Annotated in this window: 62 protein-coding genes, 1 pseudogene and 1 riboswitch (1 of these 64 running past the window's edge); of the genes and pseudogenes, 40 read left to right on the top strand and 23 right to left on the bottom strand. The window is 72.3% G+C overall.

The window, feature by feature from the left end; translation table 11 throughout:
* Positions 1-1,781, top strand: a 1,781-nt coding sequence (locus E1212_RS17445) for a glycosyltransferase (protein ID WP_203416951.1), incomplete at its 5' end; no start/stop codon positions are given.
* Here the strand turns inward: E1212_RS17445 and E1212_RS17450 are convergent.
* Positions 1,735-2,565, bottom strand: a complete 831-nt coding sequence (locus E1212_RS17450; RefSeq protein WP_162605526.1) for an SDR family NAD(P)-dependent oxidoreductase — start codon at positions 2,563-2,565, stop codon at positions 1,735-1,737. The two genes, E1212_RS17445 and E1212_RS17450, sit on opposite strands and share 47 nt — an antisense overlap.
* 61 nt (positions 2,566-2,626) lie before the next feature.
* On the opposite strand from E1212_RS17450, the gene E1212_RS17455 reads away from it, so the two are divergent.
* The gene (locus tag E1212_RS17455; protein ID WP_131984721.1) at positions 2,627-3,286 is read left to right on the top strand and encodes a nucleoside/nucleotide kinase family protein; all 660 of its coding nucleotides are present in this window, start codon (positions 2,627-2,629) and stop codon (positions 3,284-3,286) included.
* Here E1212_RS17455 and E1212_RS17460 read toward each other — a convergent pair.
* Both E1212_RS17460 and E1212_RS17465 read right to left on the bottom strand, forming a co-directional pair.
* Positions 3,279-5,102, bottom strand: a complete 1,824-nt coding sequence (locus E1212_RS17460; RefSeq protein ID WP_131984723.1) for an ABC transporter ATP-binding protein — start codon at positions 5,100-5,102, stop codon at positions 3,279-3,281. The two genes, E1212_RS17455 and E1212_RS17460, sit on opposite strands and share 8 nt — an antisense overlap.
* A complete protein-coding gene (locus tag E1212_RS17465) occupies positions 5,102-6,880 on the bottom strand; it encodes an ABC transporter ATP-binding protein (RefSeq protein ID WP_131984725.1) in 1,779 nt (592 codons plus the stop codon). Before E1212_RS17465 ends, E1212_RS17460 begins: the two co-directional genes overlap by 1 nt.
* A gap of 100 nt (positions 6,881-6,980) precedes the next feature.
* On the opposite strand from E1212_RS17465, the gene E1212_RS17470 reads away from it, so the two are divergent.
* The 3 genes from E1212_RS17470 to E1212_RS17480 are packed head-to-tail and all read left to right on the top strand — an operon-like array spanning position 6,981 to position 8,556.
* Entirely contained in the window at positions 6,981-7,355 is a 375-nt protein-coding gene (locus E1212_RS17470) for a BlaI/MecI/CopY family transcriptional regulator (RefSeq protein ID WP_131984727.1), read from the top strand.
* Positions 7,352-8,239 carry a M56 family metallopeptidase gene (locus tag E1212_RS17475; protein WP_131984729.1) on the top strand — a complete coding sequence of 296 codons (888 nt, stop codon included), beginning with the start codon at positions 7,352-7,354 and terminating at the stop codon, positions 8,237-8,239. The genes E1212_RS17470 and E1212_RS17475 overlap by 4 nt, the downstream gene beginning before the upstream one ends.
* Positions 8,236-8,556, top strand: a complete 321-nt coding sequence (locus E1212_RS17480; RefSeq protein WP_131984731.1) for a hypothetical protein — start codon at positions 8,236-8,238, stop codon at positions 8,554-8,556. The genes E1212_RS17475 and E1212_RS17480 overlap by 4 nt, the downstream gene beginning before the upstream one ends.
* A gap of 67 nt (positions 8,557-8,623) precedes the next feature.
* On the opposite strand, the gene E1212_RS17485 is transcribed toward E1212_RS17480, so the two are convergent.
* Positions 8,624-10,102, bottom strand: coding sequence for a glutamate-cysteine ligase family protein (locus tag E1212_RS17485; protein WP_131984733.1), 1,479 nt, complete (start codon positions 10,100-10,102; stop codon positions 8,624-8,626).
* A gap of 39 nt (positions 10,103-10,141) precedes the next feature.
* On the bottom strand, positions 10,142-11,563 hold the full coding sequence (locus E1212_RS17490) for an Nramp family divalent metal transporter (RefSeq protein ID WP_131984735.1): 1,422 nt from the start codon (positions 11,561-11,563) through the stop codon (positions 10,142-10,144).
* Positions 11,564-11,705: 142 nt separating this feature from the next.
* Here E1212_RS17490 and E1212_RS30030 point away from each other — a divergent pair, with 142 nt between their 5' ends.
* Together E1212_RS30030 and E1212_RS30035 are read left to right on the top strand one after the other, a co-directional pair.
* On the top strand, positions 11,706-12,161 hold the full coding sequence (locus tag E1212_RS30030; protein ID WP_203416952.1) for a hypothetical protein: 456 nt from the start codon (positions 11,706-11,708) through the stop codon (positions 12,159-12,161).
* Between the two features lie 6 nt (positions 12,162-12,167).
* Positions 12,168-12,809, top strand: coding sequence for a DUF4037 domain-containing protein (locus tag E1212_RS30035; RefSeq protein WP_203416959.1), 642 nt, complete (start codon positions 12,168-12,170; stop codon positions 12,807-12,809).
* Here the strand turns inward: E1212_RS30035 and E1212_RS17500 are convergent.
* Positions 12,781-13,200 (bottom strand): VOC family protein, encoded by a 420-nt coding sequence (locus E1212_RS17500; RefSeq protein WP_131984737.1) that lies wholly within the window; start codon positions 13,198-13,200, stop codon positions 12,781-12,783. The genes E1212_RS30035 and E1212_RS17500 overlap by 29 nt on opposite strands.
* A 130-nt stretch (positions 13,201-13,330) precedes the next feature.
* Between E1212_RS17500 and E1212_RS17505 the strand changes: the two genes are divergently transcribed.
* Positions 13,331-13,924 (top strand): dihydrofolate reductase family protein, encoded by a 594-nt coding sequence (locus E1212_RS17505; protein WP_131984739.1) that lies wholly within the window; start codon positions 13,331-13,333, stop codon positions 13,922-13,924.
* A gap of 85 nt (positions 13,925-14,009) precedes the next feature.
* Here E1212_RS17505 and E1212_RS17510 read toward each other — a convergent pair whose 3' ends face one another.
* Both E1212_RS17510 and E1212_RS17515 read right to left on the bottom strand, forming a co-directional pair.
* Positions 14,010-15,569: a DHA2 family efflux MFS transporter permease subunit gene (locus E1212_RS17510; RefSeq protein ID WP_131984741.1), complete on the bottom strand. Its 1,560-nt coding sequence runs from the start codon at positions 15,567-15,569 to the stop codon at positions 14,010-14,012.
* Positions 15,566-16,030, bottom strand: coding sequence for a MarR family winged helix-turn-helix transcriptional regulator (locus E1212_RS17515; protein WP_131984743.1), 465 nt, complete (start codon positions 16,028-16,030; stop codon positions 15,566-15,568). The genes E1212_RS17510 and E1212_RS17515 overlap by 4 nt, the downstream gene beginning before the upstream one ends.
* Positions 16,031-16,256: 226 nt before the next feature.
* Here E1212_RS17515 and clsA point away from each other — a divergent pair, with 226 nt between their 5' ends.
* The 15 genes and pseudogenes from clsA to E1212_RS17590 all read left to right on the top strand — a co-directional run bounded on the left by clsA (position 16,257) and on the right by E1212_RS17590 (position 29,944).
* Positions 16,257-16,859, top strand: a complete 603-nt coding sequence (clsA, locus tag E1212_RS17520; RefSeq protein ID WP_203416953.1) for a cardiolipin synthase ClsA — start codon at positions 16,257-16,259, stop codon at positions 16,857-16,859.
* Between the two features lie 57 nt (positions 16,860-16,916).
* Entirely contained in the window at positions 16,917-17,777 is an 861-nt protein-coding gene (locus E1212_RS17525; RefSeq protein ID WP_162605527.1) for a DUF881 domain-containing protein, read from the top strand.
* Positions 17,774-18,106, top strand: a complete 333-nt coding sequence (locus tag E1212_RS17530; protein ID WP_131984747.1) for a small basic family protein — start codon at positions 17,774-17,776, stop codon at positions 18,104-18,106. Before E1212_RS17525 ends, E1212_RS17530 begins: the two co-directional genes overlap by 4 nt.
* Entirely contained in the window at positions 18,099-19,232 is a 1,134-nt protein-coding gene (locus E1212_RS17535) for a DUF881 domain-containing protein (RefSeq protein WP_131984749.1), read from the top strand. Before E1212_RS17530 ends, E1212_RS17535 begins: the two co-directional genes overlap by 8 nt.
* Positions 19,233-19,302: 70 nt before the next feature.
* On the top strand, positions 19,303-19,689 hold the full coding sequence (gene gcvH, locus E1212_RS17540) for a glycine cleavage system protein GcvH (protein WP_131984751.1): 387 nt from the start codon (positions 19,303-19,305) through the stop codon (positions 19,687-19,689).
* A 176-nt stretch (positions 19,690-19,865) separates the two neighbouring features.
* Complete coding sequence (locus E1212_RS30465) at positions 19,866-20,402, top strand: FHA domain-containing protein (RefSeq protein ID WP_131984753.1); 537 nt, start codon at positions 19,866-19,868, stop codon at positions 20,400-20,402.
* Positions 20,403-20,473: 71 nt separating this feature from the next.
* Positions 20,474-21,142, top strand: coding sequence for a transcriptional regulator FtsR (ftsR, locus tag E1212_RS17550; RefSeq protein WP_131984830.1), 669 nt, complete (start codon positions 20,474-20,476; stop codon positions 21,140-21,142).
* Between the two features lie 94 nt (positions 21,143-21,236).
* Positions 21,237-21,713 (top strand): bifunctional nuclease family protein, encoded by a 477-nt coding sequence (locus tag E1212_RS17555; protein WP_131984755.1) that lies wholly within the window; start codon positions 21,237-21,239, stop codon positions 21,711-21,713.
* Between the two features lie 157 nt (positions 21,714-21,870).
* A complete protein-coding gene (locus tag E1212_RS17560; RefSeq protein ID WP_420814391.1) occupies positions 21,871-22,482 on the top strand; it encodes a MerR family transcriptional regulator in 612 nt (203 codons plus the stop codon).
* A gap of 115 nt (positions 22,483-22,597) precedes the next feature.
* A complete protein-coding gene (locus E1212_RS17565) occupies positions 22,598-23,584 on the top strand; it encodes a glutathione S-transferase family protein (RefSeq protein WP_131984759.1) in 987 nt (328 codons plus the stop codon).
* A 535-nt stretch (positions 23,585-24,119) separates the two neighbouring features.
* Positions 24,120-24,347 (top strand): annotated as a pseudogene (locus E1212_RS31145) (helix-turn-helix domain-containing protein); the annotation flags it as partial.
* Positions 24,348-24,677: 330 nt separating this feature from the next.
* Positions 24,678-24,777, top strand: a riboswitch (glycine riboswitch).
* Between the two features lie 77 nt (positions 24,778-24,854).
* Positions 24,855-27,755, top strand: a complete 2,901-nt coding sequence (gene gcvP / locus E1212_RS17575) for an aminomethyl-transferring glycine dehydrogenase (RefSeq protein WP_131984832.1) — start codon at positions 24,855-24,857, stop codon at positions 27,753-27,755.
* Between the two features lie 121 nt (positions 27,756-27,876).
* The gene (locus E1212_RS17580) at positions 27,877-28,566 is read left to right on the top strand and encodes a DedA family protein (protein WP_131984761.1); all 690 of its coding nucleotides are present in this window, start codon (positions 27,877-27,879) and stop codon (positions 28,564-28,566) included.
* A 318-nt stretch (positions 28,567-28,884) separates the two neighbouring features.
* Complete coding sequence (locus E1212_RS17585; protein ID WP_131984763.1) at positions 28,885-29,295, top strand: sensor histidine kinase; 411 nt, start codon at positions 28,885-28,887, stop codon at positions 29,293-29,295.
* Positions 29,296-29,299: 4 nt separating this feature from the next.
* Positions 29,300-29,944, top strand: a complete 645-nt coding sequence (locus tag E1212_RS17590) for a response regulator transcription factor (protein WP_162605528.1) — start codon at positions 29,300-29,302, stop codon at positions 29,942-29,944.
* On the opposite strand, the gene E1212_RS17595 is transcribed toward E1212_RS17590, so the two are convergent.
* The gene (locus tag E1212_RS17595; RefSeq protein ID WP_131984836.1) at positions 29,929-30,546 is read right to left on the bottom strand and encodes a DedA family protein; all 618 of its coding nucleotides are present in this window, start codon (positions 30,544-30,546) and stop codon (positions 29,929-29,931) included. The two genes, E1212_RS17590 and E1212_RS17595, sit on opposite strands and share 16 nt — an antisense overlap.
* 259 nt (positions 30,547-30,805) lie before the next feature.
* On the opposite strand from E1212_RS17595, the gene E1212_RS17600 reads away from it, so the two are divergent.
* The 4 genes from E1212_RS17600 (at position 30,806) to E1212_RS17615 (ending at position 34,787) form a co-directional block, all read left to right on the top strand.
* Entirely contained in the window at positions 30,806-31,606 is an 801-nt protein-coding gene (locus E1212_RS17600) for a polysaccharide deacetylase family protein (RefSeq protein WP_162605529.1), read from the top strand.
* 24 nt (positions 31,607-31,630) lie between these two features.
* Positions 31,631-32,347, top strand: a complete 717-nt coding sequence (locus tag E1212_RS17605) for a ComEA family DNA-binding protein (protein WP_131984767.1) — start codon at positions 31,631-31,633, stop codon at positions 32,345-32,347.
* Complete coding sequence (locus E1212_RS17610) at positions 32,344-32,982, top strand: hypothetical protein (protein ID WP_131984769.1); 639 nt, start codon at positions 32,344-32,346, stop codon at positions 32,980-32,982. The genes E1212_RS17605 and E1212_RS17610 overlap by 4 nt, the downstream gene beginning before the upstream one ends.
* A gap of 101 nt (positions 32,983-33,083) precedes the next feature.
* On the top strand, positions 33,084-34,787 hold the full coding sequence (locus tag E1212_RS17615; protein WP_131984770.1) for a calcineurin-like phosphoesterase C-terminal domain-containing protein: 1,704 nt from the start codon (positions 33,084-33,086) through the stop codon (positions 34,785-34,787).
* Positions 34,788-34,865: 78 nt separating this feature from the next.
* Here E1212_RS17615 and E1212_RS17620 read toward each other — a convergent pair whose 3' ends face one another.
* The 5 genes from E1212_RS17620 to E1212_RS17640 all read right to left on the bottom strand — a co-directional run bounded on the left by E1212_RS17620 (position 34,866) and on the right by E1212_RS17640 (position 39,434).
* Positions 34,866-35,468 (bottom strand): hypothetical protein, encoded by a 603-nt coding sequence (locus E1212_RS17620; protein WP_131984772.1) that lies wholly within the window; start codon positions 35,466-35,468, stop codon positions 34,866-34,868.
* 277 nt (positions 35,469-35,745) lie between these two features.
* On the bottom strand, positions 35,746-37,152 hold the full coding sequence (locus E1212_RS17625) for a TldD/PmbA family protein (protein WP_131984774.1): 1,407 nt from the start codon (positions 37,150-37,152) through the stop codon (positions 35,746-35,748).
* Entirely contained in the window at positions 37,149-38,675 is a 1,527-nt protein-coding gene (locus E1212_RS17630; protein WP_238992389.1) for a TldD/PmbA family protein, read from the bottom strand. The genes E1212_RS17625 and E1212_RS17630 overlap by 4 nt, the downstream gene beginning before the upstream one ends.
* Positions 38,676-38,736: 61 nt before the next feature.
* Complete coding sequence (locus E1212_RS17635) at positions 38,737-39,150, bottom strand: type II toxin-antitoxin system VapC family toxin (RefSeq protein WP_131984776.1); 414 nt, start codon at positions 39,148-39,150, stop codon at positions 38,737-38,739.
* Positions 39,147-39,434: a type II toxin-antitoxin system Phd/YefM family antitoxin gene (locus E1212_RS17640; RefSeq protein ID WP_131984778.1), complete on the bottom strand. Its 288-nt coding sequence runs from the start codon at positions 39,432-39,434 to the stop codon at positions 39,147-39,149. Before E1212_RS17640 ends, E1212_RS17635 begins: the two co-directional genes overlap by 4 nt.
* A gap of 103 nt (positions 39,435-39,537) precedes the next feature.
* On the opposite strand from E1212_RS17640, the gene aroC reads away from it, so the two are divergent.
* From aroC to aroB, 3 genes are read left to right on the top strand one after another with little or no spacing between them, the layout of a single operon-like run.
* Positions 39,538-40,734 (top strand): chorismate synthase, encoded by a 1,197-nt coding sequence (gene aroC, locus E1212_RS17645; RefSeq protein WP_131984780.1) that lies wholly within the window; start codon positions 39,538-39,540, stop codon positions 40,732-40,734.
* Positions 40,731-41,234, top strand: a complete 504-nt coding sequence (locus tag E1212_RS17650; protein WP_420814392.1) for a shikimate kinase — start codon at positions 40,731-40,733, stop codon at positions 41,232-41,234. Before aroC ends, E1212_RS17650 begins: the two co-directional genes overlap by 4 nt.
* Positions 41,224-42,318 (top strand): 3-dehydroquinate synthase, encoded by a 1,095-nt coding sequence (aroB, locus tag E1212_RS17655; protein WP_131984784.1) that lies wholly within the window; start codon positions 41,224-41,226, stop codon positions 42,316-42,318. The genes E1212_RS17650 and aroB overlap by 11 nt, the downstream gene beginning before the upstream one ends.
* Positions 42,319-42,326: 8 nt before the next feature.
* Here the strand turns inward: aroB and E1212_RS17660 are convergent, their stop codons facing one another.
* Positions 42,327-42,833, bottom strand: a complete 507-nt coding sequence (locus E1212_RS17660) for a pyridoxamine 5'-phosphate oxidase family protein (RefSeq protein ID WP_162605530.1) — start codon at positions 42,831-42,833, stop codon at positions 42,327-42,329.
* 67 nt (positions 42,834-42,900) lie between these two features.
* Here E1212_RS17660 and E1212_RS17665 point away from each other — a divergent pair, with 67 nt between their 5' ends.
* Together E1212_RS17665 and aroQ are read left to right on the top strand one after the other, a co-directional pair.
* The gene (locus tag E1212_RS17665) at positions 42,901-43,818 is read left to right on the top strand and encodes an aldo/keto reductase (protein ID WP_131984788.1); all 918 of its coding nucleotides are present in this window, start codon (positions 42,901-42,903) and stop codon (positions 43,816-43,818) included.
* A gap of 23 nt (positions 43,819-43,841) precedes the next feature.
* A complete protein-coding gene (aroQ, locus tag E1212_RS17670) occupies positions 43,842-44,276 on the top strand; it encodes a type II 3-dehydroquinate dehydratase (RefSeq protein WP_131984790.1) in 435 nt (144 codons plus the stop codon).
* A 3-nt stretch (positions 44,277-44,279) separates the two neighbouring features.
* Here aroQ and E1212_RS17675 read toward each other — a convergent pair whose 3' ends face one another.
* From E1212_RS17675 to E1212_RS17690, 4 genes are read right to left on the bottom strand one after another with little or no spacing between them, the layout of a single operon-like run.
* A complete protein-coding gene (locus tag E1212_RS17675) occupies positions 44,280-44,765 on the bottom strand; it encodes a hypothetical protein (protein WP_131984792.1) in 486 nt (161 codons plus the stop codon).
* A 17-nt stretch (positions 44,766-44,782) separates the two neighbouring features.
* Positions 44,783-45,223, bottom strand: a complete 441-nt coding sequence (locus E1212_RS17680) for a type II toxin-antitoxin system VapC family toxin (RefSeq protein WP_131984794.1) — start codon at positions 45,221-45,223, stop codon at positions 44,783-44,785.
* 2 nt (positions 45,224-45,225) lie between these two features.
* Positions 45,226-45,531 carry a toxin-antitoxin system HicB family antitoxin gene (locus E1212_RS17685; RefSeq protein WP_131984796.1) on the bottom strand — a complete coding sequence of 102 codons (306 nt, stop codon included), beginning with the start codon at positions 45,529-45,531 and terminating at the stop codon, positions 45,226-45,228.
* 46 nt (positions 45,532-45,577) lie between these two features.
* Positions 45,578-46,060, bottom strand: coding sequence for a hypothetical protein (locus tag E1212_RS17690; RefSeq protein WP_131984798.1), 483 nt, complete (start codon positions 46,058-46,060; stop codon positions 45,578-45,580).
* Positions 46,061-46,158: 98 nt separating this feature from the next.
* Here E1212_RS17690 and E1212_RS17695 point away from each other — a divergent pair, with 98 nt between their 5' ends.
* From E1212_RS17695 to nusB, 3 genes are all read left to right on the top strand, one after another.
* Entirely contained in the window at positions 46,159-47,268 is a 1,110-nt protein-coding gene (locus tag E1212_RS17695) for a M24 family metallopeptidase (protein WP_131984800.1), read from the top strand.
* Between the two features lie 61 nt (positions 47,269-47,329).
* Positions 47,330-47,890 (top strand): elongation factor P, encoded by a 561-nt coding sequence (gene efp / locus E1212_RS17700; RefSeq protein ID WP_131984802.1) that lies wholly within the window; start codon positions 47,330-47,332, stop codon positions 47,888-47,890.
* A 12-nt stretch (positions 47,891-47,902) separates the two neighbouring features.
* A complete protein-coding gene (gene nusB / locus E1212_RS17705; RefSeq protein ID WP_131984804.1) occupies positions 47,903-48,313 on the top strand; it encodes a transcription antitermination factor NusB in 411 nt (136 codons plus the stop codon).
* A gap of 17 nt (positions 48,314-48,330) precedes the next feature.
* Here nusB and arfB read toward each other — a convergent pair whose 3' ends face one another.
* Positions 48,331-48,792, bottom strand: a complete 462-nt coding sequence (gene arfB / locus E1212_RS17710; RefSeq protein WP_131984806.1) for an alternative ribosome rescue aminoacyl-tRNA hydrolase ArfB — start codon at positions 48,790-48,792, stop codon at positions 48,331-48,333.
* 50 nt (positions 48,793-48,842) lie between these two features.
* On the opposite strand from arfB, the gene E1212_RS17715 reads away from it, so the two are divergent.
* From E1212_RS17715 to E1212_RS17725, 3 genes are read left to right on the top strand one after another with little or no spacing between them, the layout of a single operon-like run.
* A complete protein-coding gene (locus E1212_RS17715; protein WP_203416954.1) occupies positions 48,843-50,624 on the top strand; it encodes an NAD(P)/FAD-dependent oxidoreductase in 1,782 nt (593 codons plus the stop codon).
* On the top strand, positions 50,621-52,012 hold the full coding sequence (locus E1212_RS17720) for an adenylate/guanylate cyclase domain-containing protein (protein WP_131984808.1): 1,392 nt from the start codon (positions 50,621-50,623) through the stop codon (positions 52,010-52,012). The genes E1212_RS17715 and E1212_RS17720 overlap by 4 nt, the downstream gene beginning before the upstream one ends.
* 22 nt (positions 52,013-52,034) lie before the next feature.
* The gene (locus E1212_RS17725; protein ID WP_203416955.1) at positions 52,035-52,346 is read left to right on the top strand and encodes a DUF3817 domain-containing protein; all 312 of its coding nucleotides are present in this window, start codon (positions 52,035-52,037) and stop codon (positions 52,344-52,346) included.
* On the opposite strand, the gene E1212_RS17730 is transcribed toward E1212_RS17725, so the two are convergent.
* Positions 52,312-53,118 carry an SURF1 family protein gene (locus E1212_RS17730; protein WP_162605531.1) on the bottom strand — a complete coding sequence of 269 codons (807 nt, stop codon included), beginning with the start codon at positions 53,116-53,118 and terminating at the stop codon, positions 52,312-52,314. The two genes, E1212_RS17725 and E1212_RS17730, sit on opposite strands and share 35 nt — an antisense overlap.
* Positions 53,119-53,326: 208 nt before the next feature.
* Here E1212_RS17730 and E1212_RS17735 point away from each other — a divergent pair, with 208 nt between their 5' ends.
* Complete coding sequence (locus E1212_RS17735; RefSeq protein WP_131984812.1) at positions 53,327-54,088, top strand: hypothetical protein; 762 nt, start codon at positions 53,327-53,329, stop codon at positions 54,086-54,088.
* Between the two features lie 29 nt (positions 54,089-54,117).
* On the opposite strand, the gene E1212_RS17740 is transcribed toward E1212_RS17735, so the two are convergent.
* The gene (locus E1212_RS17740; protein WP_203416956.1) at positions 54,118-54,606 is read right to left on the bottom strand and encodes a DUF488 domain-containing protein; all 489 of its coding nucleotides are present in this window, start codon (positions 54,604-54,606) and stop codon (positions 54,118-54,120) included.
* 11 nt (positions 54,607-54,617) lie between these two features.
* Positions 54,618-54,956: a YybH family protein gene (locus E1212_RS17745; RefSeq protein ID WP_131984844.1), complete on the bottom strand. Its 339-nt coding sequence runs from the start codon at positions 54,954-54,956 to the stop codon at positions 54,618-54,620.
* A gap of 72 nt (positions 54,957-55,028) precedes the next feature.
* Here E1212_RS17745 and E1212_RS17750 point away from each other — a divergent pair, with 72 nt between their 5' ends.
* Positions 55,029-55,274, top strand: partial view of a helix-turn-helix transcriptional regulator gene (locus E1212_RS17750; RefSeq protein ID WP_131984816.1) — the 5' end (the start) only. The gene runs 729 nt beyond the window's last position; 246 of the gene's 975 nt are visible here — the first part of the coding sequence; the start codon lies at positions 55,029-55,031; the stop codon falls past the right edge of the window.

Consider the following 55,274-nt stretch of genomic DNA (forward strand, 5'->3'; position numbering starts at 1 on the left):
CTCCACCTCCACCTCCGCCCCCGCCGCGGCACGAGCGGGTGCCACGGCGCGTCCGGCACGGAGTCCGCTTCCCGTGGTGGCTGCCGAACGTCGGCGTCGCCGCCGCCGCGGTCGCGCTGTTCGTCGTCGTCGCGGGCAACGGCGTGCAGGGGCCGGCAGCGGGCACGGCGGCGTGGTGGGTGCTGACGGTGACGCTGCACCTGCCGATGCTGGTCATCGTCGCGTTCCTGAGCGGCGGGGTGATCGAGCGGCTCGGCTACTTCTGGCGCGGCCGACGGCCGGAGCGGCCCGGCCGGCTGCCGTTCCGCTACCCGTCGGTGTGCGTGCAGTTGCCGATGTTCAACGAGCACGCCGTCGCCGCACGGGTCATCGAGGCGGCGTGCGCGCTGCGCTGGCCTCGCGACCGGCTCACGGTGCAGGTGCTCGACGACTCCACCGACGGCGACACGCGCGCGCTGGTCGACGCCGTCGTGGCGCGGATCCGGGCCGGCACCGGCGTGAACGTGCAGGTGCTGCGTCGCGAGCACCGGCACGGGTACAAGGCCGGCGCGCTCGAGGAGGGCCGCAAGCGCACCGACGCCGAGTTCATCGCGATCTTCGACGCCGACTTCGTGCCGCCGCGCGACTACCTGCTCCGGGCCATCCCGCACTTCTATGGCCCCGGCGGCGTCCCGGACCACGGGCTGGCGCTGGTCCAGGCGCAGTGGGGGCACCTCAACCACGACGAGTCGGCGCTGACCAGAGCGCAGTCGCTGTGGGTCGACGACCACCACACGCTGCAGATGTCGTGGCGCTCGGCGCGCTGGCGGTTCGTCAACTTCACCGGCACCGCGGGCGTGTGGCGCGCCGCGGCGGTCGAGGCGGCGGGCGGGTGGCGGGCGGCCAGCCTGGTCGAGGACTGCGAGCTGAGCTTCCGGCACCTGTTCGCCGGCTACCGCACGACCTTCGTCAAGGAGATCGTCGCGCCGGCCGAGCTGCCCGCCACCTACACCGCCTACAAGGCGCAGCAGAAGCGCTGGACGCAGGGCTGGGTGCAGGTGCAGCGGATGCACCTGGCGACGCTGCTGTTCCGGCACCGCTGCTCGCCGGGCCGCCGGCTCCATCTCGTCTACCACATGTGCACCAGCTGGCAGTGGCCGCTGTGGGGCCTGTGGATCACCGTGCTGCCGGCGCTGATCCACAGCGGGCTCTGGTTCGGCGCGCTGGGCACCGCTGCCGGCGTGGCACTGTACGTGCTCCCGAGCCTGCTGTGGATGTCACTCGTCACCGCACTGGCCTCGGCCGAGACCCGCCACACGTACACCGAAGGCCTGACGCCGTCGTCGTTCCGGCGCCGGTTCGCGCGGATCCTGCCGTACCTCGTCGTCAACACCGGCATGCTCCCGCACCAGTTCAGCGCGTTCACCGAGGGGTTGTTCGGGCCGATGCACAGCGAGTTCGAGCGCACCCCCAAGGCGGGCGACGCCGCGTCCGCGGCCGGCGCCGGCGCCGGCGCGACTCGGCCGCGGCGCTACGGCGTCAAGGTGCACTGGCCGTACGTGGCGGCCGAGCTGTTCTGCGTCGCCTACCAGCTGGCCTGGGCGAGCGTGTTCCTGGCCGAGGGCCTGGTGTGGTGCGCGCTCGGCGCCGGCTACGTCGCCGCCTGTGTGGCGTACCTGTTGTTCCGGTACGGCGACCACGCGGGCAAGGTGCTGTTCGTGCTCGACCCGCACCGGCTGCTCGGCGCGCGCCGGGTCAGGCGGTCGCGGCGGGCAGAACGGGTGCCAGCGCCTGCTGGGTGAGCTCCTCGAGCAGCTCCTCGGTAACGGGGTCGAGCGCGACGGGGTTCGGGGTGGCCGGGCGCCGCTCGTCGTAGTAAGTGCCGTTGTCGTGGTCGCGCCGCACGACGTCGAGCAGGTTCGCGGCGGCGTGCTCGGGGGAGTCGCCGCCGGCGGAGAACATGGCGTGCAGCAGGCCGGTCGCGATGACGCCCGGGTGGATGCTGACGATGTCGACGGTGTCGCGCGGACGATGGGTGGCGAGCCGGCAGGTCCACGTGACGAGCGCCAGCTTCGACCGTGCGTACGCGGCCGCGGGGGAGTAGCCGTTGCCGGCCCAGGTGAGGTCGTCGAGCCGCAGGCTCGCCGAGTAGTGCGTGGCCGACGCGACGTTGACGATGCGCCCCGGCCGGCCCGCGCCGACGGTGTCGAGCAGCAGCGTCGTCAGTACGACCGGCGCCAGGTAGTTGACCTGCAGTGTCGCCTCGTGGCCGTCGCCGGTGAGGGTGCGTGCCGGCGGCCCGGGCCGGGCGGCGTTGTTGATCAGCACGTCGATGCCGCCGGGGCAGGCCGCGCGGGCGTCGTCGGCCAGCCGCGCGACGTCGGCCAGGTCGTCGTAGTCGGCCCGCAGGTAGACGACGTCGGTCCGCTCCGACAGCTCGCCGACCAGTCCGGCGACCTCGGACTCGTCCTGCGGCCCGTGCACGACCAGCCGCTGCGGTCCCGCGGCCGCGATCGACAGCGCCGTCGCCCGGCCGATGCCGGACGTCGCACCCGTGAGGAGGATCGTGGACCCGCCGACCTGCATGAGAGCCTCCCGCTGCCCGACGTCTGAGGTCACAGTAGGGCACGAAGATGACAGTGACAGCATGGTCGGTGTGCGGGTGGAGCCGGTGACCGAGGACGTGCTGGTGGCCCGCATCGTCGACCTCGTCCTCGCGCATCGGGGGAGCGACGACGGCGACGGCGACGGCGGCGGCGCCGTCCGGCTCCTCGTCGACGGGCATCCCGCGACCCGCCCGGACCGGCTGGCCGACGCGCTGGTCGAACCGCTGCGGACGGCGGGACGCCCGGTCGCCCGGATCCGCGTGGCCGACTTCCTGCGGCCGCGGTCGCTCCGGCTGGAGCGGGGCGCGGAGGACCCGGACTCGCTGCTGGACGCGTGGATCGACGCCGGTGCGCTCAACCGCGAGGTGCTCACCGCCGTCGGGCCCGGCGGCACCGGCCGCTACCTGCCGAGCCTGCGCGACCCGGTGACCGACCGCTCGACCCGCGCGCCGTACGTCGACGCGCCGCCCGGACTGGTGGTGGTGCTGGACGGGGCGCTCACGCTGGGGGCGTGGCTGGACCTCGACCTGACGGTGCACCTGGCGCTGCGCCCGGCGACGCTGCGCCGGCTCACGCCTCCGGAAGAGGCCTGGATGCTGCCGGCCTACGAGCGCTACACCGCCGAGGTGGACCCCGAGACCGCTGCCGACCTGGTGGTCCGCGCCGACGACCCGCGGCACCCGGCCGTGGTGGTCAGCTGACCTCGACGCCGACGAAGCCGGTGCCGGGGCGGTAGTCGGGGGACTGGTGCCGGAAGTAGGTGTTGTAGACGTCGCAGTAGGCGCCGCCGGCCAGCAGCAGCGACTCGTGCGTGCCCTCTTCGACGATGCCGCCGTCGCGCATGACGATGATGCGGTCGGCGTGCTCGATGGTCGACAGCCGGTGCGCGATGACGATGGACGTGCGCCCGGCCAGCGCGACGTCGAGCCCCTCGGAGATCTGCGCCTCGGTGAGCGGGTCGACGCTGGCGGTGGCCTCGTCGAGGATGACGATGGACGGGTCCTGCAGCAGCAGCCGGGCCAGCGCCACCAGCTGCCGCTGGCCCATGGACAGCGCCGAGCCGTGCTCGCCCACCTCGGTGGCCAGGCCGTCGGGCAGGGCGTCGAGCCAGTCGCCCCCGGCCACCGACCGGGCGGCCGCGCCCACCTCGTCGTCCGTGGCGCCGGGGCGCGGGTAGCGGATGTTGTCGGCCACCGTCCCGGAGAACAGGAACGGCGACTGCGGCACGACGCCGAGCTGGTGGCGGTAGCCGGTGAGCTCGACGGCGCGGATGTCGGTGCCGTCGACCAGGATGTGGCCGCCTTGGAACTCGTAGAAGCGCACCAGCAGCCGGCCGATGGTCGACTTGCCCGCGCCGGTGTGCCCGACCAGCGCGACGGTCTCGCCGGCCTCGATGGTGAGGTCGAACCCGTCGAGCACCGGGTGCTGCGGCGAGTACCCGAACGTGACCGAGCGGAACTCGATGCGCCCGCTGAGCCGGCCGACCGGCCGCGGGTCGCGCTGCACCACCGCCGGCTCGGCGTCGATGAGCGCGAACACCCGCTCGGATGCCGACAGCCCCTGCTGGAACTGCGACCAGAACGACGCGATGGAGGTCAGCGGCAGCCAGAACAGCGCGACGCTCTGCAGGAACAGGTACCAGTCGCCGGCGGTGATGTCGCCGTCGAGCACCCGCCCGCCGCCGACGTGCACCAGCATGACGGTGGCCAGCCCGGCCACCGCGAACAGCGCCGGGAAGATCGCCCCGAACACGAAGCCCTGCTTGAGCGTGACCCGGTAGTTCTGCCCGTTGATGGGCCGGAACTCGTCATAGACGGTCTGCTCCTGGCGGAAGTTCTTCGCCACGGAGATGCCGCCCATGGTCTCTTGCAGCGTCGCGTTGACCAACGCCTGCGACCGCTGCTGGTGCCGGGTGGTCTCGCGGGCGATGCGCCGGAACCCCAGCGCCATGGCCACGATGATCGGCACGACGGCCATGACCAGCAGCGCCAGCCCGAGGTTGCGGGTGAAGAGCAGGACGGTGATGAGCCCGACCAGCAGCACCTGGCTGATGAGGTTGAGCGTCAGGGTGACGACGGTGGCGAAGTCCTCGGTGTCGGACGTGACCCGGCTGACCACCTTGCCGGAGGAGTGCTCGTCGTAGAAGGACATGTCGCGGTCGAGGACGGCGTCGAAGGCGTCCCCGCGCAGCTCCAGCACGACGTCGCCGACCACCGTCGCGGTGTACCAGCGCTGGATGAAGTTGAACACCCAGCCGAGCACGCCGGTGACCAGCACCGCCGACACGAGCGCGACGACCAGGCCGGTGGTGCGGTCGTCGACGATGCGGTCGAGGCCCTCGCTGACCACGATGGGGAACGCCGCCTGCATGAGCGACTGTGCCACGATGGCCGCCGCGACGAACCCCATGACGCGCGCCTTGGGCCGGAAGTAGCGCAGGATGCGCGCCAGCAGCTCGCGGTCGTCGTAGGTGCGGTCGTACGCCTCGGCGTCGAGGCCGTCCATGATGAAGGCCATCAGCCGCTCACCTCGTCGTAGTGGGCGAAGATGCGCCGGTAGAGCGCGCAGCGGCCGAGCAGCTCGTCGTGCGAGCCCTCGTCGACCAGCCGGCCGCGCTGCAGCAGCAGCACCTTGTCGGCCCAGCGGATCTGCGACAGCCGGTGGGTGATGAGCAGCGTGGTGCGGCCCTCGAGGACGCGCTGGATGGCCCGCTGGATCTCGTCCTCGGTGGCGCTGTCGATGGCGCTGGTGGAGTCGTCGAGCACGAGGATGGCGGGGTCGGTGAGCAGCGCGCGGGCGATGGCGAGGCGCTGGCGCTGCCCGCCGGACAGCGTGACGCCGCGCTCGCCGATGACGGTGTCGTAGCCGTCGTCGAGGGCCGTGACGAACTCGTGCGCCTGGGCATCGGTGGCCGCCCGGACGACGTCGTCGCGAGAGGCCTGCTGGCCGAGGCTGAACGCGATGTTCTCGTGCACCGGCCGGCTGAACAGCACGATGTCCTGCTCGATGGTGGAGATCTGCGAGCGCAGGGAGTCGAGGTTCCACTGGCGCACGTCGACGCCGTCGACCAGGATGCGCCCGGAGCCGACGTCGTAGATGCGGTTGACCAGCTTCGTGAGCGTGGTCTTGCCCGCGCCGGTCTCGCCGACGACGGCGACCGTCTGGCCGGGCTCGATGCGGAACGAGAGGTTCTCGAGGACCGGCTGGCCGCCGTAGCTGAACGTGACGTCCTGGAACTCGACGGCGCCGCGCATGGGCGCGACGTGGCCGGCCTCGTTGTGGTCGAGCTCGGTCTCTTCGCGCATGAGCGTGAGCAGCCGCTCGGCGCTGGCGAGGCCGTTCTGGACCAGCGAGAACGAGAAGATCGAGATGAACGCCGGGAACCCGAGCAGGCCGAGCAGCCCGATGTAGGTGATGAGCCCGCCGACGCTCAGCTCGCCGGCGTCGAGCAGCCAGAGCCCGTGCAGCAGGCCGCCCGCCGTCGCCACCGCCAGCAGCAGCGTCGGCAGGTAGCGGGCCTGGATGAGGCCCTGCTCGACGTAGGCGTCGCGGTAGCGGCGAGCGTTGCGGCCGAACTTGCCGAGCTCTTGCTCCTCCTGGCCGGTGGCCTTGACCACCTCGATGCCGCGGATGGTCTCGTTGAGCCCGGCGTTGAGCGTGCCGTAGTTCTCACGCAGCCGCGTGGACACCGGCGAGAGCTGGCGCATGAAGCGGCGGATGGACCAGACGAACGCGACGGCGAAGATCAGCGGCGCGACCAGCAGCCGCGGGTCGAGGAACGCGATGAAGACGATGGGCACGATGCCCTGGGTGAGGGAGTCGACCAGCAGGTCGATGCCCGGGCTGAACATGGTGCCGAGCTGGCGGACGTCGCCCGCGCCGCGGGCCATGAGGTCGCCGACGCGCTGCCGATTGTGGAACGTCTGGCTCTTGCCGAGCAGGCTGACGTACAGCTCGTCGCGGGCGTCGCGCTCGATGCGCTTGGCCAGCACCTCGGTGCACAGCCGGGCGACGAAGTCGAGCACCGACCGCGCGAGCACCACGACCAGCAGGATCACCACGATGGTGGTCAGCTCGGCCCGGCGGTCGGCGGTGGAGTCGAGGACGGTGTCGAAGGCGTCGCCGACCTGCCCCGGGACCATCGAGTTGAGCACGACCATGACGACCGAGCCGATCAGGAAGCCGGCGAGGTGCCATGGGTGGCGCAACTGGTGGGACAGGATCCATCGCACCGGCCCGCGCCGGTCGTACTCCGGCTGGCCGGCGACGGAGAACTCGGTGCGCGCCAGTGTCATCGTCGGAAGTTCTAACACGCGGCACTGACAGACCTCACCTGGTTAAACCGCGGGGCCTATGCTCACTGGTCGGAGACGGGACGAGCGGGGAGGAGCGCCGATGGCCAGAAGCCGCCTGGGATCGCTCGAAGCGGCCGTCATGGACGTCATGTGGGCGTCGCCCGCGCCGCTGACGGTCCGGCAGGTCGCCGAGGCCCTGGCGTCGTCGCGCGCCGTCGCCTACACCACCGTGCTCACCGTCATGGACAACCTCTTCCGCAAGGACGTGCTGGCCCGCGAGCTCGAAGGCCGGGCGCACCGGTACCGTCCGCGCACGTCGCGCGACGAGTTCGCCGCCGACCTCGTCGAGTCCGCGCTGTCGGACAGCCCCGACCCGGCCGCGGTGCTCATCCGCTTCGCCGACCGCCTCGAAGAGGCCGACGTCCGCCGGCTGGTCGAGGCGCTGGAGCAGCACCAGGGACGCGGCCGGCGGTGACGGCGCTCGCGGTGGCCGCCGCCGGAGTGTCGGGGGCGTGGCTGCTGCCCGGTCCGCTGGCCGCAGCGCGGTGGCCGTACCGGTTCCCGCGGGCGGGCATCGCGGCCTGGCTGCTGCTCTTCCCGGCGACGGCGGGCGCGCTGCTGGCGGCCGGGCTCTCGATGTCACTGCACCTGCTGTCCGATGGCCCCGGCCCGGAGCACGTGGGCGGAGCCGCGCTGGACACAGCGATCGCCGTCGCCGAGATCGTGCTGGTGCTGGCGGGAGCGGCCGCCGTCGCGACGACGGTGCGCCGCGCGACGGTCGCCCGGCGCACGCACCTGCGCGACCTCTCGCTGGTGGCCCGGCCGACGGCGCACACCGGCGTCCTCGTGGTCGACGCCGCCCAGCCCGCCGCGTACGCCGTCCCCGGCCGGCACGGCGCCGTCGTCCTGACGACCGCCGCCCGCGACGCGCTGAGCCGGCCCGAGCTCGCCGCCGTCCTCGAGCACGAACGGGCCCACCTGCGCGCCCGCCACGACCGCCTGCTGACGGTGACCGGCACGTTCGCCGCCGCCGCGCCCTGGGTGCCGGCCGCCCGGGTCGCTCACCGTGCCCTGCGGATGCTGGCCGAGATGCACGCCGACGACGCCGCCGCCCGGCGCACCTCTCCCTTCACGACGGCGACGGCACTGGTCAAACTCGCGACGACGGCGGCGCCGCCGTCGGCACTGGCCGTCGCCGGGACCGACGTCGCCGCCCGGGTCGAGCGGCTGCTCGCCCGCGCCGCCGAGCCGCGGGTGCACGGGCGCTGGCCGATGGTGCTCGCGCTGGCCGGCCTGGGCGCGCTGGCCGCCGTCCCCGCCGAGGTCCTCGCCGTCGCCCTCTGGCGTTCTACGGCGTGAACCCGTACCGCGCCAGTGACCACGATCCGGTCCTGGTCGGCCTGCGGACCACGCCGGTGAGCGCCTGCCCGTCGCCGGACCCGAGCCCGACCGTGGTCCTCGGCACCGTCGACAGCGGCGTGCCGAACCGCGACACCGGCGACGGTTGCACCGTCGACGACCTCATCGACGACGAGGGGGAGTGGTCGTCGCGTGGCCTCTTCGTCCGCCACGTCGACGAGGTGACGCGCGAGCTGGTGACGGCCGGCGTGCTCGACGCCCGGGAGCGGACGGCGATCCTGCTGGCCGCGGGCCGCTCCGACGTGGGCCGCAGCTGAGCCCGCACCGGGCCGCGGGCTGACCCCGTCAGTCCGCGGCCCGGTCCGCCCGCCGTGATCGCACGGCTCAGTCCACCGCCCAGGTGTGGACGGGCTCGTTGGTGTGCATGTGCTCGACGTAGGAGCCGAGCATGCCGCGCAGCGCCTCGCCGCGTTCCATGGCCGTGCCGTCGAACCGCTTCCGGAACGCCGCCACCTGCCAGTCCGACCCCGTCTGCCGCCGGGTGCAGCGCTGCTCGATGATGCCGAGCAGGCGCTCCTGCTCCGCGGTGTCGACGTTCCAGCGGCGCAGGCCCTCGTAGGCCAGCGGCAGCAGCCGGCGCAGGACCAGCTCGGCCACCGGCACGTGCCCCAGCCCCGGCCAGTACACCTGGGCGTCCATGCCGTCGCGGGCGCAGGCGTGGAAGTTCTCCTCGGCCGCGCTGAACGACATCTGCGTCCAGACCGGCCGGTCCTCCTCGGCCAGCGTGCGCACCAGCCCGTAGTAGAACGCGCCGTTGGCCAGGGTGTCGGCGACGGTGGGACCGGCCGGCAGGACGCGGTTCTCGACCCGCAGGTGGGCCCGGCCGCGGACGACGTCGTAGACCGGGCGGTTCCAGCGGTAGATGGTGCCGTTGTGCAGGCGCAGCTCGGCCAGTTCCGGGGTGTCGCCCTGGTCGAGCACCTCGACGGGGTCCTCGTCGGACACGATCGGCAGCAGTGCGGGGAAGTACCGCACGTTCTCCTCGAACAGGTCGAAGATCGAGGTGATCCACCGCTCGCCGAACCAGACCCGCGGCCGCACGCCCTGCGCCTTCAGCTCCTCGCTGCGGGTGTCGGTGGCCTGCTCGAACAGCGCGATGCGGGTCTCGGCCCACAGCTGCTTGCCGAGCAGGAACGGCGAGTTCGCGCCGACGGCGATCTGCACGCCGGCGATGGCCTGGGCGGCGTTCCACATGGCGGGGAACTGCTCGGGGCTGACCTGCAGGTGGAACTGGGTGCTCGTGCAGGCGGCCTCGGGGACGATGGTGTCGCACGAGACCCGCAGCCGCTCGGTGCCGGTGATGGCCAGGTGCAGGTCCTCGCCGCGGGCGGCCAGGATCTGGTCGTTGAGCAGCTCGTAGCGCGGGTTCACCGACAGCGCGTGCCCGCTCATGTGCTCCAGCCGGAGCGTCGGCAGGATGCCGATCATCGCGAGATGGGCGCCGACGGCGCTCGCCTTCCGTTCCGCGGCGTTCAGGCTGGCGCGCACGTCCTCCTCGAACGCCGACACGCCGGCGCCGTCGAGCTCACGCGGGGCGAGGTTGATCTCGAGGTTCCACTGCCCCAGCTCGGTCTGGAAGGCCGGGTCGGCGATGGCGGCCAGCGCCTCGGCGTTGCGCAGGGCGGGGTCGTTGTCGCCGTCGACGAGGTTGAGCTCGATCTCGAGGCCCGTCATCGGGCGGTCGAACTCGAACTGCGCCTCGCGCAGCATGCGCTCGAACGCGTCGAGGCACCGGCGCACCTTGGTCCGGTACTTCGTCCGATCCGCCCGGGTGAACTCCTGCCGGCCCACGTCCTCGCCCATGTGACCTCCAGCGGCTCGTCAGCACAGTATGACCCCAGCTCACCCGAACAGCTCGCCACCTTGCTGCCAGATCGTGAGCGCCGACAGCACGCCGAACAGCAGGCACGCCCACACCAGTGCGGCGACGCGGCCCTTCGACGGCTGGATGGCCGGCGCCAGGGACCGCTTGTTCAGCAGGATCAGCAGGCCGCTGTAGAGGAACATCATGAAACCGCCGACGCACGCGGCGATCACCACCAGCACCAGCGGCTGGTCGAACCCGACGCCCAGGACGACGATCCCGATCACGACCAGGCCCCACACCAGCCCGAAGTACAGGTGGCTCTCCTTGGCCCGCGGCAGGTACGACGTCCTCAGCACGTCGGCGGCCAGCCGGCTCGTGTAGTCGACGATCCCCAGCGCCGCCGCGAACAGCGACAGCGCGCCGATGAACCAGAAGAACGCGCCGAACCAGTCGCCGACGGCGTCCTTGAGCTCCTCGCCCTGCACCTGCAGGAAGCCGATGTCGTCGGGCAGATCGGGCAGGCCGAACACCGTCGAGTACGACAGCAGCGACATGAACGTGATCGACACGAACGTGATGAGCACGAACGTCGTCAGCTGCTCGATGTTGGCGAAGCGCCACCAGCGCCGCCAGCGGTCGAGGTTGTCCGCCGTCGGCTCGAAGACGTACCCGGCGCCGGGGGCGGCCTCGGGCTCGCCGGTCACCGGGCTCTCGATGCGCGGCACGTAGGAGCCCATGCCGAAGCCCTTGTCGCGGATCCAGTTGCTCTGGCACAGGTTCTGCCCGCCGCCCGCGCCGGCGAACGCGAGCGCGCCCAGCAGGACCGCGAACCCGAGCTCCTCGTACGGCAGCTGGGGCGATGCGACGATGTCGGCGGTGTCGCGCCAGGCGTCGGCCGTGACCGCGAACACCCCGCCGACCACGATGAGCAGCAGGACGGCCGCGACCTTGACCATCTGGATCCGCTCGAGCGCGACGTAGACGACCGGCGCCAGCGACAGGATCAGGCCGATCGACACCAGCATGCCGACGGCGATCCAGGTCGCGTTCCCGCCCCAGAGGTACGTGACCAGCGTCGCCGAGCTGGTCGCCCAGCCGGGCCACAGGTTCGCGAAGTACGTGAGGATCGCGAACACCAGGCCCCAGTGCCGCCAGAACCGGCTGAACCCCGTCAGCGCCGTCTCGCCGGTCGCGAGCGTGTACCGCTCGATCTCCATGTTGAGGAAGTACTGCGTGACCAGCCCGACCAGCGCGGCCCACACGAAGACCAGGCCGACCTGGCTGGCGATGTACGGGTAGAGGATGAACTCGCCCGACGCGAGACCGACACCGGCCGCGACGATGCCCGGCCCGACGATGCGGGCGGTCGACGACGGCGGCTCGGGCAGCGGCTCGACCCCCGGCGGCGGCAGGTGCGTGGAACGGAGCCGGTCGATGACGGACGTGCGCTCATCCATGACGCCTCCTCGGGGGACAGGCGAGCCGGTGAAGCGCTTACCCGCCGTCCGGTGCCGGTATGCGCCGGTGTGCCACGATGAGTTCCGGGCACGCGTGCGGTCGGTAGGGCGGGACGCCCGACCACGAGGCTCTGGAGGACCGTTGACGTTCGTGCCCGGGCTGGACCTCGCCGAGGCGTTCTACCGCGAAGTGCTGGAACCGCTGGTCGGCGTGCCGCACGCCGCCGCGCTGCTCGGCGAGGGGTCCGAGGTGCTCGGCTTCGACACCGCGCGCTCCACCGACCACGAGTGGGGACCGCGGGCGCAGCTCTTCGTCGACGCGGACCAGATCGAGCCGGTCCGCGAGCGGGTCGCGGCCGGCTTGCCCGCGCGGTTCCGGGGCGTGCCGACGGTGTGGTTCTCGCTGGCCGCGGGGGAGCCGGCGCACCACGTCGAGGTCACGACGGCGGGCGCGTGGCTGTCCGCGGCGCTCGGAGTGGAGGTCGCCGACGGCGTCGGCCCCGGCACCGCCGACCGGCTCGACGGGGCCGACTGGCTGGCGCTGCCGCAGCAGCGGCTGCTGCACGTCACGGCCGGCCGGGTGTTCCGCGATGACTAGGGCGAGCTGACGGCGGCCCGGAAAGCTCTCGCGTGGTACCCGGACGACGTCTGGCGGTGGATGGTCGCCACTCAGTGGCATCTGATCGGCAACGCCGAGCCGTTGCGGGCGCGCTGCCGCGAGGTGGGCGACCGGCGCGGTGCGGCGCTGCTGACCGCACGGCTGGTCCGGCTGGTCATGGAGCTGGCGTTCCTGCTGGAGCGGCGCTACCGGCCCTACGACAAGTGGTTCGGCAGTGCGTTCGCGCGGCTCGAGGTCGCCACCGTCGTCGGTCCGCTCCTCGATCGCGCCCTCTCGGGGGAGAGCGGCGCCGACGGTGACTCCGTCGTCGCCGCCCTGGCCGAGCTGGGGCGACGGCACGACGCGGCCGCCGTCAGCGACACCGTCACGCCGTCGGTCGGACCGTTCGATGTCGGAGTCGGCGGCGCCGTCCGCCCGTATCTCGTCAGCAACGCCGGCGCCTACGCCGCGGCGACCAGGGCCGCCATCGCCGACCCGAGGTTGCGCGAGCTGCTCCCCGTCGGCGCCGTCGACCAGCTGACCCACGGCGACGACACGTTGGTGACGTTCTCGGCGTGGCCGCGCCGGCTGGCCGGCGTCTACCGCGCCGAGCTCGGGATCACTGCTGCGGGGCGCCCAGGATGTTGACCATCCAGGTGATGCCGAAGCCGTCGACGCACATGCCGAAGGTGTCGCCCCAGGGTGCCTTCTCGAGCGGCATGGTGGCCTGGCCGCTGCCGGCGAGCTTGTCCCAGTACCCGCGCAGCTCGGCCTCGTCGGAGCCGCTCAGCGAGATGGAGATGCTGCCGCCGGGGGTGAGCTCCATGCTGTTCGGGGTGTCGGCGGCCATGAGGACCAGGTCGTTCTCGGCTGTGAGTTGGCCGTGCATGATCTTGCCGGCCTCGGCCGGGTCCTCACTGGCGCCGAAGTCGGCGAACGTGCTCAGCTGCAGGTCGCCGCCGAAGACGGTCTGGTAGAACTCCAGCGCCTGCCGAGCGGTGTCGCGGAACCCGATGTAGGGGTTGAGTCGCGTGCTCATGGGGGGTCGACCTCCTCGTCGAACCGCCGGATCCGCGGACGCGATCCGTGCGACGACGACACTAGACCCGCTCCGCTGCGCGGTGACGGGAAGGCCGCGTGAACATTGAGCACCGGAAGGACGTGACCCGATGGGAACGGTGCTGTCGAGCTTCTCGACCTCACTGGACGGCTTCGTCGCGGCGCCCGACGGCAGCGTCGGGCCGCTGTTTGACTGGTACGGCAACGGTGACGTCGAGGTGCGGCCGCCGGGGTACCCGATCACCTTCCACATGACGCAGGCCAGCGCCGACTACTGGAACCGCACGGCGACGTCCGAGGGCGCGTTCGTCACCGGCCGGGCGCTGTTCGACTACGCCCGCGGCTGGGGTGGCCGCCCGCCGAACGACGCGCCCACCTTCGTCGTCACCCACCGCCCGCCGCCGGATGACTGGCCGCCGTTCCCCGACGCCCCCTTCACCTTCGTCGGCGACCTGCCGACGGCGATGGCCATGGCCCGCGAGGTGGCCGGCGACGACGGCGACATCGGCGTGGCCGGGCCCGGCCTCGCCCAGCAGTGCCTCAACGCCGGCTGGCTGGACGAGGTCCGCATCGACCTGGTGCCGGTGCTGCTGGGGCGGGGGATCCGCTACTTCGACAACCTCGACTCGCAGGTGATGCTCGACGACCCCGAGGTCGTGGAGGGCTCCCGCGTCACCCACCTCCGCTACCGCGTCCGCCACTGATCAGGGTGGCGGACGCGGAGAGTGGGGAGCCCCGGTCGGCGACTCGCCGACCGGGGCCCTCCCCGTCGAACCCGGGAGAACCGGGTCAGTGCAGCACGACCGGAGGCGCCTGGCTCGCGTCGCCCTCGTCCTCGCCCTCTTCGCGGGGATCGGTGCGCAGCTCCTGCCTGCTCCGCGGCAGGAAGAACGCCGGGATGAGGCAGAGCACCACGAGCACGATCGCCACCAGGTAGGTGTTGCCGAACGCGCCCGCCAGAGCCGACTGGCCGGCCGCCGCGACCTCTGGGGGCAGCTGCTCGACGGCGTCGGCCTGGACGGCGCCGTAGAACGCGGTCGCCGACTCGTTGTTGATGATGTTGTTGGTCAGGATGACCGACATGACGGCGGTGCCGATGGAGCCGCCCGTCTGCTGGATGATGTTCATCAGCGTCGACCCGCGGGCCACCTCGCCGTGCGTGAGGCTGGCCAGCGCGGCGGTCATGATCGGCATCATCGTCATGCCCATGCCGAGGCCCATGACGAACAGCGAGCCCAGCAGGAGCGGGTAGGACGTGTCGGCCTCGAGCTGGGTGAAGGTCCCCATGCCGATGGCGATGAGCACGATGCCGCCGAGCACCAGCTTGCCGGGGCCCGCCTTGTCGGTGATCCGGCCCGCGATCGGCATCGTCACCATGGCGCCGAGACCCTGCGGCGCAATCAGCAGGCCGGCCATCAGCGTGCTCTCGCCGCGGACCTGCACGAAGTAGCCGGGGAACAGCAGGCCGGCGCCCATGAACGCGACGATGAACAGCGACATCGTGACGACGGCGATGGTGAGGTGCCGGTTGAGGAACAGCCGCAGGTCGATCAGCGGGTGGCTCTTGCGCAGCGCGTGGAAGACGAACGCCACGACCAGCGCCAGGCCCAGGACCGCCGGGACCAGCACCTCGGCGTTGTTGACCGTGCCGTGCTCCGGGATCGACGACACGCCGTACAGGAACGCCGCGAGGCCGGGGGAGAGCAGCGCCATGCCGACGAAGTCGAAGGTCTCGGACGGCTGCTCGGTGTCCTTCGGCAGCACCCGCCACGCCGCGATGATGCCGACGATGCCGATGGGCAGGTTGATGAGGAAGATCCAGTGCCAGGACGCGACGTCGATCAGCCAGCCGCCCAGGATCGGGCCGCCGATCGGGCCGAGCAGCATCGGGACACCCAGCACCGCCATGACGCGGCCGACGCGGTCGGGGCCGGCGGCGCGGGTCATGATGGTCATGCCCAGCGGCATCAGCATGCCGCCGCCCAGACCCTGCAGCACCCGGGCGCCGATGAGCGGGCCGATGTCCCAGGCCATGGCGCACAGCACCGAGCCGAGCGTGAACAGGACCAGCGAGGTCAGATAGAGCCGCTTCGTGCCGAACCGGTCCGCCGCCCAGCCGCTGATGGGGATGACCGCGGCCAGCGCGAGCGTGTACGCCGTCATGGTCCACGCGACAGTGGCGTAGGTGGCGTTGAACTCGGACTGGAAGGTCGGCAGCGCGATGCTGACGACCGTGATGTCCAGGATCGACATGATGGCGCCGAGCACCACCACACCGGCGACCTTCAGGACGCCGCGGTCGAGCTTGTCGTCGGACCCGGTGTCGGGGGGTCCGGCCGGTGCACTCATGAGAGTTGTTCCTCCAGGCGAGTCGGTGCGGATGGTTCGACGATCGGAGCGAGCGCGGCGAGGAGCCGGTCCCGGTCCGAGGGATCGAGGGAGCGGGCGAACCCCACCAGGGCGTTGCGGCGGTGCGTGTCGATCTCGGTCATGATCGTCCGTCCCGCCTCTGACAGGGAGACGAGCCGGACGCGGCGGTCCTGTGGGTCCTCACGCCGCTCGACCAGGCCGTGCGCGAGGAGCCGGTCGACGTTGCGGCCGGCCGTGGCCAGCGTGAGGTCGAGCAGGTCGGCGAGTTCGTTGATGGGCAGCGCCGTGTCGTGCTGGCCGAGGGTGATGAGGCAGCGGAACTGCGAGATGGAGAGATCCAGCTCGACCATGGACCGCAGGTCGGAGTCGGCCTTGGAGCAGGCGACCTGACGAAGGAAGGCCTCGAGGGAACGGACGAGCTCGTCCTCGGACGCGGGCACCCGAAAATACTAACGCAGCTGCAACCATTGCGGATGTGATAGCTATCACGCGCGCACCCGCCGACCCCCATGACGGCAAGGATGACCGCCGCGGACGCCGTCGCGCATCGCATTTTTCCGTGCCCTCCGCTGGCCGCCACACCATCAAGACGCACGACCGGGCCCGATTGTGACGCGTACTCTTGGGTCGGCTGCCGGCCACGGGGCGATCGGGGAAGGACGGGCTGTGAAGGCGCAGGAGACCGAGGTACAGACCGACCGGGTGTTCACGATCCCGAACGTGCTGTCGTTCCTGCGGCTGCTCGGCGTTCCCGTGTTCCTCTGGCTCGTGCTGGTCGAAGAGGCCGACACCCTGGCGATCATCCTGCTCGCGGTGTCGGGGTTCACCGACTACCTCGACGGCTACCTCGCCCGCCGCTGGAACCAGATCAGCCGCGTGGGCCAGCTGCTCGATCCGCTGGCCGACCGCCTCTACATCTTCACGACCATCATCGCGCTGACGGTGCGCGAGGTCATCCCGCTCTGGTTCGCCGTCCTGCTCGTCGCGCGCGACGTGTACATGACGGGCATCGTGGCGCTGTTGCGTGTCCGCCGCGGCATCACCGGGCTGCCGGTCCACTTCCTCGGCAAGTCCGCGACGGCCTGCCTGCTGTACGCGTTCCCCCTGCTGCTGTGGGGCGACGGCGACGGCACCGTCCCCATGCTGGCGCGGGTGTTCGGCTGGGCGTTCGTCATCTGGGGCGTCGCGCTGTACTGGTGGGCGGCGGTGCTCTACACCGAGCAGACCCGCAAGGTGCTCGCCGAGCCCGGCCCCGCACGGAATTCCTGACCACCTGGCACGGATGTCGGCGTGGAACGATCCGGGACGCGTGCGAGCATGGGGGGCGTGGCGACAGGGCAGGCTCCTCGCGTCCGTCCGCTCCGGCGGCCGGACGAGTCGATGTCGCTGCTCAACGACCTCTTCGCCAAGCCGCTCGAGCCGGGGTACGAGGACGCCGCCGCCCGGCGCCGCGCCGCGGGCGAGAAGCCGACGTCCGAGCGCACCTGGCGCTCGCCCGCCCTGGCCCTCGGGCTGGTCGCACTCGGACTGTTGCTGACCATGGCGGTGGTCGAGGTGCGCAACACCGCTAGTGTGGTCTCCTCGGAGCGGCAGGGGCTCATCGAGCAGATCCACAACGAGGACGCGCGTGTCAGCCGGCTCCAGGACGACGTCACCGCCCTGGAGTCCGAGATCAGCGAGCTCGAGGACTCTCTCCTGCAGAACTCCGCGACCGGGCAGCAGACGCGGGAGGAAGTCGAGAGCTTGCAGGCGACGACGGGTGCGGTCGCCGTCACGGGGCCAGGCGTGGTGGTCACGGTCGACGACGCCGAGGAGCAGAACGCCGAGGACGGGACCGACCGCGTCCTCGACGTCGACCTGCAACAGGTGGTCAACGGGCTGTGGGCCGCCGGAGCCGAGGCCGTCAGCATCAACGGCCAGCGCATCACGCCGCTCACCGCCATCCGCCAGGCCCAGGACATCATCCAGATCAACTACCGGCCCATGAACGCGCCCTACGAGGTCTCGGCGCTCGGCGACTCCCGGTCGCTGGCCAACGACTTCGCCCACAGCGCCGGCGGCCGGTGGCTGAGCAGCATCGCCGGCAAGAACGGCATCTACTACAAGGTCAGCTCGCACGACTCGCTGACCCTGCCCGCCGGCAATACGCCGCTCTCCTATGCGACCCCGGGGGAGGGCGCGTCGTGATCCCACTCGCGGGGCTCGTCATCGGCATCCTGGCCGGTCTCTACTTCGACGTGACGGTGCCACTGGAGCTGCAGCCGTACCTCCCGATCGCCATCGTCGCCGCGCTCGACGCGGTGTTCGGAGGCATCCGGGCGGTCATGGAGGGCATCTTCAACGACAAGGTCTTCGTCGTCTCGTTCATCGCCAACGTGCTCATCGCCGCGTTCATCGTGTTCCTCGGCGACCAGCTCGGCGTCGGCTCACAGCTGTCGACGGCGGTGATCGTCGTGCTCGGCATCCGCATCTTCACCAACGTCGCGACGATCAGGCGGCACATCTTCCATGCCTGAGCCCAACGGCGCCACCGACCGCACCGACGCCCCTCGCGACGGCGTCGACTCCCCGCCGGGGTCCGGCGGCCCCACCGGCCTGCCCGACACCGGCAGCGGCTCGGCGATCCCGCCCCGGCACGCGCACCGCCACGCCGCGGCGGAACCGGAGACCGACGCCGCCGCCCCCGTCGAGCCGGTCGACGCTCCGGGCGGCTCCGACGCCGTCGAACCGGAGGGCGACCCGGAGCCCGTCGGCGACCGGCAGGACGACGATGCTCCCGAGCCGGAGGCCCGTGACGGCGACGGCGCTCGCGTGGACGACGGCGACACGGCCGAGCCGGCGCCGGCGCAGCGGTTCGTGCCCAGCGGCGGTGGCAGCCAGTTCACGCCGGCCGCGCCGTCGGGCACCCGCCGGCTCTGGAACGCCGTCACCCAGAAGCCCGACGGCGGCCAGCTCCTCGTGGCCGTCCTGGTCGCGCTGCTCGGGTTCGGCGCCGCCCTCCAGGTGCGCGCCGACGACGACGACACGCTCGCCAATGCCCGGCGCGACGACCTCGTGCAGATCCTCGACGGGCTGCGCCGGCAGGCCGACCGCCTCGACGACCACGTGGGCGAGCTCGAGGCCGACCGCCGCGACCTCATCAGCGGCGCCGACACCGAGCAGGCGGCGCTCGAGCAGGCCCAGGAGCGGGCCCGCACCACCGGCGTGCTGGCCGGCACCATCCCGGCCACCGGGCCGGGCATCATCCTGACCGTCAGCGATCCCGACCACAAGGTCAACTCCATCGTCATGTTGCGCGCCGTCAACGAGCTGCGGGTGGCCGGCGCCGAGGCGATCCAGATTCGCGGCCAGGGCAACGACTCCGCGGTCCGGGTGGTCGCCGAGACGTCGTTCGTCAACCCCGAGCTCGACGTCCTCGAGGTCGGCGGCGAGGTCGTGGAGCCGCCCTACGAGGTGGTCGCCATCGGTGAGCCCAGTGAGCTGAGTGGCTCCATGACGTTCCCCGACGGCGTCGTCGACCGCATCGAGCAGAACGGCGCCGAGGCCACCGTCGACGAGTACGACGAGCTCACCGTCGACGTGTTGCACGAGCCGCGGGCGCCTCAGTACGCTCGCCCGGCGCCGGAGGACGAGGACGAATGAGCCCGGCCGGCACCACCAGCCCGCCGCACCCCGCCGACCGGCCGTCCGTGCCGCTGAGGAGGCAGATCCGTTGTATCCCGACGACCTGAGGTACACCGCGGAACACGAGTGGGTCCGCAGCCCCGGCGAGGCCGACGGCAGCGTCCGCATCGGCATCACGCACTTCGCCCAGGAACAGCTCGGCGACATCGTCTACGTGCAGCTGCCGGCCGTCGGCGACGAGGTCACGGCCGGCGGCGTCTGCGGTGAGCTCGAGTCCACCAAGAGCGTCAGCGAGCTGTTCGCGCCGGTCACCGGCACCGTCGTCGCCCGCAACGAGGAGCTCGACGCCGCGCCCGAGCAGGTCAACTCCGACCCGTACGGCGCCGGCTGGATGATCGAGATCGTCCCGGCCGACACCGGGGCCGTCGACCAGCTGCTCTCCGCCGACGAGTACCGCTCGCAAGTCGAGGGGTAGGCGGCTGCTCGGTCCGCCCCCGCAGATAGGGTCGAATCCTCGGTTGACCCCTGGCGGGAGCCGGATCTAGGTTGCCAACATCCGTAAACCCTCAGGCGCTGGTCGAGAGTCAGTGAGACACTCGTAGCGCCGACGAGTCGAAGTCGTGGGGAGACCCGCGGCGGGAGGCCAAGCCGATGCCGTTCTGCACCCAGTGCGGGCACCAAAACCCGTCCGACGCGAAGTTCTGCTCCAATTGCGGAACCCCGCTGGTCCGGCCCATGCAGCCGGCCGAGACGGGGGGTGACGCCACGAGCACCATGGCGATGGTGCGCGAGGAGACCGCACAGGTCGAGCGGGACGACACCGGTGACCTCGCGGCGGCCGACCAGGCCGCCGTCGACGCCCTGCCCGAGGGCAGCGCCCTGCTCGTGGTGCTGCGCGGCCCCAACGCGGGCAGCCGCTTCCTGCTCGACACCGACGTGGTGAGCGCCGGGCGGCACCCCGACTCCGACATCTTCCTCGACGACGTCACGGTCTCGCGGCGGCACGCGGAGTTCCGGCGCATGCCCGGCGGCTTCGTGGTGTCCGACGTCGGCAGCCTCAACGGCACCTACGTCAACCGCGACCGCATCGACGAGGTGGCGCTCAGCAACGGCGACGAGGTCCAGATCGGCAAGTACCGGCTCGTCTACTACTCCAGCCAGCACGGGTTCGGAGGCGGGCCGAGGTGAGCCCCGCCGAGGGGAACTCGGCGCGTGCCTCCGGGCCGGCGCGGCGCGACGCCGCGCCGGCCGGCCAGACGATGAGCATCGGCGAGGTGCTCGCTCAGCTGCGGCCCGACTTCGCCGAGGTGAGCATCTCGAAGATCCGGTTCCTCGAGACCGAAGGCCTGGTCGAGCCGCAGCGCTCGCCGTCGGGCTACCGCCGCTTCACCCCTGACGACGTCGCCCGGCTGCGCTACGTGCTCACCGTCCAGCGCGACCACTACCTGCCGCTGCGGGTCATCAAGGAGCAGCTGGCGCAGCTCGACAGGGGCATGGAGCTGGTCACCGAGGGCGGCAGCACGGTCACGCCGTACACCGCCGCGGCCGGGGGCACCGACGAGGTGCTGCTGCCGCGGGCCTCGCTGCTCGAGGCGGCCGGCATCGGCGACGACCTGCTGGCCGAGCTGGAGTCCTACGGGCTGGTGACGCCGCGCCGCGGGGGCGCGTACGACGCCGACGCCCTGCTGGTCGCCCGCACGGTCGGTGAGCTGGCGCAGTACGGTCTGCAGCCACGGCATCTGCGCGCCGTCCGCAGCGCCGCCGAACGCCAGGTCGGGCTGGTCGAACAGGTCGTCGCGCCGATGTTCCGGCAGCGCAGCGCCGATTCCCGCGGCCGCGCCGAAGAGGCCGCCGCCGACGTCGCCCGGCTCACCGTCCGGCTGCACGCGGCGCTCGTCGACGCCGGAATCCGCCGGCTGTCGCGCTGAGGCGCGCGGGCACGTCCCACTGAGGCGCGCGGGTGCGTCTCGCTGAACAGTTCTCCCGCTGAGCCCGGCCCGATGCGGGGGTAGTGTTGACGGTGTGCGCGAGCTAGACGTCGTGGGCGTCCGAGTGGAGATGCCCTCCAACCAGCCCATCGTCCTTCTGCGTGAGGTGGGCGGTGACCGCTTCCTGCCGATCTGGATCGGCGCGGTGGAGGCGACGGCCATCGCGTTCGCCCAGCAGGGCGTGGTCCCGCCGCGGCCCATGACCCACGATCTGTTCAGAGACGTGCTCGACGCCGTCGGCGTCACGCTCGAGCAGGTCCGCATCACCGAGGTGCGCGACAACACGTACTACGCCGAGCTGGTGTTCTCCGGCGGGCTCGAGGTGAGCTCGCGGCCGTCCGACTCCATCGCGCTGGCGCTGCGCACCGGGTCGCCCATCTACGCGTCCGAGCCGCTGCTCGACGAGGTCGGCGTGCTGATGTCCGATCCCGACTCCGAGGAGCAGGAGGACGAGGTCGCCCGGTTCCGCCAGTTCCTCGACGAGGTGACTCCGGAGGACTTCAGCGGCTAGGTGGCCGTGTGACTCGTGTGACTGATGTGATTCGTGTCTACAGCTGAAGTGAAGCTTGAGACTTGCCGCGTGTTGCATTGACCGGCGCAGGGCCCGGGCCTAACGTCACTCGTGTAACACGATGTCGCAATCGGCTTGGGACCACGAAGGGGTCGGCGTGAGCGCAGACAGCACATCCGGTACCGGCACGGCGGGTGACGCCGGTCGGACCGCCGCGGCCGGTCGCGCCGCCACCCGGCAGGGCCTGCTGTTCGAGGGCATGGTCGGTCCGGTCCCCGAAGACGTCGGCTACCGCGGGCCCACGGCCTGCAGCGCGGCCGGCATCACCTACCGCCAGCTCGACTACTGGGCCCGCACCGGCCTGGTCGAGCCGAGCATCCGCAGCGCCGCCGGGTCCGGCAGCCAGCGGCTCTACTCCTTCCGCGACATCCTGGTCCTCAAGATCGTCAAGCGGCTGCTCGACACCGGCGTCTCGCTGCAGCAGATCCGCACCGCGGTGACGCACCTGCGCGACCGCGGCGTCGAGGACCTCGCCGGCATCACGCTCATGAGCGACGGCGCCAGCGTCTACGAGTGCACCTCCGCCGACGAGGTCGTCGACCTCGTCCAGGGCGGCCAGGGCGTCTTCGGCATCGCCGTCGGCCGGGTGTGGCGCGAGATCGAGGCCACCCTCGTCGAGCTGCCGGCCGAGAAGCCCGGCGAGCCCCCGGCCGAGCACCCCGGCGACCAGCTGGCCGCCCGCCGTCGCGCCCGCGCGGTCGGAGCGTAACCGCCCGGGTCCGCCCCTCGCGTCTCGCGGACGCCCGCCCCGCACGGGGCGGGCGTTTCGCGTTTCCGGCGCGTTCTCGCGCGTTCCCCGCCCTGCGGGTGGGTAGTCCTCCTGCATGACGAAGCTGACCACGAACGACTCCGGCGAGTTCGTCCGCTCCGGGAACCGCTTCGACGACCGCATCACGGCCGGCGGCGCCTCGGGCTGGCCGGTCGAGCCGGGCCGGTACCGTCTCGTCGTCAGCCTGGCCTGCCCGTGGGCCAGCCGCGCCGTCCTGGTCCGGCGGCTGCTGGGTCTGGAGGGCGCCATCTCGATGGGCATCGCCGACCCCATCCAGGACGAGCGCAGCTGGCGGTTCACGCTCGACCCGGACGGCCGCGACCCCGTCCTCGGCATCCACTACCTCGCCGAGGCCTACGCCGCGGCGGACCCGTCCTACGACGGCGGCGTCTCCGTGCCGGCGATCGTCGACGTGCCGTCGGGCCGCTTGGTCACCAACGACTACCCGCAGCTCACGCTGGACCTCAGCACCGAGTGGCGGGAGCACCACCGTCCGGGCGCCCCCGACCTGTACCCCCTGGAGTGGCGTGACGAGATCGACGAGCTGAACGAGCTGATCTTCATGGACGTCAACAACGGCGTCTACAAGGCCGGGTTCGCGTCGTCGCAGGAGGCGTACGAGCGGGCGCACGACGCGCTCTTCGCCCGGCTGGACTGGCTGTCCGAGCGGCTCGCGACCCGCCGCTACCTGGTCGGCGACCACCTCACCGAGGCCGACGTGCGGCTGTTCACGACGCTGGTCCGCTTCGACCCCGTCTACCACGGCCACTTCAAGTGCAACCGGCACAAGCTCGCCGAGCTGCCGGTGCTGTGGGCCTACGCGCGGGACCTGTACCAGACCCCCGGCTTCGCGGGCACGGTGAACTTCGACCACATCAAGCGGCACTACTACCAGGTGCTCGACCAGCTGAACCCGTCGCGCATCGTCCCCGCCGGCCCGGACCTTTCCGGCTGGCAGGAGCCGCACCATCGCGAGGTCCTCGGCGGCACCCCCTTCGGCGAGGACGGCACGCCCCCACCCGACGTCTCCGATCTCGGCTGAGCGGCACCGTCGCGGCGCCGCCTCGCCACTGGAGCCTGCCCGACCATCGGGCGGCGCGGTTCCTGCCGCGTACCGGCTCGCCTCAAGTGCCATTCGCCCAGGTCGACCCGCCTCTGACGGACTGACGCGCGCTGCTAGAGGTCTGCGGTTGGTACCGACAGCAGACCTCTAACGCGCGTTGGCGCTCTGCGGTCGGTTGTGACGGCAGACCTCCATGCGCGGGTTGGAGGTGTGCGGTCGGTTGTGACGGCAGACCTCTAACGCGCGTTGGCGCTCTGCGGTCGGTTGTGACGGCAGACCTCCATGCGCGCCTTGGCGCTTTGCGGTCCGTTCCGACCGCACAGCTCTAGCGGCCCGGAGGGAACTTCCCGAGGCCCGGCTCGGCGGCGGCGGCGGGACCCGGTTGTCCACAGGGCGAAGGAATCGGCCGGGTTGTCCCCACAACGGACCTTCGGACCCGCCGCGACCGAACGGGACGTGTTCGGATGATCACATGGACGGCGAGCACGACGAGGACTGGATACCGAAGCCGCGGATGCCGATACCCGCATGGGGCCACGAAGCCGCCTCGCGGGACTATCGGCTCGAGTTCACCGCAGTCACCTGTGTCCTGCGCACGGCGAGGGCCTACGCGGGCCTGAGCCAACGCGAGCTCGCGGAGCGGTCGGGCGTGTCGCTGTCGGCGATCGTGCGGGCTGAGGCGGGTCGAACCGTCCCGTCGTGGCGCATGGTGATCACGTGTCTCGACGCCTGCCTGTTGCGGCCGGCGCTGATCGACGACGGCGACGAGCTGATCCTGGAGGCGCCGCTGGTGGTCCGCCTGAACCGAGGCCGTCGGCGCTATCCGGCCCATCTGCCGGTGTGGGAGGTCAAGCGGGCCGAGGACTGGTGGGACGGCACCCTCAGCCGGCGCGTCCCGGTCGTGCCGCCAGAGCTGATCCCGCCGTTCAGCTTCCGCCGCCGGCACCCGGACGACCAGGGCAGGGCGCGATGGGAGCGCGACCATCGCGATGAGCCCGTCCCGCACCGGCCACTGGTCCGCGCGTCCGCATCGCAGGGCGCGGAAGGGCGAGCTATGCTGACGGCGAGCCGTCGACTCCGGCCGGGAGAGTTCTCGCACCACCCGGGGTGCGAGACGCCGAAGGGGCAACATCCCCGTCAACCTCTCAGGCAGCAAGGACCGGTCGGGCGAGGCCACTCTGAAGCCGTCACACCGGCGACGACAGAGGGGGAGCCGACTCGCACCTACCGCGTCCGAGGAGCTCCGCCGATGTCCCTGTCCCAGCCGCTGTCGCACGTAGCCAGCGAGGCACCCTTCGTCTCCCGGCACATCGGGCCGCGCGACGAAGAGATCGCGAAGATGCTCGACGCCGTCGGGTACGAGTCGCTCGACGCGCTGGTCGAGGCCGCCGTACCCGACGCCATCCGCAATCTCGGCGCGCTCGACCTGCCGCCGGCCAGCACCGAGACCGAGGCGCTCGACGAGCTGCGGGCACTGTCGCGGCGCAACCGGCGGCACGCGCAGATGATCGGCTTGGGCTACCACGACACCGTCACGCCGCCGGTGGTCGTGCGCCGCGTGCTCGAGAGCCCGGCCTGGTACACCGCCTACACGCCGTACCAGCCGGAGATCTCGCAGGGGCGGCTCGAGGCGCTGCTGAACTTCCAGACCATGGTGTCCGACCTCGCCGGGCTGCCCACGGCCAACGCCAGCCTGCTCGACGAGGCCACCGCGGCCGCCGAGGCCATGACGCTGATGCGCCGGTCGGTGCCTCGCCGAGACACGCTGCTCAGTCGAGGCGGCGAATCGGCCAGCACGACCAGCAACACCGTCGTCGTCGACGCCGACTGCCTGCCGCAGACCATCGCCGTCATCCGGACCCGGGCCGAGCCGCTGGGCATCGACGTCGTGGTCGCCGATCTCGACGGGGGCCTGCCGGACGGCGACCTCTTCGGCCTGGTCGTGCAGTATCCCGGCGCGTCCGGCCGGATCCGCGACCTCACCCCGGTGGTGACGGCCGCGCACGAGCGGGGCGCGCTGGTCACCGTCGCCTCCGACCTGCTCGCGTTGACGCTGCTCACGCCGCCGGGAGAGGTGGGCGCCGACGTCGTCGTCGGGTCGTCGCAGCGCTTCGGCGTGCCGCTCGGGTACGGCGGCCCGCACGCCGGGTACATGGCCGTGCGCGCCGGGCTGGAGCGTGGCCTGCCCGGCCGGCTGGTCGGCGTCTCGAAGGACACCCACGGCGCGCAGGCGTACCGGCTCGCGCTGCAGACCCGCGAGCAGCACATCCGCCGCGAGAAGGCGACCTCGAACATCTGCACCGCGCAGGTGCTGCTCGCCGTCGTCGCGTCGATGTACGCCGTCTGGCACGGCCCCGAGGGGCTGCGCGAGATCGCCGAGCGGGTGCACGGCCACGCGACGGGCCTCGCCGCGGCGCTGCGGGCCGGCGGCGTCGAGGTCGTCCACGACGCGTTCTTCGACACCGTCCTGGCCCGGGTGCCGGGGCGCGCCTCCGCCGTCGTCGCCGACGCCGCCGAGCTGGGGGTCAACCTCGGCCCGGCCGGCGTCGACGAGGTCCGCATCGCCTGCGACGAGGTCACCACCGACGCCGACATCGAACGGGTGCTGCGTGCGTTCGGGCTGTCGGCGACCGCGACGACGGCCGCCGTCGCGATCCCCGAGCAGCTGCGCCGGCACAGCCCGTACCTCACCCACCCGGTCTTCAACACGCACCGCTCCGAGACGTCGATGCTGCGCTACCTGCGCAAGCTCGCCGACAAGGACTACGCGCTCGACCGCGGCATGATCCCGCTCGGCTCGTGCACCATGAAGCTCAACGCCGCGACCGAGATGGAGCCGATCACCTGGCCCGGGTTCGCCGGCATCCACCCGTTCGTGCCGGTCGAGCAGGCCGACGGCTACCTCGCCCTGATCCGCCAGCTCGAGGGGTGGCTGGCGACGGTGACGGGGTACGACGCCGTCTCGATCCAGCCCAACGCCGGGTCGCAGGGCGAACTGGCCGGGCTGCTGGCCATCCGCGCCTTCCACCGCGCAGGCGGCGACGAGCAGCGCGACGTCTGCCTCATCCCGTCCAGCGCGCACGGCACCAACGCGGCCTCGGCGGTCATGGCCGGCATGCGGGTCGTGGTGGTCGCGGCGGCCGGCGACGGCACCGTCGACCTCGACGACCTGCGGGCGAAGATTGACGAGCACGGCGACCGGCTCGCCGCGATCATGGTCACCTACCCGTCCACGCACGGGGTGTACGAAGAGGGCATCACCGAGATCGCCTCGCTGGTGCACGCCGCCGGCGGCCAGGTGTACGTCGACGGCGCCAACCTCAACGCCCTGGTCGGGCTGGCCAAGCCGGGCGAGTTCGGCGCCGACGTCAGCCACCTCAACCTGCACAAGACGTTCTGCATCCCGCACGGCGGCGGCGGTCCCGGCGTCGGGCCCATCGGCGTGCGGTCGCACCTGACGCCGTTCCTGCCGAACCACCCGCTGCTGCCCGAGGCCGGCCCGGCCACCGGCGTCGGGCCGATCGCGGCGGCGCCGTTCGGGTCAGCGTCGATCCTGCCCATCCCATGGGCCTACATCCGGATGATGGGGCCGGCCGGGCTCAAGCTGGCCACCCAGACGGCCGTCCTGAACGCGAACTACATGGCCGTGCGGCTGCGCGACCACTTCCCGGTGCTCTACACCGGCCGCGGCGGGCTGGTGGCGCACGAGTGCATCGTCGACCTGCGCCCGCTCACCAAGGCGACCGGCATCACCGTCGACGACGTCGCCAAGCGGCTCATCGACTACGGCTTCCACGCGCCGACGATGTCGTTCCCGGTCGCCGGCACGCTGATGATCGAGCCGACGGAGTCCGAGGACAAGACCGAGCTGGACCGGTTCTGCGACGCCATGATCGCGATCCGGGCCGAGGCCGACCGCGTCGCCGCCGGCGAGTGGCCCGCCGACGACAACCCGCTGGTCAACGCGCCGCACACGGCCGCATCGGTGGTCGCCGAGTGGGCGCACCCGTACGAGCGCGAGACCGCGGTGTACCCGTCGCCGTCGGCCCGCGAGGACAAGTACTGGCCGCCGGTGGGCCGCATCGACGGGGCCTACGGCGATCGCCACCTGGTCTGCTCGTGCCCGTCGCCGGAGGCGTTCGAGGACTGACTCCTGGGGGAGACCCCGACGAAAGTCGGGGGTGCGGCTCCGCCTGAGGTCGCATGTGCCGCGCCGCCGCGCCGCGTAGGGTCGGAGGTGACCGCTCGGCGAACGGAGAACACGGGGGACCATGAACGACGCGATCATCGAGGCTGCCCGCGATGTCATGGGGTCGCCCTGGGTCTACGTGGTGCTGTTCGCCATCTCGGCCATCGACGGGTTCTTCCCGGCGGTGCCCAGCGAGACGCTGGTCATCACCGCCGGCGTGTTCGCGGCCGCCGACGGCGTGCCGAACCTGCTCTTCGTCATCCTGGCCGCGTCTGCCGGCGCGTTCGTCGGCGACCACATCTCGTACTTCATCGGCCGCACCGCCGGCACCAGGGTGCGCCACCGCATCGAGGGCCGCAAGAGGTCCGGCGCGATGTTCGCCTGGGCCGGGCGCATGCTCGAGGATCGCGGCGGCGTCATCATCGTCGTCGCGCGCTACATCCCCGGCGGCCGCACGGCGGTCACGCTCACCGCGGGCACGGTCGAGTACCCGCTGCGGAAGTTCTCCTTCTTCGACGCCATCGCGGCGCTGTCGTGGGGCACCTACTCCGGGCTCATCGGCTACGTCGGCGGGCACGCGTTCGAAGACAACCCGCTGCTCGGCCTGGGCGTCGGCCTCGGCATCGCGCTGGCCATCACCGGCCTCGTCGAGCTGATCCGGCACCGCATCGGCGCACGCAACAAGCGCCGCTCGGCCGAGCAGGCCGGTGCGACGGAGTCGTCGGCCGACCCGGAGGGCTCACCGGGCGAGAAGCCGCAGGAGCTGGTCTGACCGCGACGGCGGTCGCACTGCCGCCGGCTGGGGTGCGATCCCGGCTGCGCCGGGCCACCGCCGTCGGCTGGGAACGGACCGCCGGGCTCTGCCTCGGCGCCGCGTCGGCGTTCGTGTCGCTGGCGTTCCTGGCGGGCACCGCCCTGGCTCTGCTGCCGGTCGCGGCGGCGCCGGCGGCTCGCGACCGGATGCTCGCGGCGTCGGCGGCGCCGGCCGCCCGGCTGGTCGGCTGGGAACGGCGGCGGCTGCGCGCCGCCGACCGCGACCGCCCGGCCGCCGACGAGCTGCTCCGCGCCGCCCCACGAGGAGTCGCAGCGCGTGCTGGCCGACCTGCGCGCCGTCGCCTGGCGGGTCTACCCGGCGGCGCTGGACACGCTCGGGCTCGAGGAGGCGCTGACGGCGGTCGCCGAGGGCGCCGGCGCGACCCTCTGGTACGACGTCGCCCGGCCGCCGCCCGGGCCGGTCGCGACCGCCGTCTACTTCGTCGTCGCCGAAACCGCCACCAACGCCGTCAAGCACGCGTCGCCGTCGTCGGTGCGCATCGAGGTCTGGCGGGCGGGCGACCTGCTGCGGGCGCGGGTGGGCGACGACGGCCCGGGTGGTGCGGACGCGCTCGGGGGCGGGCTGGCCGGGCTGCGCCGCCGGGTCGCCGCGCTGGACGGCCGGTTCACCGTCCACAGCCCGGCCGGCGGCGGCACCGTCGTCGAAGCCGAGCTGCCATGCGGGTGATCTGGTGCGCGTGATCCTGGCCGAGGACTCCGTGCTGCTGCGCGAGGGCCTGGCCAAGCTGCTGCAGGACGGGGGCCACGAGGTCGTCGCCGCGGTCGGCGACGCCGAGACGCTGCTGGCCGCCGTCGACGCCGATCGGCCCGACGTCGTCGTCGCGGACGTGCGGATGCCGCCGTCGCACACCGACGAGGGGCTGCGGGCGGCGCTGGAGATCCGGTCGCGATGGCCCGCGGTCGGCATCCTGGTGCTGTCGCAGTACGTCGAGAAGCGCTACGCCGCGGAGCTGTTCGAGACGCACACCGACGGCGTCGGGTACCTGCTCAAGGACCGGGTCGCGCACGTCGGCGACTTCCTGGACGCGCTGGACCGGGTGGCCGGCGGGGGAGCGGCGTTCGACGCCGAGGTGGTCCGGCAGCTGATCGCCCGGACCAGCCACGGCGATCCGCTGCGCCGGCTGACCCCGCGCGAGCGCGACGTGCTCGAGTTGATGGCCCAGGGCCACACGAACGCCGGCATCGCGGCCGGGCTGCACGTGTCGCGCAGCGCCGTCGAGAAGCACGCCAACGCGATCTTCGACAAGCTCGGCCTCACCGCCGACGGAGCCTACAGCCGCCGGGTGCTGGCGGTGCTGCGCTACCTCGGGTCGTGACGGCGGACGCGGTGCCGGGCCCGCTCGCGGTCGCGGCGGTTCTGCCGCACCCGCAGCACCACGAACGCGACCACCGCCAGGACGACCGCCCCGATGACGGCGTACTGCAGCAGCCCCACGTAGCGCTCGACGGCGTCCCAGTTCTGCCCCAGCTGGTAGCCGAGCAGGATGAACACGGTGTTCCAGATGGCGCTGCCCAGCGCCGTGAACAGCAGGAACACCGTCAGCGACATACGCTCCACGCCGGCCGGGATGGAGATGAAGCTGCGGAAGATCGGGATCATCCGCCCGAAGAAGATGGTCTTGACGCCGTGCTTGGCGAACCACCCCTCGGCCTTGTCGACGTCGGACATCTTGACCAGCGGCAGCCTCGCCAGGATGGCCCGGGTGCGGTCGCGCCCCACCGCCGCGCCCACGGCGTACCAGACCAGCGCGCCGACCACGGATCCCACCGTCGTCCAGATGATCGCCGCCGCCAGGTTCATGTCGCCCCGGCTGGCGGTGAACCCGGCCAGCGGCAGGATCACCTCGCTGGGCAGTGGCGGGAACAGGTTCTCGAGGAAGATGGCGATGCCGGCGCCGACGGCGCCCATGGTGTCCATGAGGTCGACGGCCCAGCCGGCCAGGCCGGTGAGCTCGGTCTCCGGGGAGAGGCGGATGTTCACGCCACGACCGTACGGGATCGGGATGCGGCCGCGCGATGAAGGACACCGCCGAGCTGCCCTGCGGAGAACCGCAGGGTGCGGTGGTTGGGTGGAAAGCGCAATCGGCGCGCCTCACGAGGTCTGCGCCGCTGCGCCGGTAGCGTCGCACCTGGCCGGGTTGGGGTTGATTCGTCCCGAGTGAGGCGAGGTGGTGCCGGTGTCCCGAGAGCTCCGGGCTGCCCTGATCCTGTGCCTCGTCGTGGGCGTCATCGTCGGCGCCGCGCGGAGCGACCCGCAGGGCGGCGGAACGTCGGCCGCGGTCGAGACCGCGCCGGCACAGGTCAAGGCGGCACCGCAGCGGCTGCTCGCGCTGAATCCCGCCACCGCCGACGGCTCGGCCCCGGTCGCCGACGTCGACGACGCCGGCACCCGCCGCCTCACCGGCCGCGAGGGCGACACCGTCGCCCTCACCTTCGACGACGGCCCGCACCCAGACCAGACGCCGGCCGTGCTCGAGATCCTCCGCGATCACGACGTCACAGCCACGTTCTGCCTGGTCGGCGAGATGGCGCGGCTCTACCCGGACCTCGTCCGCCAGATCGCCGACGACGGCCACCGGCTCTGCGACCACACCATCACCCACGACACCTCCCTGCCGGACAAGCCCGCCGATGTCATCGAGGACGAGATCGCCGGAACCCTCGACGCCATCGAGGCCGCCGTCCCCGGCGTCGAGGTGCCGTTCTACCGCGCGCCCGGCGGCAACTTCGCCGCCAACGTCAACGAGATCGCCGCCGAACTCGACCAGGTGCCCCTCGGCTGGAGCGTCGACCCGGGCGACTGGCGCAAACCCGGCGCCCGCGCCATCCACGACTACGTCGCCGAGCACGTCCACCCGGGCGCGATCATCCTCCTGCACGACGGCGGCGGCGACCGGTCCGGGACCATCGAGGCGCTCCCCGAGATCATCGAGACCCTCATCGACGCCGGCTACGAGTTCGTCGTTCCCCGCGCCTGACGGGCTTGTGGCACTCTTACCGCCATGACGGGGCAGGACTCGGTCGGGGAGCGGCTGGCGCGCGGGATCGGGCAGACGCTGTGGGTGCTGATCCCGCTGCTCAGCGTCACCGTCCTGGCCTGGCTCCCGGCCGGTCAGGCGTGGTGGCGCACACGCAGCGCCGGCTGGTTCATCACCGGCCTGGTCCTGCTGCTCGGCAGCGCCGGCGTGATCGTCCTGATGAGCCGCGACGACGGCGGCGGGGCGGCCGGCGGCCTGGTGATCATCGGCGCACTGGTGGGCGGCATCGTCGCCGCGCTGAAGGCGCGCCCGGTGGTCTTCCGCCGCCGTCGCGAAGAGGTCGTCGAGCTGCCGCCCTACCCGGCCGCGGCTGCCGCCGTCGCCCATCTCGACGAGCACCCGGCCGTGCGCGAGGTGCTGGCCGACCGGGAACGACGGCGGCAGGCGCGCGACCTGATCGCCCGCGACCCCGCGATGGCGATGGAGCTGAACCTCGGCCGGCCGGACCTGCCCGACATCGTCGACGACGGTGACCTGGTCGACCTCAACAACACCAGTGCCGGGGGCCTCGCCGCCGCCCTGCGCTGGGATCCCGCGACCGCCGAGGCGTTCGTCGTCGCGCGCGACCTGCGCGGCGGGTACGCGTCGCTCGACGAGATCGCGGCGCTGTCCGGCCTGGAGCCGCAGCTGCTCGAACGCGACGCCGAGCGCATCGTCGTCCTCCCGTACCGGCCGGCATGAGCGCCGCGGACACCCCGGGGGAGAGCCGGTTCGACCGCTGGCGCCGGACGGCGGAGGCGGCGGCCGCGTCGGCGGGCGAGACGCGGGCGCGGGTCGTCCGCGACCTCGCCGCCGCGCTCGCGGTGCTGGTGCGCCGGGTGCGGATCCCGCTGTTCGTCGTCGGGCTGCTGCCGCTGACCCCGGCGCTGATGCTCGCCCTCGAAGGGCTGGCCGTGGGCGGCAGGAGCGGAGTGTTCTTCCTGGTCCTGGCGTTGCTCGGGGCGTGGCCCGGACTGTGGGTGCTGTGGCGGCGGCGCCGGCTGCTGCGCGCCATCGACCCGGTCGACGAGCTGGCCGCCGAGCTCGCCCAGGCCTACGACGTTGCCGGCGCATGGGCGAAGGCGGGCGACGCGCTGCAGCGGGTGCGTGGCGCCGGGCCGGGACTGCGCGGCGCGGGACGGGCGGCCCGTGGCGTGTGGGCCGGTGTCCAGCTGACCCGCGAGCTGTTCGACCGGTTCTCCGATCTGCCCCGGGTGGCGCCGTTCCTGCCGGTGTCGCTGCAGTTCACCGGCTACCTGTGCCTCGCGTCGCTGGTCAGCACGGTCGTGCTGGTCGCGCTCGCGGTCGCCGGGTTCGGCGTCGTGCTGGTGACCTAACTCTTCTGCCGTTGTGCGTGGGTTCGTCACCTCGCGTTGGCGTGGCGTCGACAGGGTGAAGTCTCGCAACTCCGTGCCCCCCACACGACCGGAGGATTTTCATGGCGAGACGAACTGGCTGGATGGTCGGCGCCGGCATCGCGGCGACGGTGACCGGCCTCGGCGCGACGGGCTTCGGCCTGGCCGGCGCCGAGGTAGCGCCGGAGACCGAGACCGCCACTGGCATCGTCTACGACGACGCGAACCGCAACGGCACACGCGACAGCGGCGAGGCCGGCGTGCGGGACGTGCCGGTGTCGAACGGCCGCGACGTCGTCCGCACCGACGCGCAGGGCCGCTACAGCCTGCAGGTCGACGACCAGACCGTCATCTTCATCAGCAAGCCGGCCGGCTGGATGGTCCCCGTCAACGACGTGCAGCTGCCGCAGTTCTACTACAAGCACTACCCGAACGGCAGCCCGTACGAGCTGCGCTACGGCGGCGTCGAGCCGACCGGCCCGCTGCCGGACTCCGTCGACTTCCCGATGTACCAGGACGACTCGATCGACAAGACGTTCTCGGCGCTGGCCTTCGCCGACCCGCAGACGTCGAACGTCGGGCAGATCGACACGATGGCGATCGACGTCATCGCCGGCATCATCGGCAACACCGACGCCCGGTTCGGCCTCACCGTCGGCGACATCGTCAACGACCCGCTGGACCTGTTCGCACCGCACAACCAGGCGGTGTCGCAGATCGGCATCCCGTGGTGGAACACGCCCGGCAACCACGACCAGGACTACGACGCGCCGACCGACGCAAACGCCACGGACACCTACAAGGAGACGTTCGGGCCGGCGGACTACTCGTTCGACTACGGCCAGGTCCACTTCGTGCTCATGGACAACGTGCGGCATCAGGGCCCGGGCCACGGCTACATCGGCTACCTGAACGACGAGCAGTTGCAGTGGCTGGAGAACGACCTGCGCCACGTGCCGGCCGACAAGCTGATCGTCATCGGCACGCACATCCCGCTCGCCACCGACGCCACCGCGTCGACCGGCGTGAACACCACCAACCTGCCCGAGCTGTTCCAGATCCTCGAGGACCGCGAGCACGTCTACACGATCTCCGGCCACGACACCAGCAACAGCTGGCAGATGTACATGGGCGAGGAGCACGGCTGGTACGGCCCCAAGGACTTCCACCACCAGGTCCTCGCCGAGGTCCGCGGCAGCGGCTGGAACACCGGCCCGCGTGACGCGCGCGGGATCCAGGCGGCGGACATGTCCGACGGCAACCCGAACGGCCACTACGAGCTGTTCTTCGACGGCAACGAGTACTCGGCGCAGTTCAAGCCGGCGAGCCTGCCGGAGGAATACCAGATCCGGCTCACCTTCGACGGCGGCTGGGGCGACGAGGTCCGCATCCCCGGCGGCGTCAGCGGGGTCGACGGCTTCGCGCCGGGCGCCGTGCGGTTCGCCGCGCGCGACTGGACGGGATCCGGCGTCCAGCGCCCGACGGTGACGGCCAACGTCTTCGACGGCGGCGAGCGGCACACCGTGGAGGTCAGCGTCGACGGCGGCCCGTTCCGCCCGATGACGCACCTCACGCCGCAGAACGACCCGTACATCTCGGTCCTGCGCTCGACGCTGACCGGCAGCCTGCGCCCGGCGGCCCCCGAGCCGTCGTCGCACCTGTGGTCCTACGAGCTGCCGCGCGGCCTGCGCCACGGCGAGCACACCGTCGTCGTCCGCAGCACCGACCCGTACGGCAAGGTCTCGACCACCGACGAGACCATCACCGTCACCGGCGGCCGCCCGTAACGGTGCCCCGTTGGGCATGGCGGGTGGTTCGGTGGCGCTATGACGCCACCGAACCACCCGCCACACGCTGTCACGCCGCTAGAGCTCGATGGGGAAGGTCGCGACCACGGCGGCGGCGGCCACCAGGACGACGGCGGCAGCACCGACCAGGGCCACCCGTGCTCTGGCGGTGTCGAGGTTGGAGCTGACGCCGGCGAAGAACAAGACCACCGCGAAGACGATGGTCATGAGGACGTAGTTGTCACCGCGTTGGTTCGCGTCGCGGGCCTGCGCGGCGAACGTCTCGGCGTCCCGCTCCAGCGCGGCTGAGCGGTCGCGGGAGTCGAGCTGGTACTCGGGCATGCCGAACGGCGTCCTGGGTGCCGCCGGGTCGGTGAGCGGCTGGGTCGCCAGCCATGCCTCGACCGCGGGCCGGAACTCGTCGCGGAAGCGCTCGTAGAGAAACCCCGACTCTGTGCCGGCCTGCGGGGTGTAACTGCCGTCGGGGGCGAGACCCGCGGCTACTCCGGCCCGACGTTCGGCGGACAGGGCGGCGACCCAGGAGGTGAAGGTCGTGACGTCGATGACGGTGAGCTGTCCGGCCTCGGTCGACGCTCTGGTCGACTCGACCCTGGCCGCCGACGCCTGCTGTAGCTCTCCGCCTGGACCCCGCTCCATTTCGTACTCTGGAACGCTGCCCACGCGGTGAGGATCACCGCGAGTGACAGCAGCAGAGCGGCGAGCAATTCGACATGCTCGCGCAGCCAACCCTGGTCCTGGCGATCCGGCACGTCGATGCGCGCGGCTGCCGCCGGGGAGTTCTCGCTCGCCGTCATCGTCATCGGCCCCCGCTCGTGGCGCGCATCGCGCCACCGAGCATGCGGCGACAGCGGCCATCACCAGATCACCTGGCGCGGGTGATTCCACGCCGGACCACCGCGGGCCGAGCCTCACGAGAGTGACGCGACGTGCCGGCAGCCTATGAGGCCCGCGAGACCGACGACATGTTGAAGTCGGGGACGCGCAGGGCCGGCATCGCCGTGCGCGGGAAGTAGTCGCCCCACTCGCGGCTGAAGGTCGGCACCGTCGCGCCGGCGGCGGTGAAGCGGTCGAGCAGCGCGACCGGGCTCTCGTTGAACCGGTAGTTGTTCACCGCGCCGTTGACCTCGCCGTTCTCGACGAGGTAGACGCCGTCGCGGGTGAGGCCGGTGAGCAGCAGCGTCTGCGGGTCGACGGCGCGGATGTACCAGAGGCAGGTGAGCAGCAGGCCGCGCTCGATCCCCGCCGCGACGTCCTCGACGCCGCCGGTGGCGCCGTCGACGGTGAGGCCGAGGTTGTCGACCGCCGGGGTGGTCGGAAGCCCAGTGAGGCCGGCCGAATGACGGGTCTGCAGCAGCGCCCGCAGCCTGCCGTCCTCGATCCACGACGTGCGCCGGATGGGCAGGCCGTTGTCGAAGACGCTCGACTCCGACGACGAGGCGTGCGCGAGCACCACCGGCGCGCACTCGAGGCCGGGCGCCGCGGGGTCGGACCAGAGCGACACCGGGTGCCTCGAGAGCCGGTCGCCGACGCGCGTGCCACCGCCGGGCTTCGAGTAGACCGAGCGGCCGTCCTGGGCGTCGCGCGCGCTCATGGTCCAGTAGGCGTAGATCATGAGGTCGGCGACGGCGGTGGGCGGCAGGACGGTGTCGTAACGGCCGGCCGGCAGCTCGACCGTGCGCTGCGCCCAGCCCAGCCGCTTGGTCAGCTCGGCGTCGAGCGCCGCGACGTCGACGTCGGTGAGGTCGCGCGAGGACTGCCCGACCCAGGCCGAGCGCGCCTTGTCGGCGGACTTGCCGGTGATGCCGATGTGGCCGGTGGGCTGCTCGTGCCGGGCGCGCAACCCCGTCGAGGACCCGAGATACGTCGTGCGGACGCCGTGCTCGAGGTAGCCGTAGAGCAGCCGCTGCTCGTCGTCGGCGCGGCTGAACGCGTCGCCGAGGGCCGGGGCGATGGTGCCGAACATCTCCGGGGAGGTCTCGCCGGGCGGGGCGGCCCAGCCCGCGGCGGAACCGCCGCTGCCGCCGTCGTCGCTGATGAGAGGCTGGGCGTCCTCGGCCGGGCCGTTGTCGCGGGCGGCCTGCTCGGCGGCGCGGACCAGCGGCTCGAGGCCCTCGGGGGTGACGGCGCTGCGGGCGACCACGCCCGACGCCGTGCCGGTGCCGCCGTCGACCGCCGCCACCACCGTCACCGACCGGTCGCGGGTGACGCCGTTGGTGGTGAGGGCGTTGGTGGCCCAGCGCAGGTTGGCCGTCGAGGTCTCGTCGACCAGCACCAGCGTGCCGCTGGCCTTGGACAGCTCGAGGCAGCGCTCGACGATCTCTTGCGGCGTCACGGTGCCCGTCACTGGCCACCCTCCTCTGCGGTGTTGAGGATGCGGATGTCGCGGAACAGGGCGGACGGCGCGCCGTGCGAGACCGGGGCGATCTGGCCCGGCTGGGCCTTGCCGCAGTTGAACGCCCCGCCCAGCACGTAGGTCGGCGGCCCGCCCACGGCGGCCATGGAGCCCCAGAAGTCGGTGGTGGTGGCCTGGTAGGCGACGTCGCGCAGCTGGCCGTCGAGCTCGCCGCCGCGGATGCGGTAGAACCGCTGGCCGGTGAACTGGAAGTTGTAGCGCTGCATGTCGATGGACCACGATTTGTCGCCGACGACGTAGATGCCGTCGTCGACCTGCGAGATCAGCTCGTCGGTGGACGGGCCGCCGTCGGCCGGCTGCAGCGAGACGTTGGCCATGCGCTGCACCGGGACGTGGCCGGGGGAGTCGGCGAACGCGCAGCCGTTGGAGCGGCTGGTGCCGAGCGCACTGGCGTTGGCGGCGGCCATGGCGCGGTCGAGCTGGTAGCCGACGAGCGTGCCGCCGCTGACGATGTCCCAGCGCTGCGCTTCGACGCCCTCGTCGTCGTAGCCGATGGTCGACAGGCCGTGCGGCGTGGTGCGGTCGCCGGTGACGTGCATGACGGGGGAGCCGTAGCGCAGCGTCCAGAGCTGGTCGAGCGTGGCGAACGACGTGCCGGCGTAGTTGGCCTCGTAGCCGAGCGCGCGGTCGAGCTCCGTGGCGTGCCCGATGGACTCGTGGATGGTCAGCCACAGGTTCGTCGGGTCGATGACGACGTCGTAGCGGCCGGCCCGGACGCTGGGCGCGGCGAACTTCTCGGCCAGCAGCGGTCCGAGCTCGTCGAGCGCCGCGCCCCAATCGACGACGCCGTCGGCGCCGGTGGCGTACTCCCAGCCGCGCCCGGCGGGGGCGGCGAGCGTGCGCATGGTCTCGAACCGGCCGCTGGCGGGGTCGACCTTGACCGCCTCGAAGACCGGGTGCAGCCGGACCCGCTGCTGCGTGGTGACGGTGCCGTGGGTGTCGGCGTAGAACTTGTTCTCCTGCACCTGCTGCAGCTGGGCGGTGACGTGGTCGACGTCGGGTTGCGCGAGGACGCGGACGGAGTGGCCGACCATGCGGTCGATCTTCTCGGTGTCGGGGACGTCGAACGGGTTCACGTCATAGGCCGACACCCAGGTGACGTCGGGGTGGACGGGCTCGTCGGCCAGCTCGGTGCGGGCCGGGCTCAGCCGCCGGGAGACCTTCGCGAGGTCGACGGCCTTCTCGGCCGTCTTCGCGGCGTCGTCCGTGGTGAGGTCGACGGTGGCGGCGAACCCCCACGTGCCCTCGTGCAGGACGCGGACCGCGAACCCCACGTCCTCGCCGTCGCGGCTGCCCTCGAGCTTGCCGTCGCGGAAGGAGAGGTCTTGGGAGCGGATGCGCTCGAGCCGGAAGTCGGCGTGCTCGACGCCGAGGTCGCGGGCTCGCTGCAACGCGGCGTCGGCCAGCGAGCGCATCGGCAGGGCGATGAAGGCGGGATCGATCTCGTGCGGCACCCTGCCGAGCCTAGACCAGCGGCGGGACGGCGAGCACGGGCAATACCGCGGTAGTGCCGGATCAGCTCGCGAACGGGTCGACGACGGTCACTCCCGTCGCTGAGAAGTCGCGCACGTTGCGGGTGACCACCGTGAGGTCGTGGCGCAGCGCGGTGGCCGCGATCAGACCGTCCACCGCGGGGATCGGCCGGTGCTGCGGGAGTCGGCCCCAGATCTCGGCGATGACGGTGTCGACGGGGAGAACGCGATCGGCGAACTGCTGGGCCAGGCCGTCGAGCCAGTCGGCCAGTCGTTGGGCCTGGGCGTGATCGTTCCGCGCCTGCAACCGACCGACACCCCGGCGCAGCTCGCCGATGGTCAGGCTGCTGACGTAGAGGCGACCGGCCGGGACCTCGTTCCACCACTCGAGCACCCCCGGGTGGGGGCGCGGGCGGCGGAGCTCGGAGATGACGTTGGTGTCGAGCAGGTAGGTCACCCGTGGTCCACGAGGTCGATGTCGCGGGGGAGATCGTGCTCGCGTTCGGCCACGATCTCGTCGAGGATGTCGGAGAACTCGTCCGACCCGGCGCCGTGGGTGAGTGCGAGCTTGAAGTCGGCCGGGAGCTCGACGCCCAGGAGCTCGCGGTAGTGCACGATGTCGATCACGACGGCCAGCTCCTCTCCGTGCTTGGTCACGATCTGCGGCCCTTCGTCGACGGCCCTGCGCAGCAGTTCGCTCAACCGCTGCTTGGCGTCCTGAACCGGCCATCTAGATTCCATCTAGACAGACTAGACAGAATGTGCGGCTGCGGCAACCGGGAGCCCGGCACCGACCCGTGGACGCCGGTCGGGGTGCGGATGCCGGGCGTGGGAGAATTCGAGCATGCTCAGATGGCTGACAGCGGGGGAGTCGCACGGGCCGGCCCTGGTCGCGGTCCTCGAGGGACTTCCGGCCGGGGTCGAGGTCACGACCGCGGACATCGACGCGGCGCTGGCGCGGCGGCGGCTCGGCTACGGCCGCGGCGCCCGCATGAAGTTCGAGGCCGACGCGGTCACCGTCGTCGGCGGGCTGCGCCACGGTCGCACCCTCGGCAGCCCCGTCGCCATCCAGGTGGGCAACACCGAGTGGCCCAAGTGGGAGCAGGTGATGTCAGCGGATCCAGTCGACGAAGCGGACATCGCCCACAGTGCTCGTAATGCCCCGCTCACCCGCCCGCGCCCCGGCCACGCCGACCTCGCGGGCATGCAGAAGTACGGGTTCGACGAAGCCCGCCCGGTACTCGAGCGGGCCAGCGCCCGCGAGACCGCGGCCCGGGTCGCGCTCGGCGCCGTCGCGTCGGCGTTCCTGCGGCAGGCCTACGGCATCCGGCTGGTCAGCCACACGGTCGAGCTGGGGACGGTGGCGGTGCCGGCCGGCTCGCCGCTGCCCGGCCCCGACGACGTGCAGCGACTGGACGACGATCCGCTGCGCTGCTTCGACGCCGACACCAGCAAGCTCATGGTCGCCGAGGTCGACGCCGCGCACGACGAGGGCGACACCCTCGGCGGCGTCGTCGAGGTCGTCGTCACCGGCATGCCGCCCGGCGTGGGCAGCTACGTCCACGGCGACCGCAAGCTCGACGCCCGGCTGGCCGGGGCGCTCATGGGCATCCAGGCCATCAAGGGCGTCGAGGTCGGCGACGGCTTCGAGCTCGCCCGCACCCGCGGCTCGAAGGCGCAGGACGAGATCGTGCCGGCCGACGGCGGGGGCGTGCGGCGCACGTCTGGTCACTCCGGCGGCATCGAGGGCGGCATGTCCACCGGCGAGACGCTGCGGGTCCGGGCCGCCATGAAGCCCATCTCCACCATCCCGCGGGCGCTGCGCACCGTCGACACCGCCACCGGTGAGGTCACGAAGGCGCACCACCAGCGCTCCGACGTGTGCGCGGTCCCGGCCGCCGGCGTGGTCGCCGAGGCCATGGTCGCCCTGGTCGTGGCCGAGCTCGCGCTCGAGAAGTTCGGCGGCGACTCCGTCGCCGAGACCGCCCGCAACCTGCGGACCTACCTCGAGGCCATCCCGCCGCGGCTGGTGATCGGCTGATGGCTCCGCGCGTCGTCATCGTCGGCCCTCCCGGCGCCGGCAAGACCACCGTCGGCACACTGGTCGCGCAGCGGCTGCGCACCACGTTCCGCGACACCGACGCCGACATCGAGCGCACGGCCGGCAAGCCGATCACCGACATCTTCGTCGAGGACGGCGAACCGGCGTTCCGCGCGCTGGAACGGGCCGCCGTCGTGGCCGCCCTCGACGAGCACGACGGCGTCCTCGCGCTCGGGGGCGGCGCGGTCGTCGCGCCCGAGAACCGCGCGCGGCTGGCCGGGCACCTGGTCGTCTTCCTCGACGTCGGCCTGGCCGACGCCGTCGCGCGGGTCGGCCTCAACCGCGACCGCCCGCTGCTGATCGAGAGCCCGCGGGCCCAGCTCAAGCGGCTGCTCGACGAGCGCCGGCCCGTCTACCTCGAGGCCGCCACGGTCACCGTCGACACCGGCGGGCGCACTCCCGAGGACATCGCCGACGAGGTCGCCAAGCATGTCCGCTGACACCGGCACCCCGGTCGACCGCGTCCACGTCGGCGGCGAGCACCCGTACGACGTCGTCATCGGCCATGGGCTCCTGGGCGAGCTGCCGGGCCTGCTCGGCGACGGCGTCCAGCGCATCGCCGTCATCCACCCCGGCGCGCTGCGGACCACCGCCGACGCCGTCCGCGACGACCTCGTGGCGCAGGGCTTCGAGGCACACGCCGTCGAGGTCCCCGACGCCGAGGACGCGAAGACCGCCGAGGTCGCGGCCTACTGCTGGTCGGTGCTCGGCCGCATCGGCATGACCCGCTCCGACGCCGTCGTCGGCATCGGCGGGGGAGCGACCACCGACCTCGCCGGGTTCGTCGCGGCGTCCTGGCTGCGCGGCGTGACGTGGGTCCCGGTCCCGACGACGGTGCTCGGCATGGTCGACGCCGCGGTGGGCGGCAAGACCGGCATCAACACCGGCGAGGGCAAGAACCTGGTCGGCGCGTTCCATCCGCCGGCCGGCGTGCTCTGCGACCTCGCCGCGCTGTCGTCGCTGCCGGCCAACGAGTACGTCGCCGGACTCGCCGAGGTGATCAAGGCCGGCTTCATCGCCGACCCCACCATCCTCGACATCGTCGAGGCCGACCCCGCCGGCGCCGCCCGGCCCGACGGCCCCTACGTGCGCGAGCTCGTGATGCGGTCGGTGCAGGTCAAGGCCGACGTGGTGGGCGCCGACCTGCGCGAGTCCGGACTGCGCGAGATCCTGAACTACGGCCACACGCTGGGCCACGCCATCGAGAAGCTCGAGCGCTACAGATGGCGCCACGGCGCCGCCGTCGCCGTCGGCATGGTGTTCGCGGCGGAGCTGGGCCGCCTGGCCGGACGGCTCGACGACGACACCGCCGACCGGCACCGCCGCATCCTCGAGATGCTCGGCCTGCCGACCTCGTACGACGGCCAGGCCTGGCCCCGTCTGCTCGACACCATGCGCATCGACAAGAAGAGCCGCGGCAACCGGCTGCGGTTCGTCGTGCTCGACGCGCTGGGCAAGCCAGGCATCCTCGAGGCGCCCGACCCGCAGCTGCTGACCGCGGCGTTCACCGAGGTGGCGCGGTAGCGCGGCACTCAGCCGAAGCGCCACCGGGTGGGGTTGTAGTCGTCGCCCTCGGTCGACCCGTAGCCGAACCCCTTCGACGGCGTCAGCGCGTAGACGGCGAACGGGCCCGGCCCGGCCGTCGGCGCGCCCTCGGCGTGGAAGACGCCGTCGCGGATCTCGACCGGCCAGTCGTACTGGTCGAGATACCGGGCGGCCGCCGCCTGCAGCACGGATTCGTCGCGCACCGGCACCGCCCGGCCCTCGACGGCGAGGTCGAGGCCGGCGGCATTGACGGCGACCACGCAGCGCGGGTCGGCGGCGAGGTTGCGTCCGGCGACGCTGCCGGGCCAGGCGGCGAAGTGGAACCCGCCGTCGACCACGACGCCCAGGATCGGCACGACGTGCGGCCGCCCGTCGGGCCGCACCGTCGACAGCCAGTACGTGTCGGCGGCGGCCAGCGCCGCCACGGCGTCGGCCCACGCGGTGGTGCCCGACCCGTCGCTCATCATCGAGCTGGTCTGCGGTTCATCGCTCATGCCGCCCATCGTGGCACCGCCCACCGACAACGTCACGCGGCCCGGGAGTGCCGGTTAGGCTCACCCGGTGGAGTACATCGATATCGGCGGGTCGGGCCTGCGGGGCTCGGTCATCACGCTCGGGTGCATGCGCATCGACCAGCTGTCCGAGGACGAGGTCGCGGGGCTGATCGGGGCCGCCGCCGACGCCGGGATCACGGTGTTCGACCACGCCGACATCTACGGTGGCGGCCGCTGCGAGGAGGTGTTCGGCGCCGCCCTCGGCCGGACGTCCGTCAGGCGCGAGGACATCGTCGTCCAGACGAAGTGTGGCATCAGGTCCGGATACTACGACTTCTCCGCCGAGCACATCCGCACCTCCGTCGAGGGGTCGCTGCGCCGACTGAACACGGACTACGTCGACCTGCTGCTCCTGCACCGGCCCGACACGCTGATGGAGCCCGAGGACGTCGCCGCGGCCCTGGACGAGCTGGTGACGGCGGGCAAGGTGCGCCATGTCGGCGTCAGCAACCAGAACCCTGCCCAGCTCGAGCTGCTCCGCGCGCACATACGCCAGCCGATCGTCGCCGACCAGCTGCAGTTCAGCCTCGCCCACACCCCGATGATCGACGCCGGGCTCAACGTCAACACGGGGTTCGACGGCGCCGTGGTGCGCGAGGGCGGGGTGCTGGAGTACTGCCGGTTGCACGGCATCACCATCCAGCCGTGGTCGGTGCTGCAGCACGGCCAGATCGCCGGTACGTTCCTCGGCAACCCGGCGTTCCGGGAGCTCAACGACGCCCTCGATGAGGTCGCGGCGCAGCTGGGTGCCACTCCGGCGGCCGTCGCGATCGCCTGGATCCTGCGCCATCCGGCCCGTATGCAGCCCGTCATCGGGACCACCAAGCCCGCTCGTGTCGAAGAGATCGCCAAGGCCGCGCACCTCGAGCTGTCCCGCGAGACCTGGTATGCCCTCTACCGCGCGGCCGGCAACGAGATCCTCTGACGGCGACCGATAGAGTCACGGGCGTGACGACGCGGGTGCTTGTGCTCAACGGTCCCAACCTCGGCCGGCTGGGGTCGCGCGAGCCGGACGTCTACGGCAGCACGACCTTCGCCGGGCTGGTGGAGCGCTGCCGCAAGACCGCCGCCGACCTCGGCCTCGACGCCGACGTGCGGCAGACCGACGACGAGGCCGAACTGGTGCACTGGCTGCACGAGGCCGCCGACGCCGGCACGCCGGTCGTGCTCAACCCGGCCGCGTTCACGCACTACTCGTACGCACTGCGCGACGCCTGCGCCCAGTTGCGGGCGCCGCTGATCGAGGTGCACATCTCCAACCCCGCGGCGCGCGAGGAGTTCCGGCACACCAGCGTCGTGGCGGCGGTCGCCACCGGCACCGTCGCCGGCTTCGGGCTCGGATCGTACGACCTCGCCCTGCGCGCCGTCGCCGGCCTCGTCTGACCCTCACATCCGGTCGACGATCTCCTTCGCCCTCTCGAGGTCCAGCTCCGGCGCGGTATCGAGCAGCAGCTCGATCGCCTGGATCCTCCTGCCCTCGGCGACGAGCTGCTGGAGGTGCGCCATCGCCTCGGACGAGATGGACGACCGGCCGGTCTCGGCGGGCGCGGCGTTGGCGGCGTCGGCGCCGTCGCTGAGCCGCCGGGGGTACTGCATGGCCTGCCGCAGGCCCAGGCCGGTGTTCTCGCGGATCAGCTTGACCGCCGGAACCACCTGGCCCTCGGCGAGCAGCTTCCCGACGGCGGCATCGAGGGTCTCACGGTCCAGGCGCGCGGGAGCCGCGGCCGCCGTCGTCGTCGCCGTCGTCGCCGGGGAGGTAGCCGAGGCCGACGGGCCGCGGACGGCGTCGGCGCGCCAGCGCAGGATGACGAAGCCGAAGCCGATGACCAGGGCGGCCGCGAAGACGATGACGACGATCAGCCAGAAGTCCACGGCCGGACGGTATCGGGTCAGACCGCGACGAACCCCAGATCGGCCGCGGCGGCGCGCTGGGCGGGGTCGTGCGAGGCGAAGCCGACCCGCTCGCCGGACCGGGCCAGCGGCCGGGCGGCGAGGTCGGCGATGGCCAGGTGCAGCGCGTCGAGTGCGCGGATGCCGAACCGGCGGACCAGGACGCGCGCGGTGTTCTCGGTGTCGAGCATGTCGGCCCGGACCAGCGTGACCGGCCCCGTGGGGGAGACCTCTTCGTAGAGCTTGGCCAGCAGCGTGTCGACGTCGCCGATGCGGCGGGTGCGGGCGGCCCGGACCAGCGCCGACGACGTCTCGAGCAGTGCCAGCGTGGACGTGAGCAGGACCGTGCGGCCCTCGATGAGCCCGCGGGCGACGGCATGCTTCGGCTCGTCGGCGAGGTAGGAGTGCACCAGCACCGACGAGTCGACGTAGGTGAGCATGCTCAGCGCCCGTCGGACCAGAGCTCGTCGAGCACGGGGCCGATGCCCTCGGTGGCCTTGAGCGCCTTGGTGAACTGGGCGGGCGGGACGGACGGGGCCGGGCTCTCGACGAGGATGCCGATGTCGCGGGCCTTCTCGCGCAGTTCGAGCCGGCGCACGTCGACGTCGTCGTCGGACGGGGGAGGCGGCGGCGCGGCGGCGGAGAGCACCTTGTTGGCCAGCGCGTTGATGGACACGCCCTCGCGTTGCGCACGCGCGGTCAGCCGCCGGTGGAGATCGTCGGGGATCCGCAGCAGCAACTGGCGCATGACGGCATGCTATCACCGTCGTGCCCGGTGATATCAAGGTGTGGATTCAGAGGGCGTCGAGGAACCGCCTCGCGTCGCGGGTGTTCATGCCGGTGCGCTCCTTGAGCAGCCGGATCGCGGCCGTGCGGCGCAGGCGGTCCTGGCTGACCAGCCGGCGCAGCGTCGCCAGCAGCTCGGCGTCGACCGTGCCGCGGCGGCGTGCGGGCGACGCGGGGGCGGCGGTGCTGGGCGGCTCGGGCTCCGGAAACACCTGCCCCGCCTGTAGCGCGTACACGATGGCGGTAGCCTGCGGTGTAGGAAGGCTTGCCCGCTTCTGCAGCACTTTCACGGCTTGGTCGGTATTGCCCCGAGACGCGATGTCGCGAACCTCGCTTTGCAACTCGCGGGCGAGCCGTACCCCGGGGGGCGGGGTCAACGTAGAGGAGAACATGCGCGTGGTGGTGGTCTCGGGCCCACGGCGAATGACCAAGAAGCTCATGACGAGGGCCAGAATGACGATGACGACCAGGCCGAGAATGAGCATGATCATGAGCGTAGTCGAGCGGTGATCAACTGCGAAGCACCCGTCTCAATTATTGAAACCATATGATGTCGTTGCAGTTCACCGGGGATGGAGAGGCAGGACCGATGGCGGAGAACCACGCGAGGCGGCGGGCAGCACTAGCCACGAGGCTGGTTGATGACAAAGTCGATGCCGCACTAGTCACAAGCCTGGTCAACGTCCGTTATCTCACCGGCCTGGACAGCAGTAACGCCGCTTTGCTCCTGACGTCGGACGGCTCGGCCGTGCTGGCGACGGATAGTCGTTATTCTACTGCCGCGAAGGCCGCGGCAGAAGACGTCGAGTTGCTGGTGGAACGCAGTGTCGCGACGGCCCTCGCCGCTCGTGCGGCGAAGGCCGCGGGAAGTCTACGGCTCGCAGTCGAGGAGCACGCCGTCACCCTCGAGCTCTGGGAGTCGGTGCGCTCCGTGCTCGACGAGGGGCCGGCCGCCGTCGAGCACGTCCACCTGGGTCGCGCGGTCGAGACGCTGCGCGCCGTCAAGGACGAAAACGAGCTCGCGCTGCTGGCCGAGGCGTGCGCCATCTCCTGCCGTGCGCTCGAGGACCTCTACGCGGCCGGCGGGTTCCTGGGCCGCACGGAGAAGCAGATCGCCCGCGACCTCGAGTGGCGCATGTTCGGCCACGGCGCCGACGGCATCGCCTTCGAGACCATCGTGGCCACCGGCCCGAACAGCGCCATCCCGCACCACCGGCCCACCGAGCGGGTGGTCGAGCGCGGCGACCTGCTGAAGATCGACTTCGGGGCCGTCCACCAGGGCTACAACGCCGACTGCACCCGCACCTGCGTCGTCGGCGCGCAGCCGCAGGACTGGCAGCGCGAGATCTACCAGCTCGTCGCCGACGCCCAGCGGGCCGGGCGCGAGGCCATCGCCGTCGGCGACGAGTGTATCGCCGTCGACAAGGCGAGCCGCCGGATCATCGACGACGCCGGATACAAGGAGAACTTCGGCCACGGCACCGGGCACGGCGTGGGCCTCGAGGTCCACGAGGCGCCGACGCTCGGGTACTCCGCGACGGGTACACTGGCCGATCGCATGGCTGTGACCGTCGAGCCCGGGATCTACCTGCCCGGCCGCGGCGGCGTCCGGATCGAGGACACGCTGGCGGTTCGCGCTTCCGGTGGTCCCGACCTGCTCACACCCACCACCAAGGACCTGCTGGTCCTGGACGCGTAGCGCGACCGCGGTACGGGCGTCCGGAACCGGACCTGACGACGACGAGAAGGCATCGAACGACGTGGCGACGACCAACGACCTCAAGAACGGCATCGTGCTGAACATCGACGGGCAGCTGTGGAGCGTGGTGGAGTTCCAGCACGTCAAGCCCGGCAAGGGCGGCGCGTTCGTCCGGACCAAGCTGAAGAACGTCCTGTCGGGCAAGGTCGTCGACAAGACGTTCAACGCGGGCGTGAAGGTCGAGACCGCCAACGTCGACCGCCGCGAGATGACCTACCTCTACCGCGACGCCGACGACTTCGTGTTCATGGACACCCAGTCCTACGAGCAGATCCACGTCTCGTCCGGCGTCGTCGGCGGTGCCGAGAACTTCATGCTCGAGAACCAGGACGCCAACGTCGGCCTGCACGACGGCACTCCGCTGTTCGTCGAGCTCCCGGCGTCGGTCGTGCTGACCGTCGAGTACACCGAGCCGGGCCTGCAGGGCGACCGCTCCACCGGCGGCAACAAGCCGGCCCGGCTCGAGACCGGCTACGAGATCCAGGTGCCGCTCTTCATCACCAGCGGCGAGAAGGTCAAGGTCGACACCCGCGACGGCTCGTACCTCGGCCGCGCGGGCTGACGGGCGCCGGGAATGCCAGCACGGAGCCGTGCCCGCAAGCGCGCGCTCGACATCCTGTACGAGTCCGAGATGCGCGGGCTCACCCTGGGCGCCACGCTGTCGCACCGCATGGCGACGGCCGAGCAGCCGCTGAACGAGTACACCGTCCAGCTGGTCGAGGGCGTCATCGCGCACCGCGAGCGCATCGACGAGCTCATCTCGACCTACGCCGAAGGCTGGACGCTCGAGCGCATGCCGGCGGTCGACCGCAACCTGCTGCGCATCGGCGTCTACGAGGTCCTCTACCGCGACGACGTCCCCGACCCGGTGGCGCTCGACGAGGCGGTCTCGCTGGCCCGCGACCTCTCGACCGACCAGTCGCCGACGTTCGTCAACGGCCTGCTCGGCCGGCTGGTCGCGATCAAGCCCAGCCTCAGCGCGTAGCCGGCATCCGGATCCGCTCATTCGTCGGGACGGCGGCGCAGGCGTTTGGTCTCGCCGGTGCGGCGCTTCGCCTCGACCCGGCGGGCGCGGGCCCGACGCGACGGCTTGGTGGGGCGGCGCGGCTGCGGGGGCGGGCGCAGCGCGTCGTCCAGCAGGGCGGCCAGCCGGTCCTGGGCGGCCTCGCGGTTGCGCAGCTGCGACCGGTGCTCCGACGCGACCACCGTCACGACGCCGCCGACCAGCCGGTGCGCCAGTCGCTCCATGATCCGCGACCGCGCAGTCGGGCTGAGCACCCGAGAGTCGGCGACGGAGAAGGAGAGCTCGACCCGCGAGTCGGTGGTGTTGACGCCCTGTCCACCGGGCCCGCTGGAGCGTGAGAACCGCCAGGACAGCTCGTCGTCGGGGATGACGATCGTCTCGCGGACTCGGACCGGCGCCACCTGCCCATTCTCTCGCCCGGGCCGTAGACTCGCCAGCATGCGGCCGGCCATGGGCACGGCCGGCCGCTACCTTGGGGGGAGGTGTCTGCGTGGCATCGTCCGAGCGGCCGGACCAGCGGCGGCCGGTCCTGATGGTCATCGAGCACGAGCACCATGCGACCGGCCAGGACCGCATCGCCGATCAGCTGCGACGGCGCTACGGCGGCGACTACGACGTCGTCGACGAGCGGACCGGCACGGCCGGGCTGTCGACGCTGGAGTCGCTGCACGACCGCGGGCTTCAGGTCGCGCTCGTCCTGTGCGACCGCGCACCCGGCGCTGCGGCCGACCCCGAGGACGCGGTCTTCGGCCAGGTCAAGGAGCTGTACCCAGAGGCCAAACGGGCCCTCGTCGTCGACTGGGGCGCGTGGGCCGACCGCGAGACCGCCGACTCCATCCACCGGCTGATCGCGCTCGGCAAGATCGACTACTACGCGCTGCGGCCGTGGCGCTCGCCGGACGAGTACTTCCACCGCACCGTCACCGAGTTCCTGCTCGAATGGGAACGGTCGGTGTCGGCGGCGCCGCGCGAGGTGACGGTCATCGCGCAGCGCTGGTCGCCGCGCGCCCACGAGCTGCGCAGCCTGCTGGTCCGCAACGGCGTGCAGCACCAGTTCACCGCCTCCGAGACCAGCGAGGGCCGGACGGCGCTCGCTGCGGCCGGTCTCGAGGACATCTCAGTGCCGGTCGTCCTGCTGCACGACGGCCGGGTGCTCGTCGACCCGACGAACACCCAGCTCGCCGACGCCTACGGCGTGAACACCACGCTGGGCACGGAGACCGACTTCGATCTCATCGTCGTCGGCGCGGGGCCGGCCGGGCTCGCGGCCGCCGTCTACGCATCGTCGGAGGGGCTGCGGACGCTCGTGGTCGAGCGCGAGTCCATCGGCGGCCAGGCCGGCTCGAGCTCGCTGATCCGCAACTACCTCGGCTTCGCCCGCGGCATCAGCGGAGCCGAGCTGGCCCAGCGCGCCTACCAGCAGGCCTGGGTGTTCGGCACGACGTTCCTGCTGATGCGCGAGCTGGTCGACCTCAAGCCCGAGAATGGCTGGCACGTGCTGACGGCGGCCGACGGACAGCAGGCCCGGGCCCGCGCCGTCGTGCTGGCCACCGGCGTCAGCTACCGGCGCATCGGCGTGCCGTCGCTCGAGGCGTTCGAGGGCGCCGGCGTGTTCTACGGCGCGTCGGTGTCCGAGGCGCGGGCGCTGTCGGGCGAGCCGGTGTTCGTCGTCGGCGGCGGCAACTCGGCCGGGCAGGCCGCCATCCACCTGGCCAGGTACGCGAGCGAGGTCACGCTGCTGGTCCGCGCCGCCTCGCTGGCCGACAGCATGTCGCAGTACCTCATCGACTCCCTCGACGCGGCCGGCGTGCGGGTGCGGCTGCGCACGGAGGTGGTCGACGGCGGCGGCTCCGGCCGGCTGGCCTGGGTCGAGCTGCGCGACCGCGACACGGGCGAGACCCGCACGGAACCGGCGACCGGGCTGTTCCTGCTCATCGGCGCCGAGCCGCACACCGGCTGGCTGCCGGAGCGGATCGAGCACGACCAGTGGGGCTACCTGTTCACCGGCCCCGACGTCATGGAGAGCCACGCCGCCCGGCGCTGGCCGCTGGAACGCCAGCCGCTGATGCTCGAGACCTGCGTGCCGGGCGTGTTCGCCGTCGGCGACGTCCGCCGCCGCTCGGTCAAGCGGGTCGCGTCCGCTGTCGGCGAGGGCTCGGTGGTCATCCAGCAGGTGCACCAGTGGCTCGCCGCCGCGCCGCCGGCCGGGGCCCCGGCCGCTCCGGCCGGCGGCGCGGCCGCACCGGCCGTCGCGGAGCCGGACCAGCCGTGACCGGGACGCCCGCGGACCCGCCCGCGCACGCCGTCGCCTCGCGCCCGCGCCTCGCGACCACGGCGCTGCTGCTCGCGATCCCGGTCGCCGGCCTCGTCGTGCTGCTCGCGATACCGGCGTGGGACGTGACGTGGCAGCACCACCCGGCGCACTTCTGGCTGGTCCTGAGCGCGGCGGCGCTGAGCACGGCGCTGGCCTACGCGACGGGGACGGCCGCGCGCCGCCGCAACGACGCGCGCGTCTTCCTGGTCTCACTGGCGTTCCTGGCGGCGGCCGGGTTCCTCGGGCTGCACGCGCTGGCGACGCCCGGGGTGCTGCTCGAGGGGTCCAACGCCGGGTTCGCGCTGGCCACGCCGGTGGGGCTGCTGGTGGCGGCGGTGATCGCGGCGGCGTCGGCGACCGACCTGACCGGCAGCCGCGCGCAGAGCGTGATGCGCCGGTCGGCGACCATCCGCGGCGTCCTGATCGCCGTTCTGGTGCTGTGGGGCGCGGCTTCCGTCGGCGGCCTGGCGCCGCTGGACGACCCCGCGCCGCCGGAACGGGCGTCCGGCCCGCTGGTCTGGCTCGCCGTCGCGGCCCTGCTGCTGTACCTGTTCGCCGTCGTCCAGTACCTGCGGCTGCCCAGCCATCCCGGCTCGGTGACCCTGCTGATGGCCATGGCGGCGGCGTTCGTGCTGCTGGCCGAGGCGTCGGTGGCGGTGGCGCTGGGCCGCAACTGGCACGCCAGCTGGTGGGAGTGGCACCTGCTGATGCTGGCGGCGTTCGCGCTGGTCGCCGGCAGCGCGCACCGGCAGTGGTACGAGGAGCGGTTCGCCGGCCTGTACCTCGGCGAGACCGCGAAGGGGACCCGCGAGATCAGCGTCCTCTTCGCCGACCTGCAGGGGTTCACGTCGTTCTCGGAGCGGACCCGCCCGCAGGACGTCACCGAGATGCTCAACGAGTACTTCACCATCGCCATCCCGCCCGTCGTCGAGCAGCACGGCGGCACCGTCGACCGTCTCGTCGGCGACGCGATCATGGTGACCTTCAACCGCGACGGCGACCAGCCCGACCACGCGGAGCGGGCGGCCCGGGCGGCGCTGGCGATCCAGGAGGCGACGGCGACGGTGGCGGCTCGCCACCCCGGCTGGCCCCGGTTCCGCGCCGGCGTCAACACCGGCGAGGTCGCCGTCGGCCTCCTCGGCACCGCCGGCGGCCGCACGTTCACCGTCATCGGCGACACCGTCAACCTCGCCGCCCGGCTCGAGAGCGCGGCACCCGTCGGCGGCGTGCTCATCGGCGCCGAGACCGCCCGGCAGCTGCCCGCCGCGCGGACGGAGCGGGTCGAGGGCCTGGAGGTCAAGGGCAAGACCGGCGTGATCGAGGCGTACCGCCTGCTGGGGTTCTGACGTCGGCGGTTAGGCTCGGGTGGTGCGTCGAGATGCCCTGCCCTTCTACCGCGTCATGGCCTACGTCACCGGTGTGGTCCTGCTGGTGCTCTGCGTGGCGATCTTCGTCCGCTACGGCCCGCCCGGCGACGCGACCATGAGCCGCACGGTCTCGCCGATCCACGGCTGGCTGTACGTGATCTACCTCGTGGCCACCGGGCTGCTGGTACACCAGCGCGGCTGGAAGGCGAGCTGGGCGGTCCTCATCGCCCTGGCCGGGACGGTGCCGTTCGCGTCGTTCGTCGCCGAGCGGTTCGTGGTCAGGAAGGCGCGTGAGACGCAGCGGGTGCGCTGACGCCGTCGTCGCTCGGCTCGTCGCTGTCGCCCTGATCGCGCCGGGTGCGGATGCCGGAGCGGACGATGGACGCCCAGAAGATCACCGCGGCCAGCGCGAAGACCCACCACTGGGCCCAGTAGGAGAGGTTCTGCCAGGGGCTCACGTCGCGGATCGGGGCGACGGCGTCGACGTCGAGCACCGCGGGCGCGGTGGCCGGCGCCGGCGACTCGTCCTCGAGCAGCAGGTAGCCCTGCAGCGCCTCGGCCTCGCCGACTCCGGCCCGCTGCGCCAGCTGGTCCGGCGCGATGTAGGCCATGCGGCCGTCCTCGAGCTCCTGCCCGGTGCGGACGGTGGCGTGGCCGGGCGTCTCGGGCGGCAGCAGGAACCCGGTGACCGTGACCTCGCCCGGCGGGACGGCCGTGCCGGGCTCGCCGGGGTCGTCCACCCAGCCGCGCAGCACCGGCACGACCAGGCCGTCATCGGTCTGCAGGGGAGTGACGACGAACGAGCCGAGCGTGCCGTCGTGCACCCGCCCGGGGACGATCTGCTGCTGGCCGGCGAGGTACTCGCCGGTCGCGACGGCCTGCCGGTCGGCGGCGTCGCCCAGCTCGGCGCCGGGGGAGGCCAGCTCGGTGACGGCGACCGGCTCGCGGTCGCGCAGCTCGTGCCGGCCGTGGCTGTCCTGGTACACACCGGCCTGCCACCAGCCGAGCACCAGGCAGCCGGCCACCGCCGCCGCCGCCACGGCGTGCAGCAGGAGCCAGCGGGGCGTCAGCAGGAACCGGTACACACCACCACGGTAGCCGCCGCTGCTCGGGCGGATCCGGCCGGGCGTACCATGCCGGATGCTCGCCCGCGAGCTGGAGGGGGCAAGATCAGGCATTTATGTCCGAATGGACCCCGTGATCTTGGTCATGGGTTGGGTAGGCTTCGAACAGTCTCGTTCGGGGGACGGGCGCAGAATCCACCCTGGTGATCACGATGGAGAGAAGATCGAGATGAGCCGACCGCACCCGCTGAGCGCGATGAAGGAGTGGGAGTGGTCGCAGGCGTGGGACCAGCAGCAAGAGATCGTCGACCGCCTCAAGGCCAAGCGCGGTTCGTGGCTGCCCAACATCGTCGAGAAGCGGCCGTGGGGCGCCGTCCGCTGGACGTCGGGCCGGCCCGCGCACGCCGCGACGTCCGGGCAGGCGGTCCCCGAGACCTTCGCCGTGCTGCGCCCGGGAGTGAACGACCAGCCGCTGCGTGACCGCGTGGCCGAGGTGCTCGGCCAGCCGGCACCGCTGTTCCAGGTGGTCGGTGTCGGGCTGCGCCGCCACCAGCTCGTGCCCGCCATCGCCGGCGCCGTCATCGGCGCGGTGCTGCTGGTCGTGCTGGCGCTGATGCTCGGCCTCGGTGTCGTCGGTGCCGTCGTGGGCGCACTCGTCGGCCTGGTCGGCGGCGCGGTCGGCGGCGCCGCCCTCGGCCAGTACCTCTTCGACCGCGAGCGCGACGCCGTCCTCAAAGAGGGCGAGCGGGTCCGCGTCGTCACCGGCCGCTACGCCCCGACCTCCTGGTCCCGGCTGGTCGACGCCACCACCGGCCTCGAGACCGCCGCCACCGCCACGGCCGACGACCAGACCGCCAGCGCCGTCCAGACGGCCCTGTGGGAGGCCGCCGGCCTGCTACTGCGCTCGTCCGACCACACCGGGGTCGAGGTCCTGGCCGACGGCATGGAGCGGCTGGCGCAGGCGCACCGCGGCATCAGCGGCGGTCGCTGAGGTCGTCTCGGCACCGCCCCGCCGGGGCGTCAGTCCGGGCGGAGGTCCCTGACCGCGACGCCGTGCTCGGCGTGCAGGCGCCCGGCCACCAGCGAGCGGTGGCACGCCTCCGGGTCGCGCTCGACGCAGAAGAGGGCCGTCGTCGCCTCGCCCGGAAGCTCCGCCACGAGCGCGCCGAGATCGAACGGGTCCAGGATCTCGCGGGTGTAGCGCCCGGCGTACTCGGACGCGAGCCTGACGCGGCTGCGCCTGCCCACGCCTTCGCGGTCGTCCTCGCGGTACTGGAGCTGACGCAGCTCGGTGGTCGGCGCCAGCCCCGGCACGTGCCGGTAGCCGATGCCCGCCGCGGCCAGCGCCTGCTGCAGCCGCGCGGAGTTCGCCCAGGCGTACTCGGGGCCTCGGACGCCGCGGCGCTGGCGGAGGTCGAGCAGCAACCCCACGCCCGTGCCGGCGAGCGTTTCGAGGAAGGACTCGGCCGTGAAGCCGTAGACCCCGATCGTCACGATCCGCACGTCCACCCGTCGCTCCGCTACGGGACGAGGAACGGCTGGTCCAGGACCCAAAGCCATGATCCGTCCGGCTGGCGGCGCGCGATCTCGACGGTCAGCTCACCGGTGGTGAGCGTGACCACCGTCAGGGCGAGGTCGCCGCTCACCAGCGCCGGGTGCTGCCGGCCCGGTGTGAGCACCGGCGCGGCCGCCACGAACTGCTCGTACACCGTGCGGATCTCGGCGTGACCGGTGGCGAGGCTGCCCGGCGGGAACGCCAGCACTGCGTCGGGCTCGTACAGCGACACCAGCCCGTCGACGTCGCCGGCGTTGCCGCGTTCGATGAAGAGTCTTCCCAGGTCGTTCGGCTCGTTGGCCACCACGTTCGTCATGTCCATCAGCCTGCCAGCGATACACGACACCCTGTGTCGTGTATTCCGTAGACTTCTCCCATGCGCGCCGACCGGCTCGTCTCGCTGGTGCTGCTGCTGCGCCGTCGCGGCCGGCTGTCGGCGACGGAGCTGGCCCGCGAGCTCGAGGTGTCGACGCGCACCGTGCTGCGCGACATCGAGGCGCTGTCGGCGGCCGGAGTGCCGGTCTACGCCGAACGCGGCCGGCTCGGCGGGTTCGCCCTGCTGCCCGGCTTCCAGACCGAGCTGACCGGACTGAACCACGACGAGGCGCTCGCCCTGCTGGTC

Origin of the sequence: Jiangella ureilytica (assembly GCF_004348545.1) — a bacterium.
GTDB lineage: Bacteria > Actinomycetota > Actinomycetes > Jiangellales > Jiangellaceae > Jiangella > Jiangella ureilytica.

Bases quoted from the DNA above. Each gene is read 5' to 3' on its own strand.
- E1212_RS17450 (WP_162605526.1), bottom strand. From the start codon at position 2,565: ATGCAGGTCGGCGGGTCCACGATCCTCCTCACGGGTGCGACGTCCGGC.
- E1212_RS17455 (WP_131984721.1), top strand. From the start codon at position 2,627: ATGGTCGGTGTGCGGGTGGAGCCGGTGACCGAGGACGTGCTGGTGGCC.
- E1212_RS17460 (WP_131984723.1), bottom strand. From the start codon at position 5,102: ATGGCCTTCATCATGGACGGCCTCGACGCCGAGGCGTACGACCGCACC.
- E1212_RS17465 (WP_131984725.1), bottom strand. From the start codon at position 6,880: ATGACACTGGCGCGCACCGAGTTCTCCGTCGCCGGCCAGCCGGAGTAC.
- E1212_RS17470 (WP_131984727.1), top strand. From the start codon at position 6,981: ATGGCCAGAAGCCGCCTGGGATCGCTCGAAGCGGCCGTCATGGACGTC.
- E1212_RS17485 (WP_131984733.1), bottom strand. From the start codon at position 10,102: ATGGGCGAGGACGTGGGCCGGCAGGAGTTCACCCGGGCGGATCGGACG.
- E1212_RS17490 (WP_131984735.1), bottom strand. From the start codon at position 11,563: ATGGATGAGCGCACGTCCGTCATCGACCGGCTCCGTTCCACGCACCTG.
- E1212_RS17500 (WP_131984737.1), bottom strand. From the start codon at position 13,200: ATGAGCACGCGACTCAACCCCTACATCGGGTTCCGCGACACCGCTCGG.
- E1212_RS17505 (WP_131984739.1), top strand. From the start codon at position 13,331: ATGGGAACGGTGCTGTCGAGCTTCTCGACCTCACTGGACGGCTTCGTC.
- E1212_RS17510 (WP_131984741.1), bottom strand. From the start codon at position 15,569: ATGAGTGCACCGGCCGGACCCCCCGACACCGGGTCCGACGACAAGCTC.
- E1212_RS17535 (WP_131984749.1), top strand. From the start codon at position 18,099: ATGCCTGAGCCCAACGGCGCCACCGACCGCACCGACGCCCCTCGCGAC.
- E1212_RS30465 (WP_131984753.1), top strand. From the start codon at position 19,866: ATGCCGTTCTGCACCCAGTGCGGGCACCAAAACCCGTCCGACGCGAAG.
- ftsR (WP_131984830.1), top strand. From the start codon at position 20,474: ATGAGCATCGGCGAGGTGCTCGCTCAGCTGCGGCCCGACTTCGCCGAG.
- E1212_RS17565 (WP_131984759.1), top strand. From the start codon at position 22,598: ATGACGAAGCTGACCACGAACGACTCCGGCGAGTTCGTCCGCTCCGGG.
- gcvP (WP_131984832.1), top strand. From the start codon at position 24,855: ATGTCCCTGTCCCAGCCGCTGTCGCACGTAGCCAGCGAGGCACCCTTC.
- E1212_RS17580 (WP_131984761.1), top strand. From the start codon at position 27,877: ATGAACGACGCGATCATCGAGGCTGCCCGCGATGTCATGGGGTCGCCC.
- E1212_RS17595 (WP_131984836.1), bottom strand. From the start codon at position 30,546: ATGGACACCATGGGCGCCGTCGGCGCCGGCATCGCCATCTTCCTCGAG.
- E1212_RS17605 (WP_131984767.1), top strand. From the start codon at position 31,631: ATGACGGGGCAGGACTCGGTCGGGGAGCGGCTGGCGCGCGGGATCGGG.
- E1212_RS17610 (WP_131984769.1), top strand. From the start codon at position 32,344: ATGAGCGCCGCGGACACCCCGGGGGAGAGCCGGTTCGACCGCTGGCGC.
- E1212_RS17615 (WP_131984770.1), top strand. From the start codon at position 33,084: ATGGCGAGACGAACTGGCTGGATGGTCGGCGCCGGCATCGCGGCGACG.
- E1212_RS17640 (WP_131984778.1), bottom strand. From the start codon at position 39,434: ATGGAATCTAGATGGCCGGTTCAGGACGCCAAGCAGCGGTTGAGCGAA.
- aroC (WP_131984780.1), top strand. From the start codon at position 39,538: ATGCTCAGATGGCTGACAGCGGGGGAGTCGCACGGGCCGGCCCTGGTC.
- aroB (WP_131984784.1), top strand. From the start codon at position 41,224: ATGTCCGCTGACACCGGCACCCCGGTCGACCGCGTCCACGTCGGCGGC.
- E1212_RS17660 (WP_162605530.1), bottom strand. From the start codon at position 42,833: ATGAGCGATGAACCGCAGACCAGCTCGATGATGAGCGACGGGTCGGGC.
- E1212_RS17680 (WP_131984794.1), bottom strand. From the start codon at position 45,223: ATGCTCACCTACGTCGACTCGTCGGTGCTGGTGCACTCCTACCTCGCC.
- E1212_RS17685 (WP_131984796.1), bottom strand. From the start codon at position 45,531: ATGCGCCAGTTGCTGCTGCGGATCCCCGACGATCTCCACCGGCGGCTG.
- E1212_RS17690 (WP_131984798.1), bottom strand. From the start codon at position 46,060: ATGATCATGCTCATTCTCGGCCTGGTCGTCATCGTCATTCTGGCCCTC.
- E1212_RS17695 (WP_131984800.1), top strand. From the start codon at position 46,159: ATGGCGGAGAACCACGCGAGGCGGCGGGCAGCACTAGCCACGAGGCTG.
- nusB (WP_131984804.1), top strand. From the start codon at position 47,903: ATGCCAGCACGGAGCCGTGCCCGCAAGCGCGCGCTCGACATCCTGTAC.
- arfB (WP_131984806.1), bottom strand. From the start codon at position 48,792: ATGCTGGCGAGTCTACGGCCCGGGCGAGAGAATGGGCAGGTGGCGCCG.
- E1212_RS17735 (WP_131984812.1), top strand. From the start codon at position 53,327: ATGAGCCGACCGCACCCGCTGAGCGCGATGAAGGAGTGGGAGTGGTCG.